The sequence below is a fragment of the Pantoea sp. GM_Pan_3 genome, from assembly GCF_026541045.1.
In the GTDB taxonomy this organism is placed as follows: domain Bacteria; phylum Pseudomonadota; class Gammaproteobacteria; order Enterobacterales; family Enterobacteriaceae; genus Pantoea; species Pantoea anthophila.
The window spans coordinates 115,344-171,473 of the sequence record NZ_JALNVA010000007.1 but is presented as its reverse complement, the minus strand read 5'-3'; the positions used below and the strand labels follow the sequence as shown (position 1 = coordinate 171,473).

General features: G+C 57.4%; 53 protein-coding genes and 1 tRNA gene (2 of these 54 running past the window's edge). 29 read left to right on the top strand and 25 right to left on the bottom strand.

Features of this window, described 5'->3' with window-relative positions; genetic code table 11:
• The 3 genes in view from OXR04_RS18675 to OXR04_RS18665 are tightly spaced (at most 29 nt apart) and all read left to right on the top strand, a layout consistent with a single transcriptional unit that may run on beyond the window.
• Window positions 1-54, top strand: the 3' portion of a protein-coding gene (locus OXR04_RS18675) for a hypothetical protein (protein WP_046100908.1). The gene continues 747 nt to the left of window position 1, outside the view; the window shows 54 of its 801 coding nt (coding positions 748-801); the start codon falls outside the window, past its left edge; it ends in the stop codon at window positions 52-54.
• Window positions 55-83: 29 nt separating this feature from the next.
• Window positions 84-584, top strand: coding sequence for a YbaK/EbsC family protein (locus OXR04_RS18670; protein WP_009088273.1), 501 nt, complete (start codon window positions 84-86; stop codon window positions 582-584).
• 21 nt (window positions 585-605) lie between these two features.
• Complete coding sequence (locus OXR04_RS18665; RefSeq protein WP_009088275.1) at window positions 606-1,517, top strand: EamA family transporter; 912 nt, start codon at window positions 606-608, stop codon at window positions 1,515-1,517.
• 292 nt (window positions 1,518-1,809) lie between these two features.
• On the opposite strand, the gene ibpA is transcribed toward OXR04_RS18665, so the two are convergent.
• Window positions 1,810-2,226 (bottom strand): small heat shock chaperone IbpA, encoded by a 417-nt coding sequence (gene ibpA, locus OXR04_RS18660; protein WP_009088277.1) that lies wholly within the window; start codon window positions 2,224-2,226, stop codon window positions 1,810-1,812.
• Window positions 2,227-2,516: 290 nt separating this feature from the next.
• Here ibpA and OXR04_RS18655 point away from each other — a divergent pair, with 290 nt between their 5' ends.
• Window positions 2,517-2,885 (top strand): YceK/YidQ family lipoprotein, encoded by a 369-nt coding sequence (locus OXR04_RS18655; protein ID WP_033736117.1) that lies wholly within the window; start codon window positions 2,517-2,519, stop codon window positions 2,883-2,885.
• Here OXR04_RS18655 and OXR04_RS18650 read toward each other — a convergent pair.
• From OXR04_RS18650 to dnaA, 7 genes are all read right to left on the bottom strand, one after another.
• Window positions 2,851-4,119, bottom strand: coding sequence for a DUF3748 domain-containing protein (locus OXR04_RS18650; protein WP_267372561.1), 1,269 nt, complete (start codon window positions 4,117-4,119; stop codon window positions 2,851-2,853). The two genes, OXR04_RS18655 and OXR04_RS18650, sit on opposite strands and share 35 nt — an antisense overlap.
• 108 nt (window positions 4,120-4,227) lie before the next feature.
• A complete protein-coding gene (gene yidA / locus OXR04_RS18645) occupies window positions 4,228-5,037 on the bottom strand; it encodes a sugar-phosphatase (protein WP_140923983.1) in 810 nt (269 codons plus the stop codon).
• A 99-nt stretch (window positions 5,038-5,136) separates the two neighbouring features.
• Window positions 5,137-5,616 (bottom strand): YhcH/YjgK/YiaL family protein, encoded by a 480-nt coding sequence (locus OXR04_RS18640; RefSeq protein WP_009088284.1) that lies wholly within the window; start codon window positions 5,614-5,616, stop codon window positions 5,137-5,139.
• A 174-nt stretch (window positions 5,617-5,790) separates the two neighbouring features.
• Window positions 5,791-8,199, bottom strand: a complete 2,409-nt coding sequence (gene gyrB, locus OXR04_RS18635; RefSeq protein ID WP_009088286.1) for a DNA topoisomerase (ATP-hydrolyzing) subunit B — start codon at window positions 8,197-8,199, stop codon at window positions 5,791-5,793.
• Window positions 8,200-8,217: 18 nt separating this feature from the next.
• Window positions 8,218-9,303: a DNA replication/repair protein RecF gene (recF, locus tag OXR04_RS18630; RefSeq protein ID WP_009088288.1), complete on the bottom strand. Its 1,086-nt coding sequence runs from the start codon at window positions 9,301-9,303 to the stop codon at window positions 8,218-8,220.
• A gap of 210 nt (window positions 9,304-9,513) precedes the next feature.
• Window positions 9,514-10,614, bottom strand: coding sequence for a DNA polymerase III subunit beta (gene dnaN, locus OXR04_RS18625; RefSeq protein ID WP_267372562.1), 1,101 nt, complete (start codon window positions 10,612-10,614; stop codon window positions 9,514-9,516).
• Window positions 10,615-10,618: 4 nt separating this feature from the next.
• Complete coding sequence (gene dnaA / locus OXR04_RS18620; protein ID WP_009088291.1) at window positions 10,619-12,034, bottom strand: chromosomal replication initiator protein DnaA; 1,416 nt, start codon at window positions 12,032-12,034, stop codon at window positions 10,619-10,621.
• A gap of 597 nt (window positions 12,035-12,631) precedes the next feature.
• On the opposite strand from dnaA, the gene rpmH reads away from it, so the two are divergent.
• The 6 genes from rpmH to OXR04_RS18590 all read left to right on the top strand — a co-directional run bounded on the left by rpmH (window position 12,632) and on the right by OXR04_RS18590 (window position 17,313).
• On the top strand, window positions 12,632-12,772 hold the full coding sequence (gene rpmH, locus OXR04_RS18615) for a 50S ribosomal protein L34 (protein ID WP_003849659.1): 141 nt from the start codon (window positions 12,632-12,634) through the stop codon (window positions 12,770-12,772).
• 14 nt (window positions 12,773-12,786) lie between these two features.
• Entirely contained in the window at window positions 12,787-13,146 is a 360-nt protein-coding gene (rnpA, locus tag OXR04_RS18610) for a ribonuclease P protein component (protein WP_008926396.1), read from the top strand.
• On the top strand, window positions 13,110-13,367 hold the full coding sequence (gene yidD, locus OXR04_RS18605; protein ID WP_008926397.1) for a membrane protein insertion efficiency factor YidD: 258 nt from the start codon (window positions 13,110-13,112) through the stop codon (window positions 13,365-13,367). Before rnpA ends, yidD begins: the two co-directional genes overlap by 37 nt.
• A 2-nt stretch (window positions 13,368-13,369) precedes the next feature.
• Window positions 13,370-15,016, top strand: coding sequence for a membrane protein insertase YidC (gene yidC, locus OXR04_RS18600; RefSeq protein WP_046100913.1), 1,647 nt, complete (start codon window positions 13,370-13,372; stop codon window positions 15,014-15,016).
• 91 nt (window positions 15,017-15,107) lie between these two features.
• Entirely contained in the window at window positions 15,108-16,472 is a 1,365-nt protein-coding gene (gene mnmE, locus OXR04_RS18595; protein ID WP_058957173.1) for a tRNA uridine-5-carboxymethylaminomethyl(34) synthesis GTPase MnmE, read from the top strand.
• A gap of 250 nt (window positions 16,473-16,722) precedes the next feature.
• Window positions 16,723-17,313, top strand: coding sequence for a malonic semialdehyde reductase (locus tag OXR04_RS18590; protein WP_046100914.1), 591 nt, complete (start codon window positions 16,723-16,725; stop codon window positions 17,311-17,313).
• Between the two features lie 78 nt (window positions 17,314-17,391).
• Here the strand turns inward: OXR04_RS18590 and OXR04_RS18585 are convergent, their stop codons facing one another.
• Window positions 17,392-17,859: a helix-turn-helix domain-containing protein gene (locus OXR04_RS18585; protein ID WP_267372563.1), complete on the bottom strand. Its 468-nt coding sequence runs from the start codon at window positions 17,857-17,859 to the stop codon at window positions 17,392-17,394.
• A gap of 308 nt (window positions 17,860-18,167) precedes the next feature.
• Between OXR04_RS18585 and OXR04_RS18580 the strand changes: the two genes are divergently transcribed.
• Window positions 18,168-18,917 carry a 4'-phosphopantetheinyl transferase superfamily protein gene (locus OXR04_RS18580; RefSeq protein WP_046100915.1) on the top strand — a complete coding sequence of 250 codons (750 nt, stop codon included), beginning with the start codon at window positions 18,168-18,170 and terminating at the stop codon, window positions 18,915-18,917.
• 41 nt (window positions 18,918-18,958) lie between these two features.
• On the opposite strand, the gene OXR04_RS18575 is transcribed toward OXR04_RS18580, so the two are convergent.
• Window positions 18,959-20,272 (bottom strand): NCS2 family permease, encoded by a 1,314-nt coding sequence (locus tag OXR04_RS18575; protein ID WP_009088305.1) that lies wholly within the window; start codon window positions 20,270-20,272, stop codon window positions 18,959-18,961.
• Window positions 20,273-20,424: 152 nt separating this feature from the next.
• On the opposite strand from OXR04_RS18575, the gene yieH reads away from it, so the two are divergent.
• The gene (gene yieH, locus OXR04_RS18570) at window positions 20,425-21,084 is read left to right on the top strand and encodes a 6-phosphogluconate phosphatase (RefSeq protein WP_267372564.1); all 660 of its coding nucleotides are present in this window, start codon (window positions 20,425-20,427) and stop codon (window positions 21,082-21,084) included.
• Window positions 21,085-21,092: 8 nt separating this feature from the next.
• Window positions 21,093-22,025: a helix-turn-helix domain-containing protein gene (locus OXR04_RS18565; protein WP_267372565.1), complete on the top strand. Its 933-nt coding sequence runs from the start codon at window positions 21,093-21,095 to the stop codon at window positions 22,023-22,025.
• On the opposite strand, the gene OXR04_RS18560 is transcribed toward OXR04_RS18565, so the two are convergent.
• The gene (locus OXR04_RS18560; protein WP_267372566.1) at window positions 22,010-23,005 is read right to left on the bottom strand and encodes an acyltransferase; all 996 of its coding nucleotides are present in this window, start codon (window positions 23,003-23,005) and stop codon (window positions 22,010-22,012) included. The genes OXR04_RS18565 and OXR04_RS18560 overlap by 16 nt on opposite strands.
• Before the next feature lie 220 nt (window positions 23,006-23,225).
• Between OXR04_RS18560 and glyQ the strand changes: the two genes are divergently transcribed.
• Window positions 23,226-24,137, top strand: a complete 912-nt coding sequence (glyQ, locus tag OXR04_RS18555; RefSeq protein ID WP_003849680.1) for a glycine--tRNA ligase subunit alpha — start codon at window positions 23,226-23,228, stop codon at window positions 24,135-24,137.
• 9 nt (window positions 24,138-24,146) lie between these two features.
• On the top strand, window positions 24,147-26,216 hold the full coding sequence (gene glyS / locus OXR04_RS18550) for a glycine--tRNA ligase subunit beta (RefSeq protein WP_009088313.1): 2,070 nt from the start codon (window positions 24,147-24,149) through the stop codon (window positions 26,214-26,216).
• Between the two features lie 571 nt (window positions 26,217-26,787).
• On the opposite strand, the gene OXR04_RS18545 is transcribed toward glyS, so the two are convergent.
• Entirely contained in the window at window positions 26,788-26,997 is a 210-nt protein-coding gene (locus OXR04_RS18545) for a SymE family type I addiction module toxin (protein WP_046100917.1), read from the bottom strand.
• Between the two features lie 368 nt (window positions 26,998-27,365).
• Between OXR04_RS18545 and OXR04_RS18540 the strand changes: the two genes are divergently transcribed.
• Both OXR04_RS18540 and OXR04_RS18535 read left to right on the top strand, forming a co-directional pair.
• Window positions 27,366-27,650: a damage-inducible protein J gene (locus OXR04_RS18540; RefSeq protein WP_140029666.1), complete on the top strand. Its 285-nt coding sequence runs from the start codon at window positions 27,366-27,368 to the stop codon at window positions 27,648-27,650.
• Window positions 27,647-27,946 (top strand): type II toxin-antitoxin system RelE/ParE family toxin, encoded by a 300-nt coding sequence (locus OXR04_RS18535; RefSeq protein ID WP_140029624.1) that lies wholly within the window; start codon window positions 27,647-27,649, stop codon window positions 27,944-27,946. Before OXR04_RS18540 ends, OXR04_RS18535 begins: the two co-directional genes overlap by 4 nt.
• A 135-nt stretch (window positions 27,947-28,081) precedes the next feature.
• On the opposite strand, the gene OXR04_RS18530 is transcribed toward OXR04_RS18535, so the two are convergent.
• Genes OXR04_RS18530 through fdnG form a run of 5 tightly spaced genes read right to left on the bottom strand, consistent with a single transcriptional unit; the run spans window position 28,082 to window position 34,241 of the window.
• Window positions 28,082-28,693: a glutathione S-transferase gene (locus OXR04_RS18530; protein WP_267372567.1), complete on the bottom strand. Its 612-nt coding sequence runs from the start codon at window positions 28,691-28,693 to the stop codon at window positions 28,082-28,084.
• Between the two features lie 21 nt (window positions 28,694-28,714).
• Window positions 28,715-29,638 (bottom strand): formate dehydrogenase accessory protein FdhE, encoded by a 924-nt coding sequence (gene fdhE / locus OXR04_RS18525; protein WP_009088322.1) that lies wholly within the window; start codon window positions 29,636-29,638, stop codon window positions 28,715-28,717.
• Window positions 29,638-30,279, bottom strand: coding sequence for a formate dehydrogenase cytochrome b556 subunit (fdoI, locus tag OXR04_RS18520; protein ID WP_267372568.1), 642 nt, complete (start codon window positions 30,277-30,279; stop codon window positions 29,638-29,640). Before fdoI ends, fdhE begins: the two co-directional genes overlap by 1 nt.
• Entirely contained in the window at window positions 30,279-31,178 is a 900-nt protein-coding gene (gene fdxH, locus OXR04_RS18515) for a formate dehydrogenase subunit beta (protein WP_267372569.1), read from the bottom strand. The genes fdoI and fdxH overlap by 1 nt, the downstream gene beginning before the upstream one ends.
• Window positions 31,179-31,190: 12 nt before the next feature.
• A complete protein-coding gene (fdnG, locus tag OXR04_RS18510; RefSeq protein ID WP_267372570.1) occupies window positions 31,191-34,241 on the bottom strand; it encodes a formate dehydrogenase-N subunit alpha in 3,051 nt (1,016 codons plus the stop codon).
• 393 nt (window positions 34,242-34,634) lie between these two features.
• On the opposite strand from fdnG, the gene fdhD reads away from it, so the two are divergent.
• Complete coding sequence (gene fdhD, locus OXR04_RS18505; protein WP_267372571.1) at window positions 34,635-35,459, top strand: formate dehydrogenase accessory sulfurtransferase FdhD; 825 nt, start codon at window positions 34,635-34,637, stop codon at window positions 35,457-35,459.
• A gap of 22 nt (window positions 35,460-35,481) precedes the next feature.
• Here the strand turns inward: fdhD and OXR04_RS18500 are convergent, their stop codons facing one another.
• On the bottom strand, window positions 35,482-36,258 hold the full coding sequence (locus OXR04_RS18500; RefSeq protein WP_046100923.1) for a DeoR/GlpR family DNA-binding transcription regulator: 777 nt from the start codon (window positions 36,256-36,258) through the stop codon (window positions 35,482-35,484).
• Window positions 36,259-36,464: 206 nt separating this feature from the next.
• Here OXR04_RS18500 and OXR04_RS18495 point away from each other — a divergent pair, with 206 nt between their 5' ends.
• The 3 genes from OXR04_RS18495 (at window position 36,465) to OXR04_RS18485 (ending at window position 39,875) form a co-directional block, all read left to right on the top strand.
• Window positions 36,465-37,805, top strand: a complete 1,341-nt coding sequence (locus tag OXR04_RS18495) for an aspartate aminotransferase family protein (RefSeq protein ID WP_140029631.1) — start codon at window positions 36,465-36,467, stop codon at window positions 37,803-37,805.
• 282 nt (window positions 37,806-38,087) lie between these two features.
• Window positions 38,088-38,705, top strand: a complete 618-nt coding sequence (gene sodA, locus OXR04_RS18490; protein ID WP_009088335.1) for a superoxide dismutase [Mn] — start codon at window positions 38,088-38,090, stop codon at window positions 38,703-38,705.
• A 201-nt stretch (window positions 38,706-38,906) separates the two neighbouring features.
• Window positions 38,907-39,875 carry a VirK/YbjX family protein gene (locus tag OXR04_RS18485; protein WP_058957164.1) on the top strand — a complete coding sequence of 323 codons (969 nt, stop codon included), beginning with the start codon at window positions 38,907-38,909 and terminating at the stop codon, window positions 39,873-39,875.
• 8 nt (window positions 39,876-39,883) lie between these two features.
• Here OXR04_RS18485 and OXR04_RS18480 read toward each other — a convergent pair whose 3' ends face one another.
• From OXR04_RS18480 to OXR04_RS18455, 6 genes are all read right to left on the bottom strand, one after another.
• Window positions 39,884-40,246: a YibL family ribosome-associated protein gene (locus OXR04_RS18480; protein WP_058957163.1), complete on the bottom strand. Its 363-nt coding sequence runs from the start codon at window positions 40,244-40,246 to the stop codon at window positions 39,884-39,886.
• 102 nt (window positions 40,247-40,348) lie between these two features.
• Window positions 40,349-40,894, bottom strand: coding sequence for a mannitol operon repressor MtlR (mtlR, locus tag OXR04_RS18475; protein WP_181161962.1), 546 nt, complete (start codon window positions 40,892-40,894; stop codon window positions 40,349-40,351).
• A gap of 64 nt (window positions 40,895-40,958) precedes the next feature.
• Entirely contained in the window at window positions 40,959-42,107 is a 1,149-nt protein-coding gene (gene mtlD / locus OXR04_RS18470) for a mannitol-1-phosphate 5-dehydrogenase (RefSeq protein ID WP_267372572.1), read from the bottom strand.
• A gap of 94 nt (window positions 42,108-42,201) precedes the next feature.
• Window positions 42,202-44,136 (bottom strand): PTS mannitol transporter subunit IICBA, encoded by a 1,935-nt coding sequence (locus OXR04_RS18465; protein ID WP_009088344.1) that lies wholly within the window; start codon window positions 44,134-44,136, stop codon window positions 42,202-42,204.
• 443 nt (window positions 44,137-44,579) lie between these two features.
• Window positions 44,580-45,296 carry a DUF3053 domain-containing protein gene (locus tag OXR04_RS18460; RefSeq protein WP_009088346.1) on the bottom strand — a complete coding sequence of 239 codons (717 nt, stop codon included), beginning with the start codon at window positions 45,294-45,296 and terminating at the stop codon, window positions 44,580-44,582.
• Window positions 45,297-45,499: 203 nt separating this feature from the next.
• Window positions 45,500-47,098, bottom strand: coding sequence for a gamma-glutamyltransferase family protein (locus OXR04_RS18455; protein ID WP_267372573.1), 1,599 nt, complete (start codon window positions 47,096-47,098; stop codon window positions 45,500-45,502).
• Between the two features lie 731 nt (window positions 47,099-47,829).
• On the opposite strand from OXR04_RS18455, the gene OXR04_RS18450 reads away from it, so the two are divergent.
• On the top strand, window positions 47,830-48,126 hold the full coding sequence (locus tag OXR04_RS18450) for an HTH-type transcriptional regulator (RefSeq protein WP_009088351.1): 297 nt from the start codon (window positions 47,830-47,832) through the stop codon (window positions 48,124-48,126).
• A 37-nt stretch (window positions 48,127-48,163) separates the two neighbouring features.
• Here the strand turns inward: OXR04_RS18450 and OXR04_RS18445 are convergent, their stop codons facing one another.
• Entirely contained in the window at window positions 48,164-48,760 is a 597-nt protein-coding gene (locus tag OXR04_RS18445; protein ID WP_009088354.1) for an HD domain-containing protein, read from the bottom strand.
• Window positions 48,761-48,821: 61 nt separating this feature from the next.
• Between OXR04_RS18445 and OXR04_RS18440 the strand changes: the two genes are divergently transcribed.
• The 7 genes from OXR04_RS18440 to dppC all read left to right on the top strand — a co-directional run.
• Window positions 48,822-49,286 carry a MarR family transcriptional regulator gene (locus tag OXR04_RS18440; protein WP_046100928.1) on the top strand — a complete coding sequence of 155 codons (465 nt, stop codon included), beginning with the start codon at window positions 48,822-48,824 and terminating at the stop codon, window positions 49,284-49,286.
• Between the two features lie 95 nt (window positions 49,287-49,381).
• Window positions 49,382-49,810 (top strand): organic hydroperoxide resistance protein, encoded by a 429-nt coding sequence (locus tag OXR04_RS18435; protein ID WP_009088357.1) that lies wholly within the window; start codon window positions 49,382-49,384, stop codon window positions 49,808-49,810.
• A 304-nt stretch (window positions 49,811-50,114) separates the two neighbouring features.
• Complete coding sequence (gene eptB / locus OXR04_RS18430; protein WP_009088360.1) at window positions 50,115-51,806, top strand: kdo(2)-lipid A phosphoethanolamine 7''-transferase; 1,692 nt, start codon at window positions 50,115-50,117, stop codon at window positions 51,804-51,806.
• 124 nt (window positions 51,807-51,930) lie between these two features.
• Window positions 51,931-52,007: transfer RNA gene (locus tag OXR04_RS18425), tRNA-Pro, on the top strand.
• A 1,145-nt stretch (window positions 52,008-53,152) separates the two neighbouring features.
• The gene (gene dppA, locus OXR04_RS18420) at window positions 53,153-54,763 is read left to right on the top strand and encodes a dipeptide ABC transporter periplasmic-binding protein DppA (protein WP_009088361.1); all 1,611 of its coding nucleotides are present in this window, start codon (window positions 53,153-53,155) and stop codon (window positions 54,761-54,763) included.
• Window positions 54,764-54,934: 171 nt separating this feature from the next.
• A complete protein-coding gene (gene dppB, locus OXR04_RS18415) occupies window positions 54,935-55,954 on the top strand; it encodes a dipeptide ABC transporter permease DppB (RefSeq protein WP_009088364.1) in 1,020 nt (339 codons plus the stop codon).
• Window positions 55,955-55,963: 9 nt separating this feature from the next.
• Window positions 55,964-56,130: the start of a dipeptide ABC transporter permease DppC gene (dppC, locus tag OXR04_RS18410; protein ID WP_009088366.1), read on the top strand. Its footprint extends 736 nt past the window's final position; the window shows 167 of its 903 coding nt (coding positions 1-167); the start codon lies at window positions 55,964-55,966; its stop codon lies off the right edge, out of view.

Sequence of the window (56,130 nt, the reverse complement as noted above, 5' to 3'; positions counted from 1 at the left end):
TTCTTTTTCGGGCTGACCGATAAAAAAATGAAACACGCTATCGCCTGGAGTTAATCCGGTCCGGGCCAGACAAGGAGAGGGATATGACGACGTTTGAAAAAATCACCGCGCTGCTGGATCAGCATCAGGCCAGCTACCGCGTCGTGGAGCATGAGGCGATAGGGCAGACCGACCAGATCAGCCAGATACGCGGTAATGCACTGGGTCAGGCGGCTAAGGCGATGGTGCTGGAGGTCGTCATGCCGGACGGCGCGCCGCCGCGTCCGCTGCTGGCGATTGTGCCGGGCGACTGCCGGATCAATTTTAAAAGTGCGGCGCGCGCCATCGGCGGAAAGAAATCTTCTTTCGCCGCGCCGGAGCTGGCGCAGGCGCTGACCGGCTGTGTGATGGGCGCGGTGCCGCCATTCAGTTTTGATGACCGGCTGACGCTGCGGGTCGATACCCGGCTGCAGCAGGTCGGAACGTTATGGTTTAACGCGGGCGAGCTGGATAAATCGATCGCGCTGGCTGTAGATGACTATTTTCGCATCGTGGGGGAAGCGTGCTGTGCTGATATCGCGACCCCGATTGCGATCACCGCCTGACGGCGGCTCAAGGAGTTTCTGATGTCGGTAAAAGATATGCTGTTAGCGTTGTGCGTGGTGGTGGCGTGGGGCGTCAATTTTGTAGTGATCAAGCTGGGGCTGCAGGGGATGCCGCCTTTTCTGCTCGCCGGACTGCGATTCACGCTGGTCGCCTTCCCTGCCATTTTCTTTGTGCGCCGTCCGCCGATCCCGCTGCGCTGGCTGGTGGTTTACGGTATGACCATCAGTTTTGGTCAGTTTGCGTTTCTCTTCCTGGCGATTCAGCTCGGTATGCCAGCAGGCCTGGCCTCCCTGGTGCTGCAGGCGCAGGCGTTCTTTACCCTGCTGCTGGGGGCGCTGCTGCTGGCGGAGAAGCTGCGCTGGAACCACATCACCGGGATTATCATCGCCACGCTGGGGATGTTTCTGCTGGCGACGGCAGGCATGGAAGGACAGACCAGCGCCGGCATTACGCTGACGACTATGATGCTGACGCTGTCGGCGGCCCTGTCATGGGGGCTGGGTAACATTACCAACAAGATCATTATGCGGAATCGCAGCGTGCCGATTATGTCGCTGGTGGTCTGGAGTGCGCTGGTGCCGGTCATTCCTTTCTTTGCCTGCTCGCTGCTGTTTGAGGGGCAGGAGGCTATCGTCAGCAGCCTGCTGCACATCGGGCTGCAGACGGTACTGGCGCTCTTCTATCTGGCCTTTGTCGCCACCATCGTCGGCTACGCCATCTGGGGAAATCTGCTCAGCCGCTACGAAACCTGGCGCGTTGCTCCGCTGTCGCTGCTGGTGCCGGTGGTCGGGATCATTACCGCTGCGCTGGTGCTGGATGAGCATCTTTCCGGGCAGCAGATGCTGGGCGCCTCGGTGATTATTGCCGGCCTGTTGATCAACGTGTTTGGCGGCGTGCTGGGACAGCGTTTCGCGATGCGAACGCAGCCGTAAGGGCAAGGCCGGCGTCAGATATAAGGGCAAAAAATATCGCCTTGAGGTCAGGTGACAGGCTCAGGGAGCATACGCCTTTCGCAAAGACGCAATAGACGCCATCCCTGGCATGCTCAGCGCGGCCCATCCCTGGTCCGCGATGCTTTGCTACAGGCGTATGCTCCCATCGCTTTGAACTTATCAGCCGTCTGAAACAGGGGAGCGGAGCAACATTTTTTGCCTTATGAATCTCTACTGATCTTAAAAACGAAAAACGCCGCATTAGCGGCGTTTTTTATGGTTACTTCAGAAATTACTTCAGAATCTCAATACGGCGTGGTTTGGCTTCTTCCGGTACCAGACGTTCAAGATCGATACTCAGCAGACCATTTTCGAGACGGGCGTCGCGCACCACAATGTGGTCGGCAAGCTGGAATTTACGCTCGAAGTTACGCTCGGCGATACCCTGATACAGGTATTTACGCTCGGCCTGCTCTTCCGGATGGGCACCCCGTACAGTCAGCACATTGTCGTGCGCTGTGATATCAAGCTCGCTCTGAGAGAAACCGGCCACCGCGATGGTAATGCGGTAGTGATTTTCATCGACCAGTTCAACGTTATAGGGAGGATAACCCCCGTTGCTCTGATTCTGGTTTGATTCGAGCAGGTTAAACAGGCGATCGAAACCGATAGCTGAGCGATAAAGTGGGGTGAGATCAAAGTTACGCATATTAAGACTCCTGAATTTCAGCAAGTTTTGGCAACCTTCCACGACTGGACAGGCTGGATCCGGCACCTCACTGTCCCTTTCGGCGACGGTGAGCGCGTCCGTAAACTAAAAATGGGTGCCAAAGAAGAATTTTCAAGCGCGCAGAATGCAATTTTTTTCGCCAATCTCAGGAAATGACATACACTCAGAACACCTTTTGTCAGACCCGAACGGACTTCGCCCCAGAGTGTTGACGTTGTCTGGCAAGCCAACTCAGCCCGGCGCATGTCAGGGCTGAAGGGATGATGATAATGAAATTGATGAAGACCTTACCTCTGGCTGGAATGGTTTGCTGCGCAATGGCGACAACCGGTTGTTCCAGCGTGATGTCACACACAGGTGCGAGTCAGGGCTATTATCCAGGCACCCGGGCCAGCGCGGATATGCTGACCGACGGGGACACCAGCTGGGCGCTGAAGCCGCTGGCACTGATCGATCTTCCTTTCTCCGCTGTGATGGATACGCTGCTGCTGCCGTGGGACTACTACCGCAGCGACAAAGATAAATCACTCGACTCCCCGCGGGAACGCATTCTGCAGAGCGAAAAGCTGGCGCACACGCAGGAGAGCCTGGCGCAGGCGCAGCCTATGCCTCCGCTGCGCCCTCAGCCGCAACCGTAAATAGCTGCCGCCAGCCCTCCACCTCACGCATATACGCAATCTGCGTGCCGTCAGGTGACCAGACGACCGCGTCGCCTGAGGGGGCGTCATCCGTTCTGCGCGTCAGACGCTGGCACTCGCCGCTCTCAGCGTCACATCGCATCACGCTGTTATCACAGATAAAGGCGACGGCCTGGCCATCAGGATGCCAGCTGAAGGCGGACTGAATGCTGCTGCCGAGACGGGTCACCTGACGCGGTTCGCCGCCGTTGGGAGAGACCGTCCAGAGCTGGATCACCCCTCCCTCATCTGCCATCAGAAACGCAATCTGGCTGCCATCGGGCGCACTGCGCAGCCAGTGGCGCGGTTGCAGCGCCAGACCACGACCGTACGTCAGACGGCGCTGCCTGACGCCAGCCGGGGGCGCAGGCAACTGCTGGCTGCTGCCCTCCAGCGGGCTGGCACCGGCCCGGGCGTAATCGTCCAGGTCTTCGGGCAGATCAACAACAAACACTTCAGGACGCTTCTCGCCCTCCGCCGTCAGCGTGTCGCCGATGAACGCGATAGCCCAGCGCTGCCAGCGGCCGTCCGGTTTCTGATAGCCGCGGTTACCGATCCAGCACTCTTCATAGGCACGGTTGATCTGGTCGCTGCCCGGCTGCGGTGCCGGATGCGTCTCGCTCACCAGCAGGCAAAAGTAGCTGCCGTCATACTCCCGCGGATGCTGCTTAACCGGCGTGACTGCGCGCAGCGGCACCGCGATGCCGACGTTGCGCAGATCCAGCCGGGTATCCCGTTCATGCATGACATGGTCATTGTAGGTAAAGCTCAGACGTGAACCGTCGGGACTGAAGACATGCACATGCGACCCGCCCCGCAGCGCGCCAGGCGTAAAGGGGGGCGTGATATCGCAGGCATCCAGATTGATGGCGGTGGCGTTCTGAACGATTACCCCGCGGCGGTGATGGAAATCATACTGCCACCGGGCATCGGGATGTTCCGGGCCATGAATGCAGACGTAGCGCGGCGGCATATCGGGGCTGACCGTCACCACGCCGACATGAGCCCCGTGCTGTGCCTGATAGAGCACCTCCACCTCACCGGTCATCACATTGACCCGCTCAATGGTCTGGCTGGTAAAGGAGGCGCCCGAAGGACGCACGTCAAATGCCAGCCACTGGCTGTCGGCAGTCCAGACATTGATATTGGTGAGCTGATGCTGACGGGCAGCAAAGGTGATCTGTTTTTCTGACATGGTGAAACCCGTGCAGGAAGCGATGCCCGACAAATTACGCGATTCTGTTTCGCGCTGCAGCTTTTTTACCGGGTTCCGGGCCAGCGCGGCCCGGAAAGCGCAGGGCGGTTACAGCACTAACTCTTCAATGGCATGTGCGACGCCATCTTCCATATTGGTTTTTGTGATGAACTGAGCGATAGCCTTGACCGAATCAATCGCATTGCCCATGGCGACACCCGTGCCGGCATACTCAATCATCGCCAGGTCGTTCTCCTGGTCACCTATCGCCATCACCTCTTCCTGCTTCAGGCCGAGCTTCTCCGCCAGCATTCTGACGCCCTGACCTTTGTTGACCCGGCGATCGAGGATTTCCAGATAATAAGGCGCACTCTTCAGGATGGTATAGGTCTGCTTAGCATGCTCTGGCAGGCGGGCAATCGCCGCGTCGAGCAGGGCCGGACGGTCGATCATCATCAGTTTTGGGAAGCGCGTCGCGCGGTCCATCTCTTCCACCGCACGATAGCGCACCGGAATCCCGGTCAGGCTCGCCTCATGGATGGTGTATTCGCTGATGTCTTTGTTGGGTGTATAGAGATGGGATTTGTCGAACGCCTGGAAATGGACGCCAAGTTCACGCGCCAGCTGCTCAATGTAGAGGTAGTCGTCAAAGGTCAGCGTCACTTCCGCCACGCACTCACCATCTTCAGCCTGATGAACCAGCGCGCCGTTGTTACTGATCGCGTACTGGCCGGGGGTCTGCATATCCAGCTCCATCAGATAGCGCTGGATACCCACAAACGGCCGGCCGGTGGTCAGCACAATCGATACCCCCTGCTGGCGGGCGCGATCAAGGGCAGATTTCACCCCCGGCGTGATCTCATGCTGCGGATTGAGCAGGGTGCCATCCATGTCGATAGCGATCAATTTAATAGCCATAGAGTCCTCGTTGCGTCTGGGTTTGGTTCAATGCTAGCGCGATTCAGCGCGTATTGACCAGTTTCATAGCAGGCGGGCACCCCCGGCCGACCGTCAGTGTCAGGCCGTAAACAGATCGCGGTGAATTTTAATCACGGCTTTTCGGATAATGGCGGGTTCACCCGGCGCGCAGCAGGGGCGATGAATATCGTGCGGAAAAAAGATCGCGAACATGCCGGGCAGCAGCGTGATCACCGACTCATTCAGCGTCTTCTGATAAAAGACCACGTCGCGTTGCTGAGCAAAATCCTCGGTCACTCGCTGATCGGGGTGGGCACGGGCCACGCCGATATTCTCGCTGCCGGCCAGCAGAAACTGAATGTCGATGTAGCTGAAGTGGGATTCTGCCCGACGCGCGCTCGCCGGTTCGGTCATCATCTCCTGCACCAGGCAGAACATCTTATCCTCAGGCAGGATGGCATATTTACCGGTGTCGAGCTGGCTGAAGTCGGTGTCAGTAATCCAGCGTATCGCCTGATCGATAACCGGATGAAAGGCGTGACGTTCTCTGTTCCAGTCGTGACAGTCGCAGACAATCATAAGGTAACTCCCTGTATTAACGTTGTGCGCGCTGAAGGCGCAAAGAGAGGCAAGCGTAAAGGAGCAGGGCGAGGGAAAACGTGATCGGTCTCGCAGCACCGGGCGCGGCGTTCGCCGCGGCGGCATAAAAAAAAGGCCATCACCGGAGTGATGGCCTGTCCGGTCTGCGACCAATCAGATATCGATATTGGCTGCTTTCAGCGCATTCTCTTCGATGAAGGCGCGGCGCGGTTCAACCGCATCGCCCATCAGCGTAGTGAACAGCTGGTCAGCACCAATGGCATCTTTGATGGTGACGCGCAGCATACGACGGCTGTCCGGGTCCATGGTGGTTTCCCACAGCTGATCCGGGTTCATCTCGCCCAGACCTTTGTAGCGCTGAACAGAGAGGCCGCGACGCGACTCTTTAACCAGCCACTCAATCGCCTGTTCGAAGCTGGCCACCGGCTGACGACGCTCACCACGTTCAATGTAGGCATCTTCTTCCAGCAGGCCACGCAGTTTGCCGCCAAGATCGCAGATTTTGCGGTACTCCGGCCCCTGAATGAACTCCGCTTCCAGCGGGTAGTCGGTATCCACACCGTGGGTGCGAACGCGCAGAACCGGCTCGAAGAGGTTCAGCTCGCGGTTTTCGCGAACCTGGGCCAGATAAGTACTGCCGTGCGCTTCGCGTTCAGTCAGATAGCTCACCAGGCCGTTCAGCCAGGTCGTGACCTCCGCTTCATTGGTCAGATCGCTCAGCGTGTCGTGATAAATCAGCGCGCGCAGCATGGCCATCGGATAACGGCGCTCCATACGCTTGATCATCTTCTGCGTGCTGTTGAAGTCAGAGACCAGCGTCTCCAGCGGCTCACCGCCCAGTGCCGGAGCGCTGGCGTTGGTGTGCAGCGTGGCACCATCCAGCGCGATGGCGATCTGATACTGATCCATCGCCTCGTCATCTTTGATGTACTGCTCCTGCTTGCCTTTCTTCACTTTGTAGAGCGGCGGCTGGGCAATATAAACGTGGCCGCGCTCAATGATTTCCGGCATCTGACGATAGAAGAAGGTCAGCAGCAGGGTACGGATGTGTGAACCATCAACGTCGGCATCGGTCATGATGATGATGCTGTGATAGCGCAGCTTGTCCGGGTTGTATTCGTCGCGGCCAATGCCACAGCCCAGTGCGGTGATCAGCGTGGCCACTTCCTGAGAGGCGAGCATCTTATCGAAACGCGCTTTCTCAACGTTCAGGATCTTACCTTTCAGCGGCAGGATCGCCTGGTTTTTACGGTTACGGCCCTGTTTGGCCGAGCCGCCTGCGGAGTCACCCTCCACCAGGTAGATTTCAGAGAGCGCCGGGTCGCGCTCCTGGCAATCCGCCAGTTTGCCTGGCAGGCCAGCCAGATCCAGCGCGCCTTTACGGCGGGTCATCTCGCGGGCGCGACGGGCCGCTTCACGGGCGCGCGCGGCGTCGATGATTTTACCGACCACGATTTTGGCGTCTGCCGGGTTTTCCAGCAGGTATTCCGCCAGCAGTTCGTTCATCTGCTGCTCAACCGCCGATTTCACCTCTGACGAAACCAGTTTGTCTTTGGTCTGTGAGGAGAATTTAGGGTCCGGTACTTTCACCGACACGACGGCAATCAGGCCTTCACGGGCATCGTCACCGGTGGCGCTGACTTTGGCTTTCTTGCTGTAACCCTCTTTATCCATGTAGGCGTTCAGGGTACGGGTCATCGCCGCACGGAAACCGGCAAGGTGCGTACCGCCGTCACGCTGCGGGATGTTGTTGGTAAAGCAGTAGATATTTTCCTGGAAACCGTCGTTCCACTGCAGCGCCACTTCCACGCCGATGCCATCTTTCTCGTTTGAGAAGTAGAAAACGGTCGGATGAATCGGGGTTTTGTTTTTGTTCAGGTACTCAACAAACGCCTTGATGCCACCTTCGTAGTGGAAGTGGTCCGTTTTGCCGTCACGCTTATCTTCCAGACGGATCGAAACGCCTGAGTTCAGGAAGGAGAGTTCACGCAGGCGTTTCGCCAGAATGTCATACTCAAAATCGCGGACGTTGGTAAAGGTTTCGTAGCTCGGCCAGAAACGGACGCGGGTACCGGTTAAATCGGTATCGCCGGTCACGGTCAGCGGCGACTCGGGAACGCCGTGGACGTAAATCTGCTGATGCACTTTGCCTTCGCGACGAATGGTCAGCTCCAGCTTCTGTGACAGGGCGTTAACGACCGAGACACCCACGCCGTGCAGGCCGCCGGAGACCTTGTAGGAGTTATCATCGAACTTACCGCCCGCATGCAGAACGGTCATGATCACTTCAGCGGCGGACACGCCCTCTTCTTCGTGAATACCGGTCGGAATGCCGCGTCCATCATCCTGCACCGAGACGGAGTTATCCGCATGGATAGTGACCACAATGTCACTACAGTGACCAGCGAGCGCTTCGTCGATTGCGTTATCCACGACCTCGAATACCATGTGATGCAGACCGGTACCGTCATCGGTATCGCCGATATACATGCCCGGGCGTTTACGTACCGCATCAAGCCCCTTCAGGACTTTAATACTGGAGGAGTCATAAGAATTCGACATCAACGTTTCTCGCTCATTTTAATCTTCAGGTTGAACCGCTATTTTACCCTGTTCCACGCGGAACATCTTGCCCTTTTCGTCGCTCATGTCGATTACATGTCCGGCCGAAATGGCGCTGACAAAGACCTGAGCCTGGGTGGCTTTTAACCGTTCCGCCAGCAGGCGTCGACGGCTCTCATCCAGCTCAGAAGCAAAGTCATCAATGAGGTAAATACAGCGGCGTCCGCTCTGGCTTGTCAGGAACTCGCCCTGTGCCAGACGCAATGCACACATCAGCAGCTTGAGCTGCCCGCGTGAGAGTAAATCTTCCACCGGCGTCCCTTCAGCCCGGATTCGAAAATCCGCTTTATGGGGGCCGCTGGCGGTGTAGGTCAGTGCACGATCGCGCTCAAAGTTACGCTCCAGCAGCTCGCCATAGTCGCTCTCTTTGTCCCAGCCGCGCTGGAAGGAGAAGCGCAGGTCAAATTCCGGCAGGAACTGGCTGCAGGTGCCGGTGATTTCGGCGGAAATGGCGGCACTGTACTCCGCCCGCCACAGGCTGATCTGTTCAGCCAGCGGCACCAGCTCCTGATCCCAGGGACGGATCTGGCTGTAGCGGGTGACCTGACGCAGCGCGGCGTTGCGCTGCTTAAGCAGGCGACGCAGGTTGTTCCAGGCGTTGAAAAAGCCAGGCGTGTTATGGAAGCAGCCCCAGTCAACATAGGCTCTGCGGTATTTGGGGCCGCCATTAAGCAAACTAAAGCCTTCGGGTGTAATTAATTGCATCGGCAGCAGCTGTGCCAGCTCGGCGACTTTGTGACCGTCGCTGCCATCAATGCGCACTTTACTGTCACCGGCCCGGTTTTTGGTCAGTCCGACCGAAATTTCCCGCTCTTTGCTCTCCAGCCGTCCGTGCAGCACAAAGGCCGCCTCGTCGTGACGGATGACGCGCCCCGCCTGCAGGCTGCGAAACGACCGGCCATGCCCCAGCGTATGGATCGCCTCTAACACGCTGGTTTTGCCGCTGCCGTTGACGCCGACCAGAAAATTAAAGCCGGGAGCCAGTTGCAGGTCAGCCTGTTCGATATTACGAAAATCTTTAATAAGAAGGCGGGTTAAAGCCATGAATCAGTCCAGCTTGAGGGGCAATGATCGGGATGAAATGGGTTTTGCCTTGTAAAAATTCAGGATTTACCAGCACCAAACCAGGCCGTCGGCGTCGCAGCTACGTTGCGCCCCGCCAGCGCAGAGCCACCGGAGCGTACTGAAGTACGTGAGGATGGCGAGCACTGCCGGGGCGCAACGTAGCAAGTAAGCCAGGCCGATATGTAACACCTATAAGCGCATGGGCATAACGACATAGGCCGCAGCAGGACTCGCCACATCCTCAATCTGCACGCTCGACACCGAATCGGTCAGCAGCAGACGCACGTTCTCACACTTCAGCGCGTTCAGCACATCCAGCACGTAACTGACGTTAAAGCCAATCTCCAGTTCGGTGCCGTTATAGCTGACATCCAGCATCTCTTCCGCTTCTTCCTGTTCAGGGTTATTGGCGGTGATCTTCAGCTGATTTTCGGTGACATAGAGGCGAACCCCGCGGAACTTCTCGTTGGAGAGGATCGCCGCACGGGCAAACGCCTGTTTAAGCAGATCGCAGCCCGCTTCCAGCACCTTGTCGGGATTCTTCGGCAACACGCGGCGATAATCGGGGAAACGACCATCAACCAGCTTAGAGGTGAAGATGTAGTCGCCGACGTGTGCACGAATATTGCTGCCGCCTATCTGCACCTGCAGCGGCGTCTCGCCGCCATCCAGCAGACGCAGCAGCTCAATCACGCCTTTGCGCGGCACAATCACCGAATGACTCGGCAGCGCCTGGCCAACCGGCATTGAGCAGACGGCCAGACGGTGACCGTCCGTCGCCACGGTGCGCAGTTCTTCCCCTTCGGTTTCAAACATCATGCCATTGAGGTAGTAACGCACATCCTGATGCGCCATGGAGAACTGAGTCGCTTCGATCAGCCGCTTCATCGTCGCCTGCGGCAGGGTGAATTCGACTTCACTCTGCCAGTCGTCAAGATTCGGGAAGTCACTGGCGGGCAGGGTGGACAGCGAAAAACGGCTGCGTCCTGAGCGCACCAGCATGCGATCGCCTTCCAGCGCCAGCGTGATCTCTGCGCCATCCGGTAAGCCACGACAGATATCGAGGAATTTACGCGCCGGAACGGTGGTCGCGCCAGGCTCATGCGCCTGCGTCAGCGCCACGCGTGCCACCATCTCCATTTCCAGATCGGTACCGGTCAGCAGCAGCGAACCTTCTGTTACCTGCAGCAGCAGGTTTCCGAGGATTGGCAGCGTTGGACGCCCGCCCAGCGGGCCACTTACTTGTTGCAGCGGCTTCAGCAGCTGCTCACGTTCAACAATAAATTTCATAGCGTCACGAAGATAATGTTCTGATGAGATTAGAGAAATCTTCTTTGATATCGTGGCTCTCTTCACGCAGCTGCTCAATCTTACGGCAGGCGTGAAGCACCGTTGTATGGTCGCGTCCCCCAAAAGCGTCGCCGATTTCCGGCAGGCTATGGTTCGTCAACTCTTTCGCCATCGCCATCGCCATCTGGCGCGGACGTGCAACCGAACGCGAACGGCGCTTGGAAAGCAGATCGGCGACCTTGATTTTGTAGTACTCAGCCACGGTCTTCTGAATATTATCGATGGTGACCAGCTTTTCCTGCAGCGCCAGCAGATCGCGCAGCGCTTCACGCACGAAGTCGATCGTAATCGCCCGGCCGGTAAAGTTGGCGTTGGCGATTACGCGGTTCAGTGCGCCTTCCAGCTCACGCACATTGGATCGTAAACGCTTGGCAATAAAGAAGGCGACTTCACCCGGCAGGCGGATGTCATTCTCATCCGCTTTTTTCATCAGGATCGCCACCCGCGTTTCCAGCTCAGGCGGCTCGATCGCCACCGTTAACCCCCAGCCGAAACGGGACTTAAGACGATCTTCCACCCCGTTGATCTCTTTGGGGTAACGATCCGAGGTGAGGATGATCTGCTGATTGCCTTCTAATAAGGCATTAAAGGTGTGGAAGAACTCTTCCTGCGATCGCTCTTTATTGGCAAAGAACTGAATGTCATCGATCAGCAGGGCATCTACTGAACGGTAATAGCGTTTGAACTCTTCGATCGCATTGTTCTGCAGTGCCTTAACCATATCCTGCACAAAACGCTCGGAGTGCATATAAACCACTTTTGCATTGGGTTTACGGGCAATGATGCCGTTACCTACCGCATGCAGCAGGTGCGTTTTACCCAGACCGGTGCCGCCATACAGAAACAGCGGGTTATACGCGCCGCCGGGATTATCCGCCACCTGACGTGCCGCCGCGCGCGCCAGCTGGTTGGATTTACCCTCGACGAAGTTGTCGAAGTTATGACGGTTATTCACATTCGAGCGGTAGGTCACGTCGGCCGGTGCCGGCACATTATCCCAGCTGGGACGCACGATCTGCGTCGGTGCCGGACGAACATGGCTCTGCACGGGCATCACCGGTGCGCTGACGCTGGCCATGACCGGCTGGCTGACCGCTGCCGCCTGCTGCTGAACCGGGCGCGTGCCGACTTCAAAACGCAGCGCGGGCACGTTCGGGCCACAGAATTCATTCAGCAGCGCATTGATACTATTGAGGTATTTATCCCGGACCCAGTCGAGTACGAAGCGATTTGGAGCATACAAGGCAAGCGTATTGTCGTTTAACTCAGCCTGCAGTGGACGGATCCACATGCTGAATTCGGTGGCAGGAAGCTCATCCTGCAAACGGGCAAGACACTGTTGCCAAAGCGTAAGTGACACGGCGGACTCCACTCGTACAAATTCGATAAGAATAGTAGGCGTTACTCTAAGAAACGTTCATTTTTTGACACAGACGAAAGAAAGCGCCTGCGACCGCTATCAGCGGTTTTCCAGCCTGCAATCAGCGGAGGATCGTCAGCGGAAGGGCGGATCATAGCGCAAAGCGAGACAGAGATCTTCCCTTTCTACACAGTTTTGATCCTTTTTATCCACAGGCCTGAGGCGCGCAAAGAAGTTTACGCCAGTTGCCGGAAAAACCCGCAGGGATCTGGCGAAAAGCGTCAGAATTTCGGACGATGTCTCGTTTTATCCCCACGATCCCGCCTCCCGATCGTAATAAGATCCCGTACGATCCTTGCGCTTTAGAGCGGAGCCCGTATAATTCCCCACCCGACATTGCGCCCCAAAGCAAAATGTCGGAACTCAGCGGGCTGTATGCGGGTTTTCAGGTACCGTGCCACGCGAAGTAAATTGACTCGGGACTGTACAATTATTACAATCCCGCCTCTTTATTAAAGACACATTGAGGCGTCGGTCGATTTACTGGCCCGAAACGCGTCACCCAGTGAAAATTTTCAAGTTTAGGTAGAAACCGCCATGAAACGCACTTTTCAACCGTCCGTACTGAAGCGCAACCGTTCACACGGTTTCCGTGCTCGTATGGCAACAAAAAATGGTCGTCAGGTTCTGGCACGTCGTCGTGCTAAAGGCCGTTCTCGTCTGACCGTTTCTAAGTAATAAAGCTAGCCCTGATGGGTAAGCTCGCATTTCCCAGGGAGTTACGCTTGTTAACTCCCACTCATTTCACTTTCGTCTTCCAGCAGCCACAACGGGCTGGCACGCCGCAAATCACTATTCTCGGCCGCCTTAACGCGCTGGGGCATCCCCGCATCGGTCTTACCGTCGCTAAAAAACATGTGAAACGCGCCCACGAACGCAACCGGATCAAGCGATTGACCCGCGAAAGCTTTCGTCTGCGTCAACATGAACTGCCGTCGATGGACTTCGTGGTGGTCGCGAAGAAGGGGGTTGCCGATCTGGATAACCGTATGCTGGCGGAAGCGTTGGAGAAATTATGGCGTCGTCACTGTCGCCTGGCGCGCGGCTCCTGATCGTCCTGATACGCGTCTATCAACGCGGTATCAGTCCATTACTGGGACCACACTGTCGGTTTCACCCGACCTGCTCTCATTACGGAATTGAGGCGTTACGCAGGTTCGGCCTGATAAAAGGCAGTTGGTTGACATTAAAACGCGTATTAAAATGCCACCCCTTGAACCCGGGTGGTGACGATCCTGTGCCGCCAAAAACCTTTGATACCAGAGAACATTAACGATGGATTCGCAACGCAATCTCTTTCTCATCGCTTTTCTGTTCGTGACCTTTATGATCTGGCAAGCCTGGCAGACGGACCACGCTCCGCAGCCACAGCAGACGCAGACCACACAGGGCACCAACAGCGTAGCGGGTGATACCGCCAGTCAGGGTGTACCGGCCAGCGGTCAGGGCCAGACGATCACCGTTAAGACCGATGTCCTGTCATTAAATATCAACACCCGCGGCGGTGATGTAGAGCAGGCACAGCTGCTGACTTTCCCGGACAAACTGGGTTCTGACCAGCCGTTCCAGCTGCTTGAAACGACGCCAGCCTTCCTTTATCAGGCGCAGAGTGGTTTAACCGGCCGTAATGGTCCGGATAACCCGAACAACGGTGCGCGTCCGCTGTTCACCACGGCACAGGATCACTTCGAGCTGGCTGATGGCCAGGCTGAACTGCGTGTGCCGATGACCTATACCGCTGAAAATGGCGTGGTTTACACCAAAACCTTCATCTTCAAGCGTGGCGAATATGCCGTTAATGTCGACTATCATGTCAACAACACCACCCAGCAGCCGCTGGAAGTGTCGCTGTTTGGCCAGCTGAAGCAGACTATCGATCTGCCTAAGCATCGTGATACCGGCAGCAACAACTTTGCACTGCACACCTTCCGTGGCGCGGCGTACTCCACCAGCGAGTCGAAATATGAGAAGTACAAATTCGACACCATCGCGGATAACGAGAACCTGAACACCACCACCAGCAATGGCTGGGTGGCGATGCTGCAGCAGTACTTTGCAACCGCATGGGTTCCGCGTACCGAAGGCACCAACACCCTTTACACCAGCAACCTGGGTAACGGCGTGGCGGCGATTGGCTATAAATCTGCACCGGTGACCATCGCGGCAGGCGCACAGCAGAATCTGGGCGCAACCCTGTGGGTCGGCCCGGAAATTCAGGACAAGATGGCTGCTATTGCGCCGCACCTTGATCTAACCGTGGATTACGGCTGGTTGTGGTTTATCTCTCAGCCGCTGTTCAAGCTGCTGAAATTTATCCACAGCTTCATCGGTAACTGGGGCTTCTCCATTATCGTGATCACCTTCATCGTGCGCGGCATCATGTACCCGCTGACCAAAGCGCAGTACACCTCGATGGCGAAGATGCGCATGCTGCAGCCGAAAATTCAGGCGATGCGTGAGCGTCTGGGTGATGACAAGCAGAAGCAGAGCCAGGAAATGATGGCGCTGTATAAAGCAGAGAAAGTGAATCCGCTGGGTGGCTGTCTGCCGCTGGTGATTCAGATGCCTATCTTCCTGGCGCTCTACTACATGCTGTCAGGCTCGGTTGAACTGCGTCATGCGCCATTCATTCTGTGGATCCATGACCTGTCTGCGCAGGACCCGTACTACATCCTGCCGATTCTGATGGGCATCACCATGTTCTTCATTCAGAAGATGTCACCGACCACCGTGACCGATCCGATGCAACAGAAGATCATGACGTACATGCCGGTGATCTTCACCGTCTTCTTCCTGTGGTTCCCGTCAGGTCTGGTGCTGTACTACATCGTCAGCAACCTGGTCACCATTCTCCAGCAGCAGCTGATTTATCGCGGCCTGGAAAAACGTGGTCTGCATAGCCGCGACAAGAAGAAAGCGTAAGCGATCCAGCGCGGGAGCCATCCCGCCCTATATAGTCTATTCTCAGGCGGTCAAAGCGACCGCCTGTGTTTTTTGTAGCGAGAGAAAATTTATGAGCCACAGCGATACCATTGTTGCCCAGGCAACACCGCCCGGACGCGGCGGCGTCGGCATTCTGCGCGTCTCTGGCGCACAGGCGGCAGAGGTCGCCCGCCAGCTGCTGGGCAAACTGCCTAAGCCGCGCTACGCCGATTATCTGCCGTTTACCGACAGCGACGGCAGCGTGCTGGATCAGGGTATCGCGCTGTGGTTCCCTGGCCCCCACTCCTTTACCGGCGAAGATGTGCTGGAGCTGCAGGGCCACGGTGGCCCGGTGATCCTCGACCTGCTGCTGAAGCGCATCGTGGCCCTGCCAGGCGTGCGGATTGCTCAGCCGGGTGAGTTTTCCGAACGGGCGTTCCTGAATGACAAGCTCGATCTGGCGCAGGCCGAAGCGATTGCCGACCTGATTGATGCCAGCTCTGAGCAGGCGGCTCGTTCTGCCGTGAACTCGCTGCAGGGCGCTTTCTCCACCCGGGTCAATCATCTTGTGGAAGCACTCACGCATCTGCGCATCTACGTCGAAGCCGCGATCGACTTCCCGGATGAGGAGATCGATTTCCTCTCTGACGGCAGAATTGAAGCGCAGCTGAATACGGTGGTCAGTGACCTGGATGCCGTCCGTGCCGAAGCGCGTCAGGGCAGCCTGCTGCGTGAAGGGATGAAGGTGGTGATTGCAGGCCGGCCAAATGCCGGTAAATCGAGCCTGCTGAATGCGCTGGCGGGCCGTGAAGCCGCCATCGTGACCGACATTGCGGGCACCACCCGCGACGTGCTGCGCGAGCATATTCATATTGATGGCATGCCGCTGCACATCATCGACACCGCCGGTCTGCGTGAGGCCAGCGACGAAGTGGAGCGCATCGGGATTGAGCGCGCCTGGCAGGAGATTGAACAGGCGGATCGCGTGCTGTTTATGGTGGACGCCACCACCACCGATGCCACCGAAGCGGCGGCCATCTGGCCCGATTTCGTTTCGCGTCTGCCGCCACAACTGCCGATCACGGTCGTGCGTAATAAAGCGGATGTGACCGGTGAGTCTCCCGGTCTGACGGACGTCAATGGTCACTCACTGATTCGTCTGTCAGCACGTACCAGCGAGGGCGTCGATGCGCTGCGGGATCACCTGAAGCAGAGCATGGGCTTCTCCGGCAATATGGAAGGCGGCTTCCTGGCGCGTCGCCGTCATCTGCAGGCGCTGGAGTTAGCGGCAACCCACCTGCAGCAGGGCAAAGCACAGCTGCTCGGCGCCTGGGCGGGCGAGCTGCTGGCTGAAGAGCTGCGCCTTGCTCAGCAGGCGTTAAGCGAGATCACCGGCGAGTTCACCTCTGACGATCTGCTGGGACGTATTTTCTCCAGCTTCTGTATCGGTAAATAATCCCTCTGGCCTGGCAGCGTGGGCTGTCAGGCTGGCTTTCCCGCCGCGCGCGTTCCTCCGTTATTCCCCTCTCTGCAGTGATTCTTGCCGATATGTTATTTTGCGGCGGCACGCCATTATCGTATAACGGTAGAGGCGCCGATCTGATGTGCCGCCGTGAGCGATCCCGCTCCCGCCGCATCAGGCCGCAAGCCGACCCTATACGTGAAGCTATTCGGGCGAACCTTTTCGCCTGCTACAGGAGAGTTGCATGAGTACACCGCTCGATAAGACCGCTCTGGACACGCTGTTCAACGACGCCCGCACCCACAGTTACTGGCAGGATAAGCCCGTCGATAATGCCCTGCTGGAACAGCTCTATACCTTAACGGCTCTGGGGCCAACGTCGGCAAACTGCTCGCCTGCGCGTTTTGTTTTTGTGACCTCGGCGGAGGGGAAAGAGAAGCTGAAACCGGCCCTCTCTTCCGGCAATCTGGACAAAACCATGAGCGCACCGGTCACGGTGATTGTGGCGTGGGATCGTGAGTTCTATGAGCAGCTGCCCGCCCTGTTCCCGCATGCTGATGCGCGCAGCTGGTTTACCGGCAGCCCGGAAGCGGCAAAAGAGACGGCTTTCCGTAACAGCAGCCTGCAGGCGGGTTATCTGATTCTGGCGGCCCGTTCGCTGGGTCTGGATGCCGGTCCGATGTCCGGTTTTGATCCGGCGAAAGTGAACGACGCCTTCTTCCCGGATGGTCAGTATCAGGTCAACCTGCTGATCAACCTCGGCTACGGTGAGGCATCAAAACTGCATCCGCGCCTGCCGCGTCTGAGCTTTGAGCAGGCAAGCCGTTTCGCCTGATGCTACCCGCGTCGCGATCCGCATCGCGACGCGCATGAACCGCACAGCCCATCATCAGAGACTCCCCCTGTGAACGCCTCAGCGGCGCAGTATCTTCTGCAGGCGCTTTTGCTGCCAGCGGTCCGCCAGCCCATGAAAAACAAAGGTCCGCATCGCGCGGATGAACAGCAAGGCCCCCCAGATAATCGCCACCCAGCGTGCCCAGTGATTGCCAGGCGCCGTCACGCCGTTAAGCGCGAAAAGCAGTGTGCAGACGACCACCGCGGTGATCAGGGAGCGATAAAAGCGTGCTTCCTCCGCGATCCTGCTGCGCGCATCAACAATCCGCTGATCCAGCGCCGGATTCTCGCCATTCTGCGGATCGGTCAGATCACTGTCGCTGACCTCAAAGACCGCAGCCAGCGCACTCAGCGTCTCCAGACCCGGCCGCTCGCCATTTTCAATCCGCTGTACAGTACGGGTGCTTAATCCGGCCAGCTCTGCCAGTTGCTCCTGTGACCAGGCGCGGGCCAGGCGCAGTGCTTTAAATCGGTTGATGCTGCTCATTCGCGTTCTCCGTTGAATCGACAGGAAGAAAAGTGTGCGACAGAAAGCCCGGCAGCAACACGATCCGGACCCGACAGCATCATGACACCCGCACAACAGCGGTGTCACCGTGTGTAAAACTCTTTCCGGCAATGAAGGATGTCAAATCCGGATGTCTCCTGATGAAAAGCCTGTAGCAAACTTTGCCCCCGTGAATCCGTTCGTCCTATTCCGAATTTAGCCCAATCCGTGCGTTGCCGGGTGCATTAGGTTAAGAAAATTCTTACAATGCCTCTGATGATTATCTGACCATTTTCACGGAGCGACAGATGGCTGGTCATTTTGTACGCTGGACGGGTGACCCCGGTTTCCCGGCCAGTGAGATGCACATTCCCCAGGCAATCCGGGACACGGCACAGCAGTTTGCTGACAAACGCCGTGGACGCTTCCTTGCCGCGCGTATCCTGCTGGCACAGCTGATGCAGCGGATTTATGGCATCAATGAGCTGCCGCGCTTAACCATTCAGGATAACGGACGGCCCGCCTTTGCCGACCGCGATCTGCCCGATTTCAGCATCGCCTATGCGGGTAATACCGTAGGGGTGCTGCTGGCCGAAGAGGGCGGACGTGCCGGTCTGGATATGGAGATCGTGCATGCGCGGAGCCGTCAGACGCAGGAGCAGCTGATTCAGGGGCTGACCTCCGGCGAAATTGCCTGGATCAATGCCCAGCAGGATGCGATGGAAGCGGTGACCCAGATCTGGACGCTGCGCCAGAGCATTCTCAAGCTGACGGGAGAGGGCGATCGGGGGCTGGATTCGCTGCGTCTGCTGCCGGGTGCAGGGCGGCTGCGGTCGTCGCTCTATCCCGATATTCAGGTGGTCTGCGATGCAGAGCCTGTGCTGGTCTGGTCGTGTGCGCTCTCATCCGCGACCCAGCGGCTCTATCTGTGGGAGATGGATAACGCCTTTCAGTGGCGCGCATTACGGGAAATGGAGATGGGCAAGCCCAATATCGGGCCGCATGCGCTGCGGCTGACCAGCCTGCCCAGCGAGCGCAATCTGCATCCTGAGATGTGACAACGCCGCAACCGGTGGGTTGCGGCGCTCAGTCACAGCGCTCAGTGCGCGTCGATAAAGACAATCTTCAGTACGAACAGCAGGGCAACAATCACCACGCAGGGGCTGATTTCACGCCAGCGCCCGGTGCCCAGCTTCATCACACAGTACGCGATAAACCCCAGCGCAATGCCTTCGGTGATAGAAAAGCTGAACGGCATCATGGCGGCGGTGACAAATGCCGGGACGGCTTCGGTTAAGTCATCCCAGCGCACGCGCGACAGGCTGGCCGTCATCAGCACACCCACGTAAATCAGCGCGCCCGCCGCGGCGTAGGCCGGCACCATGGCCGCCAGTGGTGACAGGAAAGTCACCAGCAGGAACAGCAGGCCGGTGACGACCGCCATCAGGCCGGTACGGCCACCAATCGCCACCCCGGAGGAGCTCTCTATATAGGCGGTCACCGAGGAGGTGCCCGCCAGCGCGCCACTCACTGAACTGATGCTGTCGACATACAGCGCCTGCTGCATGCGTGGGAAGGTGCCGGTTTCATCGGTCAGGCCCGCTTTATCGGTGACGCCAATCAGCGTGCCGGAGGAGTCGAACAGATTGACCAGCATAAAGGAGAAGATCACCCCGGCCATGCCGATATTGAATGCGCCTTTGATATCGACCTGACCGACCACCGACGTTACCGACGGTGGTGCGGAGAAGAGGCCGACAAACTTCACATCGCCCAGCATCCAGCCGATAGCCGTGGTGATCACCATGGAGATCAGCACCGCCGCGTGGATATTACGCGACGCCAGAATGGCGATAATAAAGAAGCCCAGCGCGCCCAGCAGCACGCTGTGCGAGGTCAGGTTGCCTACGGCCACCAGGGTATCGGGGTTAGCCACAATAATGCCCGCATTCTTCAGCCCCATCATGGCGATAAACAGGCCGATACCGGCGGTAATGCCGACGCGCAGGCTGAGCGGGATATTGGCAATCATCCAGTAGCGGACCCGCAGCAGCGTCAGGATCAGCAGGCCGACCGCACCCCAGAAAATGGCGCCCATGCCGACCTGCCAGGAATACCCCATCGCCCCGACCACCACAAAAGCGAAAAAGGCGTTCAGTCCCATAGCGGGTGCCAGCGCTACCGGCAGATTGGCAAACAGGCCCATCAGAATGCTGCCGAAGGCGGCAATCAGACAGGTGGTGACGAACACCGCCTGCGTATCCATGCCCGCGACGCCCAGGATCTGCGGATTGACGAAGACGATATAGACCATCGTCAGAAAGGTGGTGATACCCGCGATCACTTCGGTACGCACCGTGGTGCCATGTTCCTGCAGCCTGAAAATGCGCTGCAAAACGCCTTGCTTGCTCATGCCATCCATCCAGAAGAAAAAATCATCGGCGCGTATCCTGGCGATTTTACCGGGGCAATACAATGATTTTTCGCAACCGATTGCCAGTCTCGCAATCTGTACGGAGTGCGGTAAAGTGGGGAACCCACACCTGAATCGAAGGATAGAATCTGATGTCAGTAGAATGCGTCTTTTTTGATTGCGATGGCACGCTGGTGGACAGTGAACTGCTCTGCACCCAGGCCTACGTGAATACCTTTGCCCGCTATGGCCTGACGCTGTCGCTGCAGGAGATGTTTGAAAAGTATAAGGGCGTCAAACTTTACGACATCATTCGTGATGTGGGTGAGGCGCATCAGGTGTCGCTGCCGATGGAGGAGGTCGAAACCGCCTACCGCGCGGAAGTGGCGCGACTGTTCGACCAGCAGCTGCAGCCGATCGCCGGTGCGAAAGCGCTGGTGGAGCAGATCAGGGTGCCGATGTGCGTGGTCTCAAACGGAACGGTAAAGAAGATGCAGCACTCGCTGGGATTAACCGGCATGCTGCCGCTGTTTGCTGAGCACCTCTACAGTGGCTATGACATTCTGCACTGGAAGCCCGATCCGGAACTGATGTACCACGCGGCGGAGCAGATGCAGGTGCCGATTGAGCGCTGCATTCTGGTGGATGACTCCGAAGCGGGCGCCCGCGCCGGGATCGCCGCCGGGATTCCGGTCTACTACTACTGCGCAGACGCGCATAACCCGGAACTGGATCATCCGCTGGTGACGCGCTTCGATGACATGGCGCAGCTGCCTGCGCTGTGGCGCGCCCGTGGCTGGAATCTGGTGTAGCGCGGCCCATGAGTCACACCGTCTGGTTTTTAACCCTGCCGGGCGTCATGGTGCTGGATCTGACCGGTCCGGCCGAGACGCTGAAACTGGCGGGCGATCATTTTACGCTGCGCTACATTGGCCCGCAGCCGGAGGTTGTCTGCTCCACCGGCATGACCATTGGCGGCATCGAACCGCTGCCGGAGCAGCTTCCCGCCAACAGTCTGCTGGTGGTGCCGGGCGTCTATGACTCCCGGCACTGCTTCGCCACGTCGCAGGCCGCCGAGGCGCGCCAGTGGCTGATCCGGCAGCAGGCTGCGCTGCGCGCGCAGACCTGTATGCTGGTCTGCGTCTGCTCAGGTGCCCTGCTGGCCGCGCAGGCGGGGCTGCTGGATGAGGTTGAATGCACGACACATCATGATGTGATTGCCCGTCTGAAAGCGGCCGCCCCGCGTGCCCGGGTCAAAGAGAACCGTGTCTTTGTCGGGCACGGGAACATCTGGACCAGCGCAGGCATCACGGCGGGTATCGACCTGGCGCTGCATCTGATTAATCAGCTCTGCGACACGCCCACGGCGCTGGCGGTGGCGCGTGAAATGGTGGTCTGGTTTCGGCGCGCCGGTGATGATCCGCAGCTCTCGCCGTGGCTGCGTTACCGCAACCATCTCCATCCCGCCATTCACCGGGCGCAGGATCTGATGATTGCCCATCCTGAGCATGGCTGGACGCTGACCGAACTGGCCGGACGCACGCACGTCAGCAGTCGCCATCTGGCGCGGCTCTTTCGTCAGCATCTGGGGATCAGCGTGCGTGAGTATCACGAACAGCTGCGGGTGGGCGTGGCGCGTCAGCGGCAGCAGCAGGGAGAGTCCGCCGAGAAAGCGGCGCTCGCGGCAGGATTTTCATCGGCGCGCCAGCTACGACGCGCCCGTCAGCGCGAAGCCGATCAGCTGACAAAGTGACGGGTGTCGACGCGTTTCAGTGCCATGCCCAGCAGCAGGCTGCCGCCCAGCGTCAGCCCGAACACCCAGGGCAGGTCGAGCCACGGGCGTGACATGTCATCGTAGTGATGCGTGCGCAGATAGTGGATAAACAGCGCGTGAAAGCCGTAGATCGGCAGTGAATAGCGCGCAATCAGTGAAAAACCGGGCAGGGTGCGCTGGTTGAGACAGTTTTTAAACACCACCAGCAGGCTGATCGCGGCGATAAACACCAGCGGTCCGCAGTAGAGATACCAGGTATCGTTAAACGCGCCATTAACGATCAGCGCCTTTTTGGTGCCGAGTGTTATGCCCGCCACACAGGCGATAAACAGCCCGGCGGCGAGCGGTGTCAGGCCGCGCCGGGTGGTCTCCATCGAACCGATAGCCCGCCCCAGCAGCGCATAGAGCAGATAGTAGATACTGTCGCCACTGACATAGAGATTTACCGGCAGGAAATGAAAGGGGCCCAGCGACTGGCTGACCGTATTCGGGTTGGCCAGCACCGCCAGCACCAGCACCAGCAGCGCCACATAGCGCGCCTGCACCGTTTTCACCTGAATCAGCGGCGACAGCAGATAGATACCGATCAGCGCAAAGAAGAACCAGAGGTGATAAAACACCGGCTTCTGCAGCATCTTCAGGATCGATCGCCCTTCGCTGATGGGCGTCAGCCAGGTGATATAGGCGAGTGACACGGCGCTGTAGAACAGCAGGCAGAGAACCAGCCGGAGCATATGGCGCGGCTGGGCGCTGCGATCACCGAAAAAGAGGTAGCCGGAGATCATAAAGAACAGCGGAACGCAGACGCGTGAGGCCGAGTTCAGCAGATTAGCGGCATCCCAGGCAACCCCCTTCACCGCCATTGGCCCGGTGATGTACCAGGTGGTGGTGTGAATGACGATCACCATCAGGCAGGCAACCGCGCGTAAATTATCGATCCAGTAAATCTTCTGCGGCATAGCGTCCTCTTGCGCATAGCGTCCGTGCGGGAAAGGGTAGACAAATGCGACCAGTGCAACAACTGCCGCCAGCAGGATTCAGACCCCTCTGTACAGCAGCGTGCTGAATCCCCCTTAAACGGGCCGCTATCGTCCGGGATTTACGGCTGCACATCGCGCGGTCAAAGGGTATACTGTCGGCCTCTTTTTTTAATCCAACCGAAGCGCGTGCACACTTAATATGCAAAAGTTTGATACCAAGACCTTTCAGGGGCTGATCCTGACCTTGCAGGATTACTGGGCGCGTCAGGGCTGCACCATTGTTCAACCGCTGGACATGGAAGTGGGCGCTGGCACTTCACACCCGATGACCTGCCTGCGCGCACTGGGCCCGGAGCCGATTGCCGCCGCCTACGTGCAGCCATCACGCCGTCCAACCGATGGCCGCTACGGTGAAAACCCGAACCGTTTACAGCACTACTACCAGTTCCAGGTAATCATCAAACCTTCACCGGATAACATTCAGGAGCTCTACCTTGGCTCACTGAAAGAGCTGGGTATGGACCCGACGGTGCATGACATTCGCTTCGTCGAAGATAACTGGGAAAACCCGACGCTGGGTGCCTGGGGACTCGGCTGGGAAGTGTGGCTCAACGGCATGGAAGTGACGCAGTTCACCTACTTCCAGCAGGTTGGCGGCCTGGAGTGTAAGCCGGTGACCGGCGAGATCACCTACGGCCTGGAACGTCTGGCGATGTATATCCAGGGCGTCGACAGCGTTTACGATCTGGTGTGGAGCGACGGTCCGCTGGGCAAAACCACCTACGGCGACGTGTTCCATCAGAACGAAGTGGAGCAATCCACCTATAACTTCGAATACGCCGACGTCGACTTCCTCTTTACCTGCTTTGAGCAGTATGAGAAAGAGGCGCAGCATCTGCTGGCGCTGGAAAAACCGCTGCCACTGCCCGCCTACGAACGCATTCTGAAAGCGGCGCACAGCTTTAACCTGCTGGATGCCCGCAAAGCGATTTCGGTCACGGAGCGTCAGCGCTATATCCTGCGCATCCGTACTCTGACCAAAGCCGTGGCTGAAGCTTACTACGCCTCTCGCGAGGCGATGGGCTTCCCGATGTGCAATAACAAAAAGTAAGAGGCAGCCATGACTGAACAAACCTTCCTGGTGGAGATCGGCACCGAAGAGCTGCCACCAAAAGCCCTGCGCAGCCTGGCGGAAGCCTTTGCTGCGCAGGTTACCGCGGAACTGGATGCCGCGAACCTGAGCCACGGCGAGGTCAGCTGGTTTGCTGCACCGCGTCGCCTGGCGCTGAAAGTGGCGAACCTGAGCGCCGCACAACCCGATCGGGAAGTGGAGAAGCGCGGACCGGCCGTCGCTGCGGCGTTTGACGCAGACGGCAACGCCACCAAAGCGGCCGAAGGCTGGGCGCGCGGCAACGGCATCACCGTCGATCAGGCCGAGCGTCTCGCTACTGATAAAGGCGAATGGCTGGTTTATCGCGCCCAGGTGAAAGGCGAAGCGGCTCAGACGCTGCTGCCAGCAATGATTGCTAACGCGCTCGGCAAACTGCCGGTGCCAAAACTGATGCGCTGGGGTGACAGCGATGTGCAGTTTGTCCGTCCGGTACACACCGTGACGATGCTGCTGGGCGATGAGCTGATCCCTGGCACCATTCTGGGCATTGAGTCAGGACGTCACATCCGCGGCCACCGCTTCATGGGCGAAAACGACATCATCCTTGAGAGCGCCGATCAGTATCCTGACGCGCTGGAAAAGCGTGGCAAAGTGATCGCCGATTATCAGACCCGTAAGGCGATGATCAAAGCGGATGCTGAAGCGGCCGCGCGCCGTTTAGGCGGCAATGCCGATATCAGCGACAGCCTGCTGGAAGAGGTCACGTCGCTGGTGGAGTGGCCAGTGGTGCTGACTGCCACCTTTGAAGAGAAATTCCTCAAGGTGCCCGCCGAAGCGCTGGTTTACACCATGAAGGGCGATCAGAAATATTTCCCGGTGTATGACAACGACGGCAATCTGCTGCCGAACTTCATTTTCGTCACTAACATCGAATCCAGCGATCCGCGCCAGATTATCGCGGGCAACGAAAAAGTGGTGCGTCCACGCCTGGCCGATGCGGAGTTCTTCTTTAATACCGACCGTAAAAAGCGTCTGGAAGATCACCTGCCGCGTCTGGAAACCGTGCTGTTCCAGAAAGAGCTGGGCACGCTGCGCGATAAAACCGATCGCATTCAGGCGCTGGCGGGCTGGATCGCCGGCCAGATCGGCGCCGATGTGAATCACGCCACCCGTGCCGGCCTGCTGTCGAAGTGCGACCTGATGACCAACATGGTCTTTGAGTTCACCGACACCCAGGGCGTGATGGGCATGCACTACGCGCGTCACGACGGCGAAGCCGAAGATGTGGCGGTCGCGCTGAATGAGCAGTATCAGCCGCGTTTTGCCGGTGACGATCTGCCGTCCAGCCCGGTTGCCTGTGCGCTGGCGATTGCCGATAAGATGGATACCCTGGCCGGTATTTTCGGCATTGGTCAGCATCCGAAAGGCGACAAAGATCCGTTCGCGCTGCGTCGTGCGGCGCTGGGCGTGCTGCGTATCATCGTTGAGAAGAACCTGCCGCTGGATCTGCAGACCCTGACGGAAGAAGCGGTGCGTCTGTATGGCAGCAAGCTGAGCAACGCCCGCGTGGTGGATGATGTGATCGACTTTATGCTGGGTCGCTTCCGCGCCTGGTATCAGGAAGAGGGTCACAGCATCGATACGCTGCAGGCGGTACTGGCGCGTCGTCCGACCCGTCCGGCTGACTTTGATGCACGTATGAAAGCCGTGTCGCACTTCCGTACGCTGGAGGCGGCGTCAGCACTGGCAGCGGCAAACAAACGCGTCTCAAATATTCTGGCAAAAGCGACTGAACCGCTGAATGAGAGCGTGCAGGCGTCGCTGCTGAAAGAGAATGAAGAGATCCAGCTGGCGACCTTTGTCACCGCGCTGAGCAGCAAGCTGCAACCTTACTTCGCGGAAGGCCGTTATCAGGATGCGCTGGTCGAACTGGCACAGCTGCGTACCGCGGTCGATAACTTCTTCGATAAAGTGATGGTGAACGCCGACGATCAGGCGGTGCGAATCAATCGCCTGACGCTGCTGTCAAAACTGCGCGAGCTGTTCCTGCAGGTGGCGGATATCTCGCTGCTGCAGTAATCCTCTCTGGTTGAGGCAAAAAGGGACGAGCAATCGTCCCTTTTTTATTTTTTTTCTGGTCTGCATCCTGAATCAGGCGGTCAGCGTGACCGTTTCAGTGACCGTTTTTTTTTGCTTAGGCTCTCGGGGGCGTGGCGTCTGGCAGAACGTGGGAATAGCGGCAGGTGGCGTAGTGCTTACTGATGGGCTGATGTCAGCGCTATTAGTGGGGCGGCATCAGAGGAGAAATTATAAGTAATAAGTTTGAGGATAAAGTTAATGGAAAAATAAAAAAGCACCGGACAGACCCACTTTTACTGTTTTCCTGTTAAGCACGATTTATTATGGATTTTGTTCTTTTCGTTTGTTTTCTTGATTAATAACGTAGTCATGAAGTTAATTACATCCGGAGACATTGATTTATCCAACAGGTCATTAAGCTACCTGTCTATTGTGAGTCTGATTATTGGCATAGCGTTGGCATCAGGAATAGGGATCTTTGCCACGATAGAAGAACGCAAAGCCCGCAAATCTCCCCCATCATATCCACAATAATCCCGGCCCAATTGAGCCGGTATTCTTTACCTGCCAATCACTCCTCAGCCAGGCGGATAATCAGCTGCCCCTGCCCGACAATGATGCTGACCGGCTGGCCTATAATAAATCCCCACTGTTCCAGCCATCGTCCTTTAATAGTCAGTTGAGGTAATGGATTCGGTCTGCCGCCATTGGGACGATATCCGACGATACTTTTGCGTGCTTGGGGTACAGCGGGTTCTGACGTAGAATCTGTTCCAGCCATAATTAACTCCAGTTCAGTTAGTTGTGGTCAGCGGGCTGTTGGTGTTCCACCACCTTCAGCCCGCGCTAAAAATCTCTCGTTATTCTCTTCCTTTGCAGTTTTCTCCTGTTCAAATATACACCGCCTGCTTTGTAAACTCGCTGAAAGCTAGGTAATAGATTGCGAGGCGTCTCTGCGAAACGGATTGTTTCTCCGTTTACCATTTCGTTTGCATCCTCTTCCCCCTATCCTCTTCAGCACCCGTAATCGGTTATTTAGTTCTATTAGCGTGGCGATTTCCGGCATCGCTTAAGCGTGAGATGAAGGTGACAGAGAAAAGGATGACAGGCATGATGACACCACAAATGACACCACGCGAGAGGCAGCTTATGAGTACTATCCACTTCAGGATTGATGATGACGTTAAACGACTTGCCATGCAGGCAGCCGAGCGACAGAAGAAGACGCTGACAGAGGTTATGCGTCAGCGAGTGGAAGAGCTGGCTGCTGAAGAGCGGCAATATCAGGATGGCCAACATGATGCATGGCTGGAACAGCAAATCACGGCGGCGTTCAGCCGTTATGATGCCGGTGAAAGTGAGTTCATCAGTAACGATGAAATGAATGCCCGCATGGAAGAGCTGAAAGCACAGGCCGCGCGGGGAACATTGTGATATCAGGCGTTCAATGGGAAAAACAAGCGCAGGCTGACAGGGAGACGATATTTCGTTATCTGTATCGTGAGGCTGGCCTGCTGGTAGCCAGTGCAACAGACGATAAGTTTACCCGAATGGCCAGTCTGCTTAGCGAGAACCCGCGGGCCGGAATAAAAGTCGGCACAGAAAAACAATATAAACTGGTGGTGCCGCGCTTTCCGTTCATCATTATCTATGTTGCCGAAGCAGAGGGAGTTCGCATCCTGCGGATACTTCACACATCCCGGAAAATAACAGGCCGCTATCAGCGATAGTCAGCCAGTTCATCCTGCGTCAGATTGTCAGGCCTGAGGACGTCGTCAGACAGAACGGCACGCTTCGGATCTGGATTAGACCATTAGCCCCCCAACCGCACCTTTTGATTTTGTCACCTGTCCTCTACAGCACCCTCACGCCGCAGGCGGCGTTGTCATTGCAAAGCTCTCACGCTGAAACAGCGTTTCCGCCAGCTTCACCAGTGCCGGACGCTCAACACACCAGTTAGGCACCACGCGGCGGAAATTGAGATAGCCAATCATGCAGCCGGTGGCGATATCCGCCAGATTGAGCTGACCGTTGTTGAGCCATTTTCCCTCTGCGGCTTTCGCTTCCAGCATGTCGAGGCTGCGCTGAATCTTTTCCCGATTGCGCACCAGCACCTCCTCTGACTGCAAATCCCCCGGCCGCAGCTGCTCGCGCACGATCACCAGCGCGGCATCGCAGATGCCATCCGCCAGCTTCTCCAGCTGACGGATGTTAAGCGACGCAAGCGGATCAGCAGGCAGCAGGGCAGGCTCTGCCCCGCGCAGTTCCAGAAATTCCGCGATGATGCTGGAGTCGAACCAGATTTGCTTATCGTCAGCGACCAGCGCCGGGACTTTGCCCAGCGGATTGTAGTGCGGTACGTGGCTGTCATCGCCGTAGGGCGAGGCGTTGACGAATTCAAACGTAATGCCTTTTTCCAGCATGATAATCGAAATCTTACGCACAAACGGGCTGGTATAGCTGCCAATCAGTTTCATCGGGTTCTCCGGATTCATCGCCTATTCGCCAGGAAACATAAAGGGGTTGAGACTGCTGCGAGCAAAACCTTCCTGCTCCATCCGGGCATCCAGTATCAGAGATGCCAGATCGTCGGCCACCGGTTCGATGGCCGGATCTTTCTCCTGATAGAGCATCTTCAGGTAGGTGCCACAGTCGCCGCAGCTCTCTGCCTTCACCGCCGCCAGCTCGCTGTTGAGCGACCAGTAGTGCAGATCGCGGGACTGCTCGCACTGGGTACATTTACTGCGTACTACATGCCATTCACTTTCGCACAGATTACAGTGCAGGTAACGCGCGCCCTCATCACTGCCCATATGGACCACGCTGGCGACCGGCATACTGGCGCACACCGGACAGAACTGCCGCTGATCGCCCATCTCCGCCCGCGCTTTGCCCGGGATCAGGGCCGCCATCTGCGCCCAGTAGAGCGAGAGAGCCGCCCAGATAAAGGGCGCTCTGTCGCTGCTGACCTGCGCATAATCGCCGGTAAACAGCGCACTGGCCAGCGTCTCCAGCTCGGTGGCGGAGGCCTTTTCCAGATTCTCCAGCACCGCCAGCGCCTGACCGCTCATCTCCGGCTTCAGTTCGGCAATCAGCGAGTGCAGCAGCCGCTGCCAGTGCGGATCGCGCGGCAGGGTGTGGATGTTCAGCGGCGGCTTACCCTCGCTGGCGCTCTGCGTCAGTCGGGCATGCAGATCGATGTGCAGCGGGTGGTCATACAGCACAATCTCCTGCGCTTCGGCGATCGTTGCCGCAAAGCGCAGATAGTCGCCGAGTGGATTTTTCGCCGCCAGGTCGCGCAGTCGCGCAGCACGACGGCTGTATAAATTTTTCAGCCGTGGAAAAAGTAACGGCGGAATCCTCTCCGCCGTCTTCTTTTCGCCTTTCTCCAGCTGATCTTGCGGGATTATGCGAATACTCATCAGGGGCGTTTATCCTGTTTTTCTGGCAGTTTACGCTGCTCACGAAACCAGCGGGGATGGTGATGTATGGCCCAGTCGGTGCTGACCCAGCCCTCAACCATCGCGGTCAGTGTGCCTTTGACCCACAGTGCAGCATAAACATGCACCATGATGACGATGATCAGTACCACTGCTGACACCGAATGCACCACCAGTGCCAGACGAATCAGCGGAATGGCGAAGGCATCAGCAAAGTAAGGTCGCCAGATCACAATGCCGCTGGCAAGCAGCAGGACTAAGCTGATGATAGCAGCCCAGAACACACACTTCTGACCAAAGTTATATTTACCGGTATCACCCACCTCTTCATTGCGTGCAATCCGGTGAATATTTCTGGCCCAGCAGAGGTCATCACGATTGATCAGGTTCTCTTTCCAGTAGCGCAAAAACATCAGCATAAAAGCGGCAAACATCACCACACCGGTGAAAGGATGCAGAATACGCGCCAGTTGTGGCGTGCCGAATATCTGCATCAGCCAGTTGAAGGAGGGAAAGAAAAACCCCAGACCGCTTAAGGCCGTGATGACAAAGCAGATTGCGACGATCCAGTGATTAATGCGTTCCGGTGCGCGGTAGCGCACCAGACGATCGGACTTGTTCATTATTTATCCTCCCTTTGCTGATCGTCGTCACTGTCGTGCGCGTCGGTGACGCGATTCGGACCGACGCCGACATAGTGAAAAATGGATGCGGCGAACGTGGCGGCAAAACCCACCGCCGCCAGCGGTTTCCAGATCCCCTTCCAGAAGGTCACGGTCGGGCTGATGCCCGGATTCGCCGGCAGGCCGTGATAGCGCTGGGGCTTGTCAGCATGATGCAGCACATACATCACGTGGGTGCCGCCCACGCCTTCCGGGTTGTAGAGACCCGCCTGTGCAAAGCCGCGCGACTTCAGCTCTGCTACGCGCTCCTCCGCCAGCGTCAGCATGTCGCTTTTGCTGCCGAAATGAATGGCGCCGGTCGGACAGGTCTTCACACAGGCAGGTTCCTGGCCGACGCTGACGCGGTCCACGCACAGGGTGCATTTATAGGCGCGGTTATCCTCTTTATTGATGCGGGGCACGTTGAAGGGACAGCCCGCGATGCAGTAGCCGCAGCCGATGCACTGCTCAGACTGAAAATCGACGATGCCGTTAGCGTACTGGATGATGGCGCCTGCTGACGGGCAGGCTTTCAGGCAGCCGGGATCGGCGCAGTGCATGCAGCCATCTTTGCGGATCAGCCAGGCGAGCCTGCCGTTCTCTTCCACTTCTGAAAAGCGCATCACCGTCCAGGATTTGGCGCTCAGATCGGTGGGATTGTCATAGACCCCGATGTTATGACCGACCTCATCGCGGATGTCGTTCCATTCGGAGCAGGCAACCTGGCAGCCTTTGCAGCCAATACAGGTGGTGACGTCAATAAGCTTCGCCACTTCGCGCTGGTGATCGCGCGCCTGCGGCGGCGGGGTAAAGCCACTGGTCGCAGAGCGACGGATAATATTTTGTGATTGATAAGCCATGGTCATCCACCGTTACGCTTTTTCGACTTTCACTAAAAATCCCTTGTACTCCGGGGTCTGCGAGTTGGCGTCGCCAACGGAAGGCGTCAGCGTATTGGCGAGGAAGCCCTTACGCGTGGTGCCCTCAAAGCCCCAGTGACAGGGAATACCCACGGTATCCACCGGCCTGCCGTCAATCATCAGGCGCGGGAGACGGCGGGTGACCACCGCTTTGGCCTCGATATAACCCCGGCGTGACGAGACTCTGACGCTGTCACCGGCCTGAATGCCTTTCTCCTCCGCCAGTTCGGTACCGATTTCGACAAACTGCTCCGGCTGCGCAATGGCGTTCAGCAGGGCGTGCTTGGTCCAGTGGCGGAACAGTTCAGTGATGGAGTAGGTGGTGGCGACGCAGGGATAGTCAGCGACCTCGCCCAGCTGTGCGACGTCACTGCTGAAAAGACGAACGACCGGGCTGTGACGCTGCTGCGGATGCAGGGGGTTGTCGGCGAGGGGACTCTCCATCGGCTCATAGTGTTCCGGGAACGGGCCATCCGCCATTTTATCCAGCGCAAACAGGTGACCCATGCCGTCGGGCTGCATGATAAACGGCCCGGCCTGCTGCTGAGGTGGCAGCGTGACCGGGTAGTCCGGCACATCGATGCCGTGCCAGCGTGCGCCGTCCCACTCAATCAGGCGGCGCTGCGGATCCCAGGCTTTACCCTGCGCATCCGCAGAGGCGCGGTTGTAGAGAATGCGGCGGTTGGCCGGCCACGACCAGGCCCAGCCGGAGACCGCGCCCAGCCCGGAAGGATCGGCATTATCGCGCCGCGCCATCTGATTACCGTCCGGCGTCCAGCTGCCGCTGTAGATCCAGCAGGCGCTGGCGGTAGTGCCATCGTTACGCAGCTCTGAAAAGCTGTTGAGCTGCTGACCTTTTTTCAGCAGCAGCCTGCCACTGGCGTCATAAATATCGGCCAGCGCCTGACCGTTGCTCTCCTGCGCCACCTCTTCCGGCTCAGGATTGAACGGATCGCGGTAGTCCCAGCGCATGGCCATCAGCGGCTCAGGGTTTGCTCCGCCTTCGAGACGATAAAGTTCACGCAGCCGCATAAACAGATTGCCGAGAATTTTTCCGTCGTGCAGCGCTTCTCCGGGCGGCTCGGCGGCAGCCCAGTGCCACTGCAGCCAGCGTGACGAGTTTGCGACCGAGCCCGACTCTTCCGCGAAGCATGAGGAGGGCAGACGGAACACTTCGGTCTGGATTTGCGCCGGGTCGACGTCGTTGAACGCACCGTGATGTTGCCAGAAGCTGGCGGTTTCCGTACTGAGCGGATCGATCACCACCATAAACTTCAGCCGGGAAAGGGCCCGCACCGCCTTATTTTTGTCCGGGAAGGCGGCCAGCAGGTTAAAGCCCTGAATCAGACAGCCATTCAGCGCGCCCTGTTCCATCATCTCCGCCTGCGCCATGCAGTCATAACTTTTGTCCCATTTCGGCAGCCAGTCGTAGCCCCACTGGTTTTCCGCCGTGGCCTTATCGCCGTAGAAACTCTTCATCAGGCTGACAAAAAATTTGTCGGTGTTCTGCCAGTAGTTGACCTGCCCCGGCAGAGGCGCAACCGGCGTGGCCTTCTCCAGCCAGCTGGCCAGTGTGGTCATCTTCTCGGAGGGCAGCGGCAGATAGCCCGGCAGACTCTGTGACAGCAGGCCGAGATCGGTAAACCCCTGCACATTGGAGTGACCACGCAGCGCATTGATGCCGCCACCCGGCATACCGATATTGCCCAGCAGCAGCTGGATCATTGCCGCCGTGCGGATAATCTGCGAGCCGTTAGTGTGGTGGGTCCAGCCCAGCGCATAGAGGATGGTGGCGGTGCGATTCGGCACGCAGGTCGACGCGAGCTGTTCGCACACCGCGATAAAGGCGTCCTGCGATGTGCCGCACAGGCGCGTCACCATCTCCGGCGTATAGCGGCTGGCATGGGTTTTCAGCAGGTTCAGCACGCAGCGTGGATGAGTGAAGCTCTCATCCCGTCGTGCATGGCCGTTTTCATCCAGCTCATAGTGCCAGCTCTGGCGATCGTACTGGCGGGTGTCGGCATCGTAGCCGCTGAACAGACCGTCGCTGAAGCTGAAGCCGTCACTGACGATCAGGGCCGCGTTGGTGAAGGCGCGAACATACTCCTGCTGGATCAGGTTGTGCTGCAGCAGATAGTTAATCACCCCCATCAGGAACACGACATCGCTGCCCGCCCGCACGGGCGCGTAAAAATCGGCAACGGCGGCAGAGCGGTTAAAGCGCGGATCGACCACGATGACCTGCGCCTTGTTCCGGGTTTTCGCTTCAATGACCCATTTAAAGCCGACCGGATGCGCTTCGGCCGGGTTGCCGCCCATGATCATCACCACATTGGCATTTTTGATGTCGTTCCAGTTGTTGGTCATGGCTCCGCGACCAAAGCTGGGGGCCAGTGCCGCCACGGTCGGGCCGTGACAGAGACGCGCCTGGTTCTCCAGCGCCAGAATGCCCAGCGAACGGGCAAACTTCTGGTCGAGCAGGCCGGTCTCATTACTGGCGGCGGAGGAGCAGAACATGGAGGTGGTTGGCCAGCGGTTTACCGTGACCCCTGCGGCGTTGGTGGTCTGGAAGTGGGCATCGCGATCCTGCTTCATCAGGCGGGCAATACGATCAAATGCCTCCTCCCAGCTGATGCGCTGCCATGTGTCAGAGCCCGGTGCACGGTATTCCGGGTACTTCAGCCGCTGCTCGCTGTGAATAAAGTCGATCACGCCCGCGCCTTTGGGGCAGAGCGATCCGCGACTGACCGGATGGTCCGGGTCACCTTCAATATGGTAAATCGAGGCGCTGGCATTTTTAGCGCCATCCCCCAGGCTGTAGATCAGCATGCCGCAGCCGACGGAACAGTAGGTGCAGTTATTCCGTGTCTCTCTGGCGCGTATGAGCTTGAACTCCCGGACACTGGCTAAGGCTGTGGTGGGGGCAAAACCGAGCAACGCCGCGCTGGTTCCCGCCAGTCCGCCCGCACAGATCTTAAAAAAACTCCGTCTGTTAATTTGCATGTTATCGTTCTTCTTTTCCGGCTCCATTGCGAAGCCCTGCAAAATAACAGCCCTGATTGCCTGTAAGTTGACCAGGGTCAACAGGTTAGTGATTAGTAATTCTTTTTCTAAATTTTGTTAAAAACCTGCGGCGGGAGAGCGGCATTGCAAGTCCATTTTCAGCGTCAGCCGCGGATGGCGGGGGTGATTTGCTCCCGGATGTTAATGCCGGAGCGGTTCCCTTCTCATTTTGCACACCCGCAGCCGTGGCTGTGCCTCTGGCACACCTGAAACCGCATGAATTGCCCCGCTGTTTATTTGCGCTGTGCCGGGCCTGCAGGCAAAATCAGACGATGTCAGCCCCTCGCCGTGCAGCCGCACCGGCAATTATTTATTAACAACAGGTCCTATTTTTTGAAAGCTATCCAGCCTGACTCAGGCGAAGATTTAACAATTCAGGCCGGCGTCAGCACAACGCAGGTCTGGCAGCGTGCCGATCTGATGACGGCTCAGCCTGACTGGCTGGCGGATGAGGTGCCGGTGGCGCTGGTCTATAACGGCATATCTCATGTGGTGATGATGACCACGCCTAAAGACCTGGAGGCGTTCGCGCTGGGTTTTTCGCTGTCAGAGGGCATTATCGACGCGCCGGGCGATATTTTCGGCATGGACATCGTGCCGGGCTGTCACGGTATTGAAGTCCAGATTGAGCTTTCCAGCCGCCGCTTTATGGCGCTGAAAGCGCAGCGCCGTGCGCTGGCGGGCCGGACCGGCTGTGGCGTGTGTGGCGTTGAACAGCTGGATCAGATCGGCAAGCCGCTGTCGCCGTTACCCTTTACCCAGACCTTTGCGCTGGAGAAGCTCGATCGGGCGCTGGGACAGCTGAAAGAGTTTCAGCCTGTCGGACAGAAAACCGGCTGCACCCATGCGGCGGCGTGGATCCAGCCCGATGGTCAGCTGGCCGGCGGCTGTGAAGATGTGGGTCGCCATGTGGCACTCGATAAGCTACTGGGCTATCGCAGCCAGGCCGCGTGGGGGCCGGGGGCGCTGCTGGTCTCCAGCCGCGCCAGCTATGAGATGGTGCAGAAGTCCGCCATGTGCGGCGTCGAGATCCTGTTCGCCGTCTCTGCCGCGACCCGTCTGGCGGTTGAGGTGGCTGAGCGCTGCAACCTGACGCTGGTCGGCTTCAGCAAGCCGGGCCGGGCCACGATCTACAGCCACCCGCAGCGGCTGCGTTAAATTACCTGCCGTTGCCGCTTCGCTAGACCACGATCAACCGGGGCAGCGCCTGCTGCAACGCATCCAGTTCGGCACCGTTATCCCCGCCACTGTCGGTAATCAGCAGGCTGATCGCCTGCGGCGGCGCGTAGATTGTCCGGCTCACCACGCCCAGCTTGGTGTGATCGGCCAGCAGATAGCAGGCGGCGGATTGCTGAACCATTGCCCGGGCGATGGCCGCTTCATGCGGATGAAAACTGCTGGCACCACAATCGGCCTCAATGCCAACCGGCGACAGCAGCGCCACGTCGGCGCGGTAGCGGATGATTTCGCCCACGGTGATCTCACCGCGCGTCTGTTGCGCCCCGGCGGACATATTCCCGCCCAGCAAAATAATCTGATTATTCAGAGGCCGGTCTTCCTCTCCGGCGCTCAGCGCCAGCGCGGCCTGCAGGCTGTTGGTCACGATCGTCAGGCCGGACAGGGCGTGAAGCTCTTCTGCCAGCAGCGTGGTGGTACTGCCCGCATCAAGGAACAGCGTCTGTCCGGGCTGCAGCAACTGCGCGGCGGCGCGGGCGATCGCGCGCTTCTCCCGGGTCTGCGTACTGCGACGTTCCGTCAGCGGCGGCTCCGCCGAGGGTTCTATCGCCACCAGTCCGCCATGGACGCGGCGCGCCAGCCCCAGCGCTTCCAGCTCGATGATATCGCGGCGCGCGGTTTCGCGTGAGACCCCCAGCTCCCTGATGATGCGCTCGGTACTGACCTGATTGAGTCGGGTCAGCAGGGCGCGGATGCGATGAAGGCGCGTTTCCTGCAGCATAGCGGTTTCCTTTTTAAGCGCGAAGAGCACGGATAATACGCCAGTGAGGCGCAAGAGTCCGTCTGAATCAGGCATCAGCTTAACGCGGCGATCTCCCTGCGTCATGTGTATTTTGTTGTATTTGTGTATTTGGTTGCATTTTATTTTCAGGCAGGCATGATGGAGGGGTCTGTTCTTCCTCCTTCATCCTTGTCACGGGAGTCATTATGGCCACGCGTTCCACCATTATGGATACCAACAGTTTTCGTGCCGAACATGCCGATGCGCTGGACAGCGACACGCGCAAACTGACCGATAAACGCAGCAAAGTGCTTGGCGAATCCTATCGTCTGTTCTATCGCAAACCGGTTCATCTGGTGCGGGGTGAAGGGCAATACCTGTGGGATGCCGCAGGTGATAAATATCTCGATGTGTATAACAACGTGGCGAGCATCGGCCACTGCCATCCGGCAGTGATCGAGGCGGTGACGCAGCAGATGAAAATGCTGAACACCCACACCCGTTACCTGCATGAAAATATCCTCGATTACAGTGAAGCGCTGCTGGCGACCACACCTGCGGCGATCGATCGTGCGATGTATATGTGCACCGGCTCGGAAGCGAATGACCTGGCAATCCGCGTCGCGCGCGCCTTCAGCGGCGGCACCGGCATCATTGTCAGCAAGGAGGCCTATCACGGCACCAGTGAGCTGACCTCCGGCGCTTCCCCGGCGCTGGGCAGCGGACAGCCGCTGGCCCCCACCACACGGCTGGTGATGCCGCCGGATGCCTACCGGGTGGATGCGCCCGACCTTGGCGACTGGTTCGCTGACCAGATTCAGCAGCAGATCGATGACATGGCGGCGCACGGCATTAAATTTGCCGGTTTCCTGGCGGACTCGATTTTCTCCTCGGACGGTGTGCTGCCCAATCCGCGCGGCTTCCTGAAAAAAGCGGTCGATGTGGTGCACGCCAACGGCGGGATCTTTATTGCCGATGAAGTCCAGCCTGGCTTTGGCCGCACCGGCGACGCCTTCTGGGGCTTTGGCCGCCACGATGTCGTGCCCGATCTCATTACCACCGGCAAGCCAATGGGCAATGGCATCCCCGTTTCCGGGCTGCTGGCAAAAAGTGATGTGCTGGCCGCCTTCAGCGACTCGATTCCTTACTTCAACACCTTTGGCGGCAATCCGGTCGCCATGGCCGCGGCGCAGGCTGTGCTGAAGGTGATCACCGAAGAGGGGCTGCAGGAACACAGCCGGGTCGTCGGCGCGAAGCTGCTGGCTGAGCTGAAAACCCTGATGGATCGTTATGAGTGCGTAGGGGATGTGCGCGGTGCCGGACTCTTTATCGGCTTCGAGCTGGTGACCGATCGACACAGTAAAACGCCGGATAAAACCCTGGCGCTGGATTTAATCGAGAAGCTGCGTGAACATCGCGTGCTGACCTCGGTCGCGGGCCCCTATGGGAATGTGCTGAAACTGCGTCCGCCATTGGCATTCCAGGAGGGTGACATCGACTGGCTGGTCGGCGCACTCGACAGCGCGCTGCGCGAGCTGGGCAGGTAGTCCGCAGGTCAGGGCTGACGCGGCAGGCGGGCGGACAGACCGCCTGCTCTGCGTGCGGGATCGGCATCCCGGTCCGGCGGACGGAGAGGGTCAAAAAGGCAGGGTGAGGCACAGCATCTTGTAAAAACAACGGGTTGCTATTGCCGGATTTCTCAATTCCTTAGGTTTTATAGGGCATTGATTACCCTTTTACGCTACATGAATTTAACTATAATGATTCGACTGCTTACGCGGCACGTCCTGAATCCGTCGTGCTGCACCCACTAAATGGAGAGGAAGAACATGAGTTATTCACTGCCATCCCTGCCTTACGCATACGACGCACTGGAACCGCATTTCGACAAGCAGACGATGGAAATCCATCACACCAAACATCACCAGACCTATGTGAACAACGCTAACGCGGCGCTGGAAGGCACTGAATTTGCCAATCTGCCGGTTGACGAGCTGATCACCAAACTGGATCAGCTGCCAGCAGACAAAAAAGGCCCTCTGCGCAATAACGCAGGTGGTCACGCTAACCACAGCCTGTTCTGGAAAGGCCTGAAAACCGGCACCACGCTGCAGGGCGACCTGAAAGCCGCGATTGAGAAAGATTTCGGCAGCGTAGAAAAATTCCAGGAAGAATTTGAGAAAGCGGCAGCCACCCGTTTCGGTTCTGGCTGGGCATGGCTGGTTAAGCAGGGTGACAAACTGGCTGTGGTGTCGACCGCAAACCAGGATAACCCACTGATGGGCGAAGCGGTTGCCGGCGTGTCTGGTTTCCCGATCATCGGTCTGGACGTGTGGGAACACGCTTACTACCTGAAGTATCAGAACAAACGTCCTGATTACATCAAAGCGTTCTGGAACGTCGTTAACTGGGACGAAGCGGCTGCGCGTTTCGCTGCTGCTCAGTAAGTTAACCAAACGTAAACATAATGAAGATAAACCGGTAAATTCTATTTTGCCGGTTTTTTTTATCCCTATTTTATGCAGTCTCAAAGTGAACCAGAAATCGTAAAATATCCGCTTTAATGTTGTCCGATATTAACCTGCCGTTGATATTGGCCATGTTATTTTCAGTGACATCGTTGCTTAACTCTTTGTGTGTCGCTGATTATGTCAATTATAACTACTCATGAATCCACGACCGATTCAACTGCCTCGCTTTTTTTCCAGTTAATCAGTGGGAAATATGTGCCGGATAAACTCTGGCTGAGTAAACGCTTCCGGCTGAAATTTGTGTTAAGAACATTAATATCGCCGCTGACTACGCTGCATTATCTGGATGCGCTGTCGCAATTACCACAGCGCGCCCTGCTGATGAGCACCCAGGGACTGCTGCCAGCCAAGCTGCACCGGCCCTATCTGCGCTCGGGGATGAGCATTGCGGCCCGCGCACAGGCCATTCTCGATCACTACACCCTGATGAATAATCTGGCGAATCCGGCGCTGCGTCAGCTGCTGCAGAGCGCGTCTGATAATCCGCTGGCGATGCTGACCGGTAAAAATGGCGAGAAATTCCTGCTCTCCTGCAGCTCGGGTTATTTCGACCGTGAAGGTGAAGTGACGCTGGTATTGCGTTATAACGACGAAGTGATCGCCTCGCTCTCTTTTTCTATTCTGAACGAGAATAACCAGCGCACCTTATTAATTGGCGGATTACAGGGCCCGCGGAAACATATCAATAATGAGGTGATCCGCGAGGCGACCAAAGCGGCGCAGGGTCTCTTTCCGAAACGCCTGTTAATGGAAGCGGTATTTATTGTGGCGAAGCAGTGCGGCGTGGAAGCTATTCTGGCGGTGGGCGATGAGACGCACGTCTTCCGCAGTCTGCGTTATCGTCACAGCAAAGGGGATAAGTTCTTTGCCAGCTACAGTGAGTTCTGGCTGTCGCTGAGTGGCGAGGCTCGCCCGGACGGGATGTTCAGACTGCCGCTGAGCCTGCCGCGTAAAACGCTGGAGGAGATCGCCAGTAAGAAGCGGGCAGAGTATCGCCGTCGCTATGAACTGCTGGATTCGCTGGCGGAGCAGGTTTATGCCGCCGCCGGCGAACACCAGGCCGATGTCGATCAGGCTGCCGCCTGATCGCGGGCTCAGAATGCGGTTCTGGCGAAGCCGGTCATCACTTTCAGACCCATTTCACGTCCCAGCGCGGTCATTGGATGCACCACGACCAGGCCGCGCACGCTTTTCTTCAGCGCACCCAGATTTGCCTGCTCTTTTTTGGTAATTTCGCGGCTGAAGCCCATCTTTTGCAGCTTCTGCGCTTCTGCACTCAGCTTTTCAACCCGCTGATTGCGCAGACGCTCAATTTCCGTGACCAGCGTTTCTTTCTCTTTTAGCAGCGCGCCCAGTTTCTCGGCATCACCCGATTCCAGTAACTGCGGCTCTTTGCGGTTCAGTGCGTCCAGCTGATCGCTGAGACGTTTGATTTCGTTCTTTTCTTGCTCTTTCATGACAACAACTCGTTGAGGAAAACAGGCCAAGGATACACCAAATCTGGCGCCGGTTCCCGACAGGTTAAGGCAAAAAAGGCGCCGCAAGGGCGCCTGACGGGATTAGCTGCCGGACTTTTTAAACGCCTGCTTCATACTGATGCGGGCGATAAGCTCGGTGAGGGAGAGAACCATGGTGGATCGCACCATCTGCAGATAGCGCTGTTGCTGCATGCTGCGCAGTTCTGCATCGTCGGTGTGAAACACCGGTGCGGGCGGCCAGGCGGTCACGCAGTGCAGCTCGCCAAAAGGGCCCAGAATTTCATCGTCGGTAAAACGATACTCCCCGGTGTCGTGATTCAGCTCTTCGCGGAGCGCCAGCAGCAGCTCAGCATCTTCATATTCGTGCCGGCTGATGACGCCCAGGCCGTAGATCAGCTTCAGGCGAACCGAGAGTTCGCCTAGAGGCCCATCGCCCAGCAGCAGCGGTTCTACCGCATATTTGACCGCATAGTCATCTTTGCGGAACACCTGCAGCACCAGCAGATTGACAGCTTCCGCCAATAGCTCAACGGCGGCGATCAGAAAGCTTCTCACCGAACGACCGGCGTTCAGGCGCTCAAGCACCCGGTTCTCAAAAGCTTGCTTCTCTTCCATTATTGCCTGCATGGGTTCAATACCGCCGTTGGGCGCAGGCGAACTGCGCCCGGCTTGCGTCACTAACACGCGCGCATTATGCCATAGCGTGCCAGGCGCTCACCACCGAAGCCACGACCTCGCTGTCAGCATCCAGCCCTGAGATCTCCGCCAGCGTCGCCTGTGGACCTTTCTCTGCCAGCAGTGCAGCCAGCTCCTGCGCCTGCGGGTCCTGGTCACTGTGATAGTGCATCGCTGCGGCAATTCCCTGCACCAGGCTGGCGTGCGGTAACCTGTACTCCAGCGTCCCCAGCGTCGGCTTGATCAGGCGATCGCCCGCGCTGAGTTTACGCAGGGGCTGACGCCCGACGCGCTCAACCTCATCTTTCAGATAGGGGTTTTCAAAACGGCCGAGGATCTTGCGGATGTAAGCCGCATGTTTCTCTGCGTCAAAACCGTAGCGCTTAATCAGCACGGCGCCGCTCTCCTCCATCGCGCCTTTCACCACGGCCCGGATTTTTTCGTCAAGAATGGCATCGCGAATGGTCTGGTGACCCGCCATCTGGCCGAGATAGGCGGTAATCGCGTGACCGGTATTCAGGGTGAACAGCTTACGCTCGACAAACGCCATCAGGTTGTCGGTCAGTTCCATGCCCGGAATGGCCGGCAGGTCACCTTTGAACTGGGTTTTATCCACGATCCACTCGCTGAAGGTTTCAACCGTCACCTCCAGCGGATCGCTGCTGCCCGCTTCGGTTGGCGGCACGATGCGGTCAACGGCGGAATCCACGAAGCCAACATGCTGCTCCAGCCAGGCATGATACTGTTCGGGCAGCGCCTTCAGCACATGCTGTTTCAGCTGGCTGGTGCCGCGCACCATGTTCTCGCAGGCGATGATATTTAACGGACGGGTGTTACCGTTGTCGCTGCGTTTTGCCAGCCCTTTTGCCACGCTACCGGCGATACGCTCCAGGATCTGCGGCCCCACGGCGGTGGTAACCAGATCCACCTCCGCAATCAGGGTGACGATCTCATCACTGGTGCTGTTTACTGCACTGACGCCTTTAACGGTTTCTGTTCTGGCCTGCTCGCCAACCACATGAACGGGATACTCATGACGCGCGTTTAGTGCATCCAGCACCGCCTGATTCACATCAGCAAAAACCAGTTCGATACCTGCATCAGCCAGTAATTTGCCGATAAAGCCGCGACCAATGTTTCCTGCTCCGAAATGTAACGCTTTCATAATTTTTGACCCATATCAAATGACGATGGGGCGGGCAAACCCGCCCCAGGAAATCGGGACGGGCATGACCGCCCCAGGGAAAAACAGCCTTGAATTACGCGAGTGCCGGTTTGCCTGACAGCAGATCCAGCACTTCCTGCACGCTGCTGGTGTTCGCCAGCTTCTCAATCACGCTGTCATCATCCAGCGCATTGGTCAGGCTGGTGATGACCTGAATGTGCTCGTTGTTGCGGGCCGCAATACCAATTACCAGGCGCGCCACATCGTCCGCATCTTCGCCAAACAGGACGCCTGCCGGATACTGGCAGAACACCACGCCGGTTTTCAGCACACGATCTTTGGCTTCCACCGTGCCGTGCGGCACCGCGATCGACTCGCCGAGGTAGGTCGGCGTCAGTTTTTCACGCGCCAGCATCGCCTCAACATATTCAGGCTCAACGTAACCGCCTTTCACCAGCTGCTCACCCGCAAAGCGGATGGCCTGCTCTTTGTTGCTGGCGCTCAGGCCGAGGAAGACGTTATCCGCGCCCAGCTTAAACAGGTGTGCGTTGCCTTCATCGTAACTGTCTGACAGGGCGGTGTTGACCGTTTCACGATGGAGGTCGCTGCGGTTTGCCGCCACCAGACGCTCGGTCAGGGTGCTGTAGAGCGCGCTGTCGAGGAAGTTGTTCAGCGAAATATGCTGTGCATGCGGTGCCTGGCGAATGGCGCGTTCGGTCAGGTCGCGGTGGGTGATCACCAGGTCGACATCGCCTGGCAGAGCGTTGATGGCGGTATTGGTTACCGAAACATTGCTCAGACCCGCATCCTGCACTTTCTTACGCAGCACGCCTGCGCCCATGGCGCTGGAGCCCATACCGGCATCACAGGCGACGATGATTTTACGGACGTGATGCAGATCGACGCTCATGGCATCGCTGGCGATAGCGCCACCCGCTGCACCCTGACCTTTCGACTGCGCTTTCATCTCATGCATGCGCTGGGTTGCCGCTTCGATATCGTCATCTTCTTTGACTTTGCTGGTTTTCAGCAGAATCGCAGAGACCACGAAGGAGACAGCGAAGGCGGCAGCAATCGCCGCGATGTTGGCGAAGTAGGCACCTTTTGGCGTCATCGCCAGCACCGCCAGGATAGAACCGGGTGAAGCCGGAGAGACCAGGCCGCCGTTCAGCACGGTCAGCGTGAAGACACCGGTCATCCCGCCCAGGATCACCGCCAGCAGCAGGCGAGGGGCCATCAGCACATACGGGAAGTAGATTTCATGGATGCCGCCCAGGAAGTGGATAATCGCCGCACCCCCCGCAGACTGTTTGGCACTGCCGCGACCAAAGAACATGTAGGCCATCAGCACGCCCATACCCGGACCCGGGTTGGCTTCGATCAGGAAGAAAATCGACTTGCCCGCTTCACTCGCCTGCTGGATACCGAGCGGCGAGAAGATGCCGTGGTTAATGGCGTTGTTTAGGAACAGGATTTTCGCCGGTTCAACGAAGATGGAGGTCAGTGGCAGCAGGTTGTTCTGCACCATCAGGTTCACGCCGGCGGCGAGAATGTGGGACAGACCTTCCACCAGCGGGCCGATGGCGAGGAAAGCCAGCAGCGCCAGGATCATCCCGATAATACCGGCCGAGAAGTTGTTAACCAGCATCTCGAAGCCGCTTTTGATTTTGCCGTCGATCGCACGGTCAAACGAGCGAATGGCCCAGCCACCCAGCGGACCGGCAATCATCGCGCCGAGGAACATCGGCATATCGGCACCCACGATCACACCCATGGTGGTGATAGCACCGACCACGCCGCCGCGATCGCCGCCCACCAGACGCCCGCCGGTAAAACCGATCAGCAGCGGCAGCAGGTAGGTGATCATCGGGCCGACCAGTTTGGCCAGCGTTTCGTTAGGGATCCAGCCGGTTGGAATAAACAGTGCAGTGATGATACCCCAGGCGATAAACGCCCCGATGTTTGGCATCACCATATTACTCAGAAAGCGACCAAAGCTCTGTACTTTGACCTTGACTGATGAGGACATAAACCCACCCCTTATTGAGACGCGCTGCAATAGGAGAGCGCGTTTGTTTTTGTTTAGCCACCCCGACCAGAGCCGGTGGTATTACTGTATGCACGCGGACTCTATCACGCGAATCTGGCACTGCGTAGGGCCCGGAATAAGTGTGATCCACATCACTCATTTGCGGTGGGGACGGGGGCTATTAGCGTGACTTTGATCACAAATACAGAGGCTGGTACGGTGACTTTGCCTGAATTATGACCGGTGCACCGGCTTATCTGTGATGAATATCACATTCGTGATGGCAGGGTTTGTTATGTAAATGTGACTGAGATCACAAACTATTTTTGGTCGAAAATGCGCCAGATCACACTTTAGTCAGCGGGGGATTCAGGGGCAGAAGAGGCGGGGAAAAAAAGGGGCAGGGAGAGGGGCAGGCGATCGGTGCCTGCCCGTAAAAAGTGTTACTGCAGACCCGCCTGAACGGCGGCCTGAGCCTGAGGCAGAGCCTGCGCATTGGCTGACACGGTGCTCATCAGCGCATTGTATTGCGAAGCCTGCTCCTGGGTCGGGAACTGCACACCGCCATCATTGAAGCTGACGCGGGTTCCCTGCGATTGCAGGAAGTCACCGGCCTGGACCGCGCCCTGACTCAGCGCCTGGAGCTGAGGCAACAGCGGGATCAACTGATTGGCAGGCACCGTCACCACTTTGTTGTAGGCGCTGTCGTAGACTTTTTTCAGATCATCCTGCTGCTTCAGGGTCGCTTTGCTGCTGTCCGCCTGCATTTTGGCGCTCTCAATCTGCTGCGTGACGATCACCAGGGCGCTGGTGGCCTGGCGGAGTGAGTCACGACGGCTGAGGTAATCCTGCGGCACGCGAATGGCAGACAGCTCATCGACCACCGGGCGCATCCCCTGCTCAACGGCTTTATTCGCCTGCTGCGAGAAGCCATACAGGATGGCGTAGTCGCTGGCGAAGTTGCCAAAACTCTGCTTCTGATTTTCGCTCAGGCTGGGCAGATGCTCGCCGCTGCGCATAACGGTATTCTGGAGGAAATCGATAAATGCTTTGCGCTGCTCGCCTTCTTTATCACCGCACGCGGTGAGCTGCAGCACGATCAGCACGCCAGCGATCATCATGCCGCTGCGTGCCAGGATGCGGGTAAGTCCTGAAGCCATGGGTTCAACTCCTGTCGGTGATACTGTCTGATATCCAGGTAAGAATGGCCTAAAGAATAGAACAATCCCTGGTCACGGCACAATGTGAAACCACACGTGAAACAGAGACTTTCTGCAACCCGCGCCGTCGCACCTCCGCGCCGGGGCGTCAGGGCGTGCCGGGCAGCACGCCCTCAGTGATGCTTAGCAGGCTGAACCTCGCTTCAGAACACCACCGCCTGACCATCTTTGCGGCTCTCGCTGGCCGCAATGTAGAAGCCCTGAGGATCGCGCACGATTGCCTGCGCACCGCCAAAATTGTAATTGCTCAGCGGATCTTCCAGCACCACGTTGTGTCCCATGCGGCGCAGGGTGCACAGGGTGTTGCGATCGATCGTTGACTCAAACACCACCTCGCGTCCCTGCACCACCCGCCAGCGCGGCGCATCGATCGCCGCCTGAGGATTTTGCCGGTGAAGCATGATGCGCAGCGCCAGCTGGACATGCCCCTGCGCCTGCATCGGGCCGCCCATTACGCCAAACGCCATCAGCGGCTGGCCCTGCTCATCCCGCGCAAAGGCCGGAATGATGGTATGGAAGGGGCGCTTACCCCCCGCCACAAGGTTGGGATGAGAGGGGTCGAGTGAAAAACCGGCACCCCGGTTCTGCAGGCTGATGCCCGTGTCAGGCACCACCACCCCGGAGCCAAATCCCATGTAGTTAGACTGAATAAATGAAACCATCATGCCGCTGGCATCGCCGGTGGCCACATAAACGGTGCCGCTTTGCTGCGGCGACCCAAAGCGAAAATCGCCCGCCTGGCCGGGGTCAATCAGCGCGGCGCGCTGGCGGAGGTAGTCGCTGCTCAGCAGGCGGTCAGCCGGAAATTCGAGGTGATCTTCATCGGTGACATAGCGCTCCAGATCGACCAGCGCCAGCTTCATCGCCTCAATCGACAGATGCAGCCACTGCGGAGAATCGGGCGCGTAGCGATGAATCTCCCACTCCTCCAGGATGCCGAGCGCAATCAGGGTGGCGATGCCCTGACCGTTAGGCGGCAACTCCTGAACCGATCCGCCAGCAAACGGATGGGAGAGCAGGGTGACCCAGTCGGCGCGATGATTTTTCAAATCCTCCAGCGTCAGGGCTGCGCCATGCTCGCGGGCAAAGTCTGCCATCTTCTGCGCCAGTTCACCGCGATAAAAACTCTCTCCCCGACTCTCAGCGATCGCCTGCAGGGTGGTGGCCTGCGCCGGGTTGCGGAAAATGTCACCCGCGCGCGGCGGGCGGCCCTGCGGCGCAAAGCAGCGGCTGAAGCCAGGCTGATCCCGCAGCTTGTCATAGCCGCGCTGCCAAAGCTGAGCAATCAGCGGTGAAACCGGAAAACCGTCGCGCGCATAATCGATCGCTGGCTGCGCCAGGGTGGTCAGCGGCAGTGTGCCGAAGCGCTCAGCCAGGGTGACCCAGGCCGAGACGGCCCCCGGCACGGTGACGGACTCCCAGCCGGTTTCAGGCATGGTGTCTGAAGCGGCAAAGCGTTCAGGATGCCAGGCGGCGGGGGCTCGGCCGGACGCGTTCAGCCCGTGCAGCGTGTGGCCGTCCCAGACAATGGCAAAGGCATCGCTGCCGATGCCGTTTCCGGTCGGCTCCAGCACGGTTAAGGCCATGGCCGTGGCGACCGCCGCATCCACAGCGTTACCTCCCTGTTGCAGCATACGAAGACCGGCCTGCGCCGCCAGCGGCTGGGAGGTGGCGACGGCGTTACGTCCCATCATCGGTACGCGATAAGAGGGATAGCCGACATTGAAATCTGTTTCACGCATCGCTTTTCCTTAGAGAGTTCAGCTCCCGGTCTGGCCGTCATCGGCGTGCCATAGCGCCTGCACTTCTTTCGCGCAGGCGCATCAGCATTGACGGAGCGCTGCACCGGCAGAAGGCAGAGACCGTTTCATCAGGGAGTCTGCTGTTTTATCCGGTGATGTCTGGCCGTGCAGAATAGGTGATTCATCCACAACCTGCTGTGAGCCGCCGCGCGGCCGCGCACAGGGGGTTGCCAGGACTATTCTTAATTTCATAAAGGCGGTGAATATAAGTGTTCAGGAAGTAAACCATTGGCGTATATTTTGCACTCACTATCTGAAGAGGCAGACCGCCTCACAAAATTGAGAAGATGCCTGCAAAAAGCATGACGGCACCCGCATAAATAGCAAACAGCATTTGATTTTTTTGTCCGCTATGAGGGCACAAAAACCAGCTGCCTCAGCGTGTTAGAGGCGTCGGAACAACTCCGGCAAAAGATAGTGAAAAAAATAATGAGAAATTGCGCGGCAAATAGTCAGGTCTCTATCCATACTTAGTCTCCCGGCATTTGTTGCATTGAACTGACACCTTTTAAAGCAGTGCACAGCAGGCTGCGTCCCGTAGTGGTTTCAAAAACAACAAAAACAAACCCTTGCGGGATCCAGCCTGTAACAGGCCCGGTTTCAGAGCCCCAGGTTGAGGCTCTTACCTCTCTACTTTCACGTGCTTCATAGCGAGTTTTAAGGAGTTCTCTATGGAATTAAAAGACCCGATGTTTGAATTGCTCAGCAGCCTTGAGCAGATTGTTTTGACACGTGATGATCGCGCCGCCGACTTACTGATTCAGCGTCAGCAACCCGCTCAGCCAGAGCCACAGCGCCTGCGCGAAATGACCGGCATGCAGGTTGATGAGTTTGCTAAAGTGATGGGCGTGAGCGTTTCTTCCGTGAAAAGCTGGGAAGCCCGGCGCACCCGTCCTTCTGCGACGGCACAGAAACTGATGAAGTTGTTACATGCCAATCCCTATCTGGGACGGCAGTTGCTCGACTAACTCTGCTTCAGAAAAGAACCCGCCGCTGGCGGGTTTTTTATGCGCGTAATTCGCTGTATTTGGCGGCCTGCTTCACGAACCAGCTTTCCGGGACGTTATAGGGTGATTCGCGCAGCTGTGCGATCCCACTCTCTATAATGGTGGAAGCCTGCTGCCATAACTGCGCATCGCCCTGTTTCAGCAGCGTAATCTGTATCTGCTTTTCCACCAGATAGACGCGGGCAAAGTCAGGATCGAAGCGCACAATCGCGCGGGTATTGTCGATGATATCGGCCAGTTTTATGGTTTGCGCCTCAGGACTGGCGCTGGCAGTATGGCGAAAGTGCGCCAGTTTACGGGCCGCCCGATTTCTGGCCGTGGCAGGTGCGCTGTCGGTCAGCATTTCTACCAGGCTGGCCACGCGCGCGCCGAAGTGGGCTTCTATATCGCCCGGCGTGGTCGGTGTATCTTCTACGGTGTCGTGCAGCCAGGCGGCTGCCAGCAGGGCATCATCATGGCTGACGCTGCGGACCAGCTCCACAACCGCCGCCGGATGAACGATGTAAGGCTCATCGGTATATTTGCGGCGCTGACCGGCCCGGGCATGCGCCTCGGTGGCGAAACGACGCGCCTGTTCTTCCAGTGAATTCTGCATGCCTGTTCCCCTGATAAAAGTTTGCTTGCAATTATCTAGTGCGCTACCTATATTAAACACCATGAACAGTGATCAAGATGACAAAAAAGTGAAACCGATGCCACTGTTGGTCGATCAGCAGCTCTGCTTTGCGCTTTACTCTGCCAACCTGGCGATGAATAAAGTCTATCGCCAGTTGCTGAGCCAGCTCGACATCACCTATCCACAGTATCTGGTGATGCTGGTGCTGTGGCAGAAAGATGATGTCACCGTCTCAGAGATCGGCGAGCAGCTCTTTTTAGACTCCGCCACCCTGACGCCTCTGCTGAAACGACTGGAGAGCGCAGGTCTGATTAACCGGCAGCGTACCCGTCAGGACGAGCGTCAGGTTGCTGTGACGCTCACCGAAGCGGGCGAGGCGCTGCGCATTAAAGCCGCCTCTATTCCTGAAGCGGTGAAATGCGCCACAGCCTGTGACGATGAGACCCTGCTGGCGCTGAAAACAGAGCTGGATGGGCTGCGGGATAACCTGAACCAGTCCCGATAAAAATTGCTGACGGGTGCGTGGCACCCGTTAAACCTCATCGCCTGATACCGCACAGATAAGTAGCGGGCGATTAAATAGCGTAACGGAGAAATGACATGTCTTTAGAACAAGTGGTTTACCGCGCCAAAGCCAAAGCAACCGGTGGTCGTGATGGTCGTGCAACCTCTTCTGACGGTGTACTGGACGTGAAACTGGGTGTCCCGAAAGAGATGGGCGGTGCAGGCGGCGAAGCGACTAACCCTGAGCAGCTGTTTGCTGCGGGCTACTCTGCCTGCTTCATCGGTGCGATGAAGTTTGTGGCGGGCCGTGACAAGATCGCCATGCCTAAAGATGCCTGGATCGAAGGTGAAGTTGGTATCGGTCCTATTCCCAACGGCTTTGGTATCGAAGCGACCCTGAACATCCATCTGCCAGGCATGGATGAAGCAGAAGCGCAGAAGCTGGTTGATGCGGCGCATATCGTTTGTCCTTACTCAAACGCGACCCGCAACAACATTGACGTGACGCTGAATATCATTCGCTAAGCGAACAGCGGGCCTGAGGCTCTCAGGCCCCTCTTTTTCCATCCCCGATTCCGCTCTGCCACCCTCTGTTTGTCCGCCACGATCTCTCTTGTACAAAAAATGTGCTAATCAGGTCGACAAAGATTATTTTCTGGTCTATCAAACGCAGCCATGTTTTACTGGGCCACCTCGCGTTATAGCCCATAAACCCGTTCAGAATTTTCCTTCATCTTGTCCGGCCCGCTTATTCAGCGAACTCTGCCGCGTTTCGGCAGTCACATTAAAGATTTGTCAGGCGCTTCACACCGGAGAAACACCCTTTTTCATGAATTACATTAAAACGCTAACGCAGCAAAAGTTATCGCTATTGCTGGCGCTCTATCTCGGTATCTTGCTGAATTTACCGATTTTCTATCGTCGTTTTGACGGTTTTCTGAAGCAATCTACAGTCACGAACTGGCTGACGGCGGTCACCGAGGTTGTGGCGATCGTGCTGCTGACATTCTTCCTGATGCGCCTGCTGTCGCTGGGAGGCAAGTGGTTTTATCGCGTGCTCGCCACGCTGATTGTGCTGATTTCTGTTGCCGCCGCCTATTACATGGCGTTTTTCAACGTGGTGATTGGCTACGGCATTGTGGCGTCGGTGATGACCACCGACACCGATCTCTCTAAAGAGGTGATCGGCTACCACTTCGTTCTGTGGATGGTGCTGGTCAGTGCGTTACCGTTGCTGATGATCTGGCGCAACCGGCTGAGCATGACGCTGAATGAGCAGCTGCGTACGCCGGGACAGCGTCTGAAACCGACCCTGATTATGCTGCTCTGCGTGGCGCTGGTCTGGCTGCCAATCCGTTATTTCGACAAGCTGCAGAAGCATAATGAAGAGATTACGAACATCGATCTGCCGAGCTACGGCGGCGTGGTCGCGCACTCCTATCTTCCTTCCAACTGGCTGGCGGCGGTCGGACTGTTTGCCTGGACCCGCATGGATGAGTCGCTGCAAAGCGAGGAGCTGCTGGATCCGGCGAAGAAGTTTACCTACGTCGCGCCTGCCGGGCTGGATGATACCTATGTGGTGTTTGTGATTGGTGAGACCACGCGCTGGGATCACATGGGTATGCTGGGTTATGAGCGTGACACCACACCTAAACTGTCGAAAGAGAAAAATCTGGTCGCGTTCCGGGGTGAATCCTGTGATACCGCGACCAAGCTGTCGCTGCGCTGCATGTTCGTGCGCGAAGGCGGCACGATGAATAATCCGGGCCGTACGCTGAAAGAGCAGAATGTGTTTGCGGTGATGAAAGAGCTGGGCTTCACCTCTGAGCTGTTTGCGATGCAAAGCGAAGTCTGGTTCTACGACAACGTTAATGCCAATAACTTTGCCTTCCGTGAGCAGATCGGTTCTGAGAAGCGCAATCAGGGCAAAGCCGTGGATGATATGCTGCTGGTGCCTGAGATGAAGGCGTCGCTGGATCGTTTCCCGAAGGGCAAGCATCTGGTGATCCTGCATACTAAAGGGTCGCATTATCTCTATTCACAGCGTTACCCTCGCAGCTTCGCGAAGTATCAGCCGGAGTGTATGGGGGTGGATGAGACCTGCAGCAAAGCGCAGTTGATCAACGCTTACGATAACTCGGTGCTTTATGTGGATAGCATGCTGGACAGCGTGCTGGATCAGCTGCGTGATAAGAAGGCGATTGTCTTCTATGCCGCCGACCACGGGGAGTCGATCAGCGAGAATATGCATCTGCACGGCACGCCGCGTGAGATGGCGCCGCCTGAGCAGTTCCGCGTGCCGATGATGGTCTGGGCGTCCGATAAGTATCTGGAAGACAGCCAGAACCGCAGTAATTTTGAGCGTCTGCAGGCGCAGCAGCGTGTGGGGCGAACCCATCGTCACGTTGAGCTGTTCGATACCATCCTGGGTTGTCTGGGGTATACCTCGCCAGATGGCGGCATTAACCCGGCCAATAACTGGTGCCAGGCACCGGCGAAAAGTCAGGCTAAATCGCTGTAATGGTGTACGAAAGGGGAGGGCAGGCGGCTGATTTCCGGTAACCGCATGCTTTCCAGGCGATCGGCGGCAAAAGCTTAAAAAGCGGTTGACGCTAATCCGGGGTAGCAGTAACATGCGCCCCCATCGGCGAGTAGCGCAGCTTGGTAGCGCAACTGGTTTGGGACCAGTGGGTCGGAGGTTCGAATCCTCTCTCGCCGACCATATTTAAGAAACCTGTCTGAAAAGACAGGTTTTTTTTCGTCTGTTGAAAGGCAAAGAGTGATTTTTGAGCGGGCTTCAGGAAACGTATTCCCGGCAGCCGCATTCCGTTTCAGAAAGGTGGCGGCTGATGCTGAGCCGGCTTCAGGGAGCATACGCCTTTCGCAAAGACGCAAAACCCGCCATCCCTGGCGGGCTCAGCGCGGGCCATCCCTGGCCCGCTATGCTTTGCTACAGGCGTATGCTCCCTTCGCTTCACGTCCTGCAGTCGCATCTGACGCTATTCAGACCTGGACCTCAAATGAATCTGACCGCAGCGCATATACTTAAAGCGCAGGTAACCCGGTCAGAAGAGGAAAGCGTCCCACGCCATGGATGGCGTGGGCCGAGCGTCCAGGGATGGTTTAAGCGACTTTCCGATCTGACCGGGTTACCTGAGCAGGCTCGATCTCCCCGCTAAGCAGATACGATCATAGATGCGCTCTCACAGCGAATCGGCTCCCCCTGTCCTTCACAGCTTCACGTTTTATCTGTCCTCTTCCAGAAAGTTCCAGAAAAAGGCATTCGCCGCGCCAGATACTTGCCAGCCGTTATTATCGCCGTTTTCCTGCTCGCAGGCCTTGCCACATCAGAGATGCCACCATAATTCGCGACACGTTCTTCTTATGACCGAAAGCAGCAACATGCTGATTTCTTATACATCAAAACCAGCATATTCCGCTGGATGAACGTCATAACGCACGGTGAATCGTTCAGTTATTCAACATTTGCCGGTAAAAGTTTTAAGTTTTTTAGCGGTGAGAATCACTAGCGATAAAGCTGGCATCCAGCACAATGCACGGATATCGGGGCTGCAGCACTGTGCATTGTATGGCTTTTGTGCGGAAACGGTATTTATTACCGTTGCATGCTATTCCTCACACTCTGTGTAAATAAGTAACCCTTGTATTGACGTTCTTTGCAACTGTTGACAAATTGATGCGTCAATAAGCCGCAGTTACGGAATTTTCTGAATGCCCAACCCGCTTCAGAAAAAACAAAAAAAACGTAGCGCGATTTAACCACCTGTTCGGTGGTACGCCTGAACCGCATAAAAAAACCAGAGGTCAGGCAATACACACAACATCACATCACAATGGAGCAAAAGCATGATCAACTCCCTGGCTAAATCCGGGATGCTGAAGGTCGGTCTGAGCCTGATTGCTATGACTGTCGCCGCCGGTGTTCAGGCAAAAACCCTGGTCTACTGTTCTGAAGGTTCTCCGGAAGGCTTTAACCCGCAGTTATTCACTTCGGGCACCACCTACGATGCCAGCTCACGTCAGATCTACAACCGACTGGTTGAGTTCACTGTCGGCACGACCGAACTGCATCCTGCGCTGGCAGAGAAGTGGGACGTCAGCGACGATGGTAAAACTTACACCTTCCACCTGCGCAAGGGTGTGAAGTGGCAGACGACCAAAGATTTCAAACCTACGCGTGACTTCAACGCGGATGATGTGGTGTTCACCTTTGAGCGCCAGCTGGATAAAAACAACGCCTATCACGGCGTCTCCGGCGGCAGCTATGAATATTTCGAAGGCATGGATATGCCGAAGCTGATCAGCAAAATCGAGAAGGTGGACGACAACACCGTACGCTTCGTGCTGACCCGCCCTGAAGCGCCGTTCCTCGCCGACCTCGGCATGGACTTCGCCTCTATCCTGTCCAAAGAGTATGCGGACAACATGCTGAAAGCCGGCACGCCGCAAAACGTCGACCTGAACCCGGTCGGAACCGGTCCGTTCCAGCTGCTGCAATACCAGAAAGATTCGCGCATCCTCTACAAAGCGAACCCGAACTACTGGGGCGAAAAGCCAAAAATCGACCGCTTAGTCTTTTCCATCACCCCGGATGCGTCAGTGCGCTACGCCAAACTGCAGAAGGGTGAGTGCCAGGTCATGCCTTATCCGAACCCGGCTGACATCGCACGCATGAAGCAGGACAAAAATATCAACCTGTATGAGCAGGCTGGCCTGAACGTCGGCTATCTCTCTTACAACGTTGAGAAAAAACCGCTGGATAACCTGAAAGTGCGTCAGGCACTGACTATGGCCGTCAACAAAAAGGCCATTATCGACGCGGTTTATCAGGGTGCAGGCCAGCCGGCTAAAAACCTGATCCCGCCAACGATGTGGGGCTACAACGACGCGGTCAAAGACTACGCCTACGATCCTGAGAAAGCTAAAGCGCTGCTGAAAGAAGCGGGCATGGCCGACGGCTTCTCCATCGACCTCTGGGCGATGCCGGTTCAGCGTCCTTACAACCCGAACGCACGCCGCATGGCGGAAATGATCCAGAGCGACTGGGCGAAGATTGGCGTGAAAGCCAAAATCGTCACCTACGAGTGGGGCGAATACCTGAAACGCGCCAAAGCGGGTGAGCATCAGACCGTCATGATGGGCTGGACCGGTGACAACGGAGATCCGGATAACTTCCTGGCGACCCTGTTCAGCTGTTCAGCCGCGAAAGATGGCTCTAACTACTCGCGCTGGTGTGATAAATCCTTTGAGGATCAGATCCAGCCTGCGCGCGCGACCGCCGATCAGGCGAAGCGTATCGAGTACTACAAACAGGCACAGGTTGTGATGCATGACCAGGCACCGGCGCTGATGATCGCGCACTCTACGGTATACGAACCGGTCAGCAAGAAAGTCACCGGGTACAAAGTCGATCCGCTGGGCGGACATTACTTTGCTCAGGTAGACATTCAGGAATAATTGTCGCCTTTTCCGGGGCGGCCCTGCGTCGCCCCGGCTTTTTCTCCCTGTTTTACTGGAAACGGTAGAGGCGCAGTCTGACTGCGTCGCGGTCGGACCTACCCGATCGTCAGATGTAAGCAATAACAACCCTCGCGGCGACGGTCGCGCGGAGAAGAGAGAACCCGGATTATGCTGCAGTTCATACTCCGACGTCTGGGCCTTGTCATCCCAACGTTCATCGGTATTACATTACTCACTTTCGCTTTTGTTCACATGATCCCCGGCGATCCGGTGCTGATCATGGCGGGCGAGCGCGGGATTTCTCCTGAACGTCATGCACAGTTAATGACGCTGCTGGGTCTGGATCAGCCGCTGTGGAAACAGTACCTGAACTACATCAACGGCGTACTGCATGGCGACCTGGGCGTTTCACTCAAGAGCCGCATCCCGGTCTGGGATGAGTTTGTTCCGCGCTTCAAAGCGACGCTGGAACTCGGCATCTGCGCCATGATATTTGCCGTTGCGGTGGGCATCCCGGTTGGGGTCCTGGCCGCCGTGAAGCGTGGCTCCATTTTCGATCACACCGCCGTGGGCATCTCCCTGACCGGCTACTCCATGCCAATCTTCTGGTGGGGCATCATGCTGATCATGCTGGTCTCAGTGCAGCTCAACCTGACGCCGGTTTCCGGGCGGGTTGGCGACACCGTCTTCCTGGATGACAGTATGCCGCTGACCGGCTTTATGCTGATCGATACCTTCTTCTGGGGTGAGCCGGGCGACTTCCATGACGCGGTCATGCACATGATTTTACCGGCCATCGTGCTGGGCACCATTCCGCTGGCGGTGATTGTGCGTATGACGCGCTCGGCGATGCTGGAAGTGCTGGGTGAAGATTACATCCGCACGGCGCGCGCCAAAGGCCTGACGCGGATGCGGGTGATTGTGGTGCATGCGCTGCGCAACGCCATGCTGCCGGTGGTCACGGTCATCGGTCTGCAGGTCGGCACGCTGCTGGCCGGGGCGATTCTGACCGAAACCATCTTCTCGTGGCCGGGTCTGGGTCGCTGGCTGATTGAAGCGTTGCAGCGCCGTGATTATCCGGTGGTGCAGGGCGGTGTGCTGCTGACGGCAGTACTGATTATCCTGGTCAACCTGCTGGTTGATCTGCTGTATGGCGTGGTGAACCCGCGCATACGTCACAAGAAATAAGGGGGCATCATGTCTGTTGTTGATCCCGGCAGCGTTACCGTTGCACCCAAGCCGATGACCCCGTTTCAGGAATTCTGGCACTACTTTAAACGTAACAAAGGCGCAGTAATTGGCCTGGTGTACATCATCATCGTGTTGCTGTGCGCCATTTTTGCCGATGTGCTGGCTCCGCATGC

What these genes read in the sequence shown, in the direction of transcription:
- OXR04_RS18485 (WP_058957164.1), top strand. Translation starts at nt 38,907, where the DNA reads ATGTCAATTATAACTACTCATGAATCCACGACCGATTCAACTGCCTCG.
- OXR04_RS18585 (WP_267372563.1), bottom strand. Translation starts at nt 17,859, where the DNA reads ATGAGCAGCATCAACCGATTTAAAGCACTGCGCCTGGCCCGCGCCTGG.
- sodA (WP_009088335.1), top strand. Translation starts at nt 38,088, where the DNA reads ATGAGTTATTCACTGCCATCCCTGCCTTACGCATACGACGCACTGGAA.
- OXR04_RS18440 (WP_046100928.1), top strand. Translation starts at nt 48,822, where the DNA reads ATGAACAGTGATCAAGATGACAAAAAAGTGAAACCGATGCCACTGTTG.
- fdxH (WP_267372569.1), bottom strand. Translation starts at nt 31,178, where the DNA reads ATGGCTTATCAATCACAAAATATTATCCGTCGCTCTGCGACCAGTGGC.
- OXR04_RS18540 (WP_140029666.1), top strand. Translation starts at nt 27,366, where the DNA reads ATGAGTACTATCCACTTCAGGATTGATGATGACGTTAAACGACTTGCC.
- OXR04_RS18565 (WP_267372565.1), top strand. Translation starts at nt 21,093, where the DNA reads ATGAGTCACACCGTCTGGTTTTTAACCCTGCCGGGCGTCATGGTGCTG.
- OXR04_RS18560 (WP_267372566.1), bottom strand. Translation starts at nt 23,005, where the DNA reads ATGCCGCAGAAGATTTACTGGATCGATAATTTACGCGCGGTTGCCTGC.
- ibpA (WP_009088277.1), bottom strand. Translation starts at nt 2,226, where the DNA reads ATGCGTAACTTTGATCTCACCCCACTTTATCGCTCAGCTATCGGTTTC.
- OXR04_RS18665 (WP_009088275.1), top strand. Translation starts at nt 606, where the DNA reads ATGTCGGTAAAAGATATGCTGTTAGCGTTGTGCGTGGTGGTGGCGTGG.
- rnpA (WP_008926396.1), top strand. Translation starts at nt 12,787, where the DNA reads ATGGGTAAGCTCGCATTTCCCAGGGAGTTACGCTTGTTAACTCCCACT.
- yidA (WP_140923983.1), bottom strand. Translation starts at nt 5,037, where the DNA reads ATGGCTATTAAATTGATCGCTATCGACATGGATGGCACCCTGCTCAAT.
- fdhE (WP_009088322.1), bottom strand. Translation starts at nt 29,638, where the DNA reads ATGAGTATTCGCATAATCCCGCAAGATCAGCTGGAGAAAGGCGAAAAG.
- yidD (WP_008926397.1), top strand. Translation starts at nt 13,110, where the DNA reads ATGGCGTCGTCACTGTCGCCTGGCGCGCGGCTCCTGATCGTCCTGATA.
- OXR04_RS18590 (WP_046100914.1), top strand. Translation starts at nt 16,723, where the DNA reads ATGAGTACACCGCTCGATAAGACCGCTCTGGACACGCTGTTCAACGAC.
- OXR04_RS18435 (WP_009088357.1), top strand. Translation starts at nt 49,382, where the DNA reads ATGTCTTTAGAACAAGTGGTTTACCGCGCCAAAGCCAAAGCAACCGGT.
- OXR04_RS18670 (WP_009088273.1), top strand. Translation starts at nt 84, where the DNA reads ATGACGACGTTTGAAAAAATCACCGCGCTGCTGGATCAGCATCAGGCC.
- OXR04_RS18465 (WP_009088344.1), bottom strand. Translation starts at nt 44,136, where the DNA reads ATGTCCTCATCAGTCAAGGTCAAAGTACAGAGCTTTGGTCGCTTTCTG.
- mtlR (WP_181161962.1), bottom strand. Translation starts at nt 40,894, where the DNA reads ATGCAGGCAATAATGGAAGAGAAGCAAGCTTTTGAGAACCGGGTGCTT.
- OXR04_RS18450 (WP_009088351.1), top strand. Translation starts at nt 47,830, where the DNA reads ATGGAATTAAAAGACCCGATGTTTGAATTGCTCAGCAGCCTTGAGCAG.
- OXR04_RS18445 (WP_009088354.1), bottom strand. Translation starts at nt 48,760, where the DNA reads ATGCAGAATTCACTGGAAGAACAGGCGCGTCGTTTCGCCACCGAGGCG.
- OXR04_RS18460 (WP_009088346.1), bottom strand. Translation starts at nt 45,296, where the DNA reads ATGGCTTCAGGACTTACCCGCATCCTGGCACGCAGCGGCATGATGATC.
- rpmH (WP_003849659.1), top strand. Translation starts at nt 12,632, where the DNA reads ATGAAACGCACTTTTCAACCGTCCGTACTGAAGCGCAACCGTTCACAC.
- OXR04_RS18580 (WP_046100915.1), top strand. Translation starts at nt 18,168, where the DNA reads ATGGCTGGTCATTTTGTACGCTGGACGGGTGACCCCGGTTTCCCGGCC.
- OXR04_RS18655 (WP_033736117.1), top strand. Translation starts at nt 2,517, where the DNA reads ATGAAATTGATGAAGACCTTACCTCTGGCTGGAATGGTTTGCTGCGCA.
- gyrB (WP_009088286.1), bottom strand. Translation starts at nt 8,199, where the DNA reads ATGTCGAATTCTTATGACTCCTCCAGTATTAAAGTCCTGAAGGGGCTT.
- yieH (WP_267372564.1), top strand. Translation starts at nt 20,425, where the DNA reads ATGTCAGTAGAATGCGTCTTTTTTGATTGCGATGGCACGCTGGTGGAC.
- mnmE (WP_058957173.1), top strand. Translation starts at nt 15,108, where the DNA reads ATGAGCCACAGCGATACCATTGTTGCCCAGGCAACACCGCCCGGACGC.
- dppA (WP_009088361.1), top strand. Translation starts at nt 53,153, where the DNA reads ATGATCAACTCCCTGGCTAAATCCGGGATGCTGAAGGTCGGTCTGAGC.
- OXR04_RS18500 (WP_046100923.1), bottom strand. Translation starts at nt 36,258, where the DNA reads ATGCTGCAGGAAACGCGCCTTCATCGCATCCGCGCCCTGCTGACCCGA.
- yidC (WP_046100913.1), top strand. Translation starts at nt 13,370, where the DNA reads ATGGATTCGCAACGCAATCTCTTTCTCATCGCTTTTCTGTTCGTGACC.
- fdnG (WP_267372570.1), bottom strand. Translation starts at nt 34,241, where the DNA reads ATGCAAATTAACAGACGGAGTTTTTTTAAGATCTGTGCGGGCGGACTG.
- OXR04_RS18545 (WP_046100917.1), bottom strand. Translation starts at nt 26,997, where the DNA reads ATGGCTGGAACAGATTCTACGTCAGAACCCGCTGTACCCCAAGCACGC.
- OXR04_RS18575 (WP_009088305.1), bottom strand. Translation starts at nt 20,272, where the DNA reads ATGAGCAAGCAAGGCGTTTTGCAGCGCATTTTCAGGCTGCAGGAACAT.
- OXR04_RS18650 (WP_267372561.1), bottom strand. Translation starts at nt 4,119, where the DNA reads ATGTCAGAAAAACAGATCACCTTTGCTGCCCGTCAGCATCAGCTCACC.
- OXR04_RS18530 (WP_267372567.1), bottom strand. Translation starts at nt 28,693, where the DNA reads ATGAAACTGATTGGCAGCTATACCAGCCCGTTTGTGCGTAAGATTTCG.
- dnaN (WP_267372562.1), bottom strand. Translation starts at nt 10,614, where the DNA reads ATGAAATTTATTGTTGAACGTGAGCAGCTGCTGAAGCCGCTGCAACAA.
- glyS (WP_009088313.1), top strand. Translation starts at nt 24,147, where the DNA reads ATGACTGAACAAACCTTCCTGGTGGAGATCGGCACCGAAGAGCTGCCA.
- dppB (WP_009088364.1), top strand. Translation starts at nt 54,935, where the DNA reads ATGCTGCAGTTCATACTCCGACGTCTGGGCCTTGTCATCCCAACGTTC.
- OXR04_RS18455 (WP_267372573.1), bottom strand. Translation starts at nt 47,098, where the DNA reads ATGCGTGAAACAGATTTCAATGTCGGCTATCCCTCTTATCGCGTACCG.
- OXR04_RS18640 (WP_009088284.1), bottom strand. Translation starts at nt 5,616, where the DNA reads ATGATTGTCTGCGACTGTCACGACTGGAACAGAGAACGTCACGCCTTT.
- recF (WP_009088288.1), bottom strand. Translation starts at nt 9,303, where the DNA reads ATGGCTTTAACCCGCCTTCTTATTAAAGATTTTCGTAATATCGAACAG.
- mtlD (WP_267372572.1), bottom strand. Translation starts at nt 42,107, where the DNA reads ATGAAAGCGTTACATTTCGGAGCAGGAAACATTGGTCGCGGCTTTATC.
- OXR04_RS18495 (WP_140029631.1), top strand. Translation starts at nt 36,465, where the DNA reads ATGGCCACGCGTTCCACCATTATGGATACCAACAGTTTTCGTGCCGAA.
- fdoI (WP_267372568.1), bottom strand. Translation starts at nt 30,279, where the DNA reads ATGAACAAGTCCGATCGTCTGGTGCGCTACCGCGCACCGGAACGCATT.
- eptB (WP_009088360.1), top strand. Translation starts at nt 50,115, where the DNA reads ATGAATTACATTAAAACGCTAACGCAGCAAAAGTTATCGCTATTGCTG.
- OXR04_RS18480 (WP_058957163.1), bottom strand. Translation starts at nt 40,246, where the DNA reads ATGAAAGAGCAAGAAAAGAACGAAATCAAACGTCTCAGCGATCAGCTG.
- glyQ (WP_003849680.1), top strand. Translation starts at nt 23,226, where the DNA reads ATGCAAAAGTTTGATACCAAGACCTTTCAGGGGCTGATCCTGACCTTG.